This is a genomic window from Acidovorax benzenivorans (genome assembly GCF_028680575.1).
GTDB classification, from domain to species: Bacteria; Pseudomonadota; Gammaproteobacteria; order Burkholderiales; family Burkholderiaceae_C; genus Acidovorax; species Acidovorax benzenivorans.
Window position 1 is genome coordinate 1 of record NZ_JAPCKI010000019.1, and the last position, 55,613, is coordinate 55,613.

General features: G+C 64.3%; 56 protein-coding genes and 1 pseudogene (1 of these 57 running past the window's edge). 24 read left to right on the forward strand and 33 right to left on the reverse strand.

Annotated features, from left to right (window positions below):
* Positions 1 to 250: 250 nt before the first annotated feature.
* On the forward strand, positions 251 to 1,054 hold the full coding sequence (locus tag OIN59_RS21880) for a GGDEF domain-containing protein (protein ID WP_172727718.1): 804 nt from the start codon (positions 251 to 253) through the stop codon (positions 1,052 to 1,054).
* Between the two features lie 75 nt (positions 1,055 to 1,129).
* Here OIN59_RS21880 and OIN59_RS21885 read toward each other — a convergent pair whose 3' ends face one another.
* From OIN59_RS21885 to OIN59_RS21910, 7 genes are all read right to left on the reverse strand, one after another.
* Entirely contained in the window at positions 1,130 to 1,633 is a 504-nt protein-coding gene (locus OIN59_RS21885) for a hypothetical protein (protein WP_100409511.1), read from the reverse strand.
* A gap of 18 nt (positions 1,634 to 1,651) precedes the next feature.
* On the reverse strand, positions 1,652 to 1,975 hold the full coding sequence (locus OIN59_RS25395) for a heavy-metal-associated domain-containing protein (RefSeq protein ID WP_082493245.1): 324 nt from the start codon (positions 1,973 to 1,975) through the stop codon (positions 1,652 to 1,654).
* 233 nt (positions 1,976 to 2,208) lie between these two features.
* Entirely contained in the window at positions 2,209 to 2,661 is a 453-nt protein-coding gene (locus tag OIN59_RS21890) for a PaaI family thioesterase (RefSeq protein ID WP_056419573.1), read from the reverse strand.
* 165 nt (positions 2,662 to 2,826) lie between these two features.
* The gene (locus tag OIN59_RS21895) at positions 2,827 to 3,411 is read right to left on the reverse strand and encodes an HAD domain-containing protein (protein ID WP_274113855.1); all 585 of its coding nucleotides are present in this window, start codon (positions 3,409 to 3,411) and stop codon (positions 2,827 to 2,829) included.
* A 92-nt stretch (positions 3,412 to 3,503) separates the two neighbouring features.
* Positions 3,504 to 3,698: an antitoxin Xre/MbcA/ParS toxin-binding domain-containing protein gene (locus OIN59_RS21900; protein ID WP_082836271.1), complete on the reverse strand. Its 195-nt coding sequence runs from the start codon at positions 3,696 to 3,698 to the stop codon at positions 3,504 to 3,506.
* A 57-nt stretch (positions 3,699 to 3,755) separates the two neighbouring features.
* Positions 3,756 to 3,932 (reverse strand): hypothetical protein, encoded by a 177-nt coding sequence (locus OIN59_RS21905; RefSeq protein ID WP_158236318.1) that lies wholly within the window; start codon positions 3,930 to 3,932, stop codon positions 3,756 to 3,758.
* A 188-nt stretch (positions 3,933 to 4,120) separates the two neighbouring features.
* Positions 4,121 to 4,558, reverse strand: coding sequence for a helix-turn-helix domain-containing protein (locus OIN59_RS21910; RefSeq protein WP_055400384.1), 438 nt, complete (start codon positions 4,556 to 4,558; stop codon positions 4,121 to 4,123).
* 177 nt (positions 4,559 to 4,735) lie between these two features.
* On the opposite strand from OIN59_RS21910, the gene OIN59_RS21915 reads away from it, so the two are divergent.
* The gene (locus OIN59_RS21915; protein ID WP_274113856.1) at positions 4,736 to 5,176 is read left to right on the forward strand and encodes a hypothetical protein; all 441 of its coding nucleotides are present in this window, start codon (positions 4,736 to 4,738) and stop codon (positions 5,174 to 5,176) included.
* On the opposite strand, the gene OIN59_RS21920 is transcribed toward OIN59_RS21915, so the two are convergent.
* Positions 5,173 to 5,475, reverse strand: a complete 303-nt coding sequence (locus OIN59_RS21920; protein ID WP_082836262.1) for a helix-turn-helix domain-containing protein — start codon at positions 5,473 to 5,475, stop codon at positions 5,173 to 5,175. The genes OIN59_RS21915 and OIN59_RS21920 overlap by 4 nt on opposite strands.
* 113 nt (positions 5,476 to 5,588) lie before the next feature.
* On the opposite strand from OIN59_RS21920, the gene OIN59_RS21925 reads away from it, so the two are divergent.
* Both OIN59_RS21925 and OIN59_RS21930 read left to right on the forward strand, forming a co-directional pair.
* Positions 5,589 to 6,041, forward strand: coding sequence for an HAD domain-containing protein (locus tag OIN59_RS21925; RefSeq protein WP_274113857.1), 453 nt, complete (start codon positions 5,589 to 5,591; stop codon positions 6,039 to 6,041).
* A 98-nt stretch (positions 6,042 to 6,139) separates the two neighbouring features.
* Positions 6,140 to 6,283: pseudogene (locus OIN59_RS21930) on the forward strand (SDR family oxidoreductase); the annotation flags it as partial.
* 75 nt (positions 6,284 to 6,358) lie between these two features.
* On the opposite strand, the gene OIN59_RS21935 reads toward OIN59_RS21930, so the two are convergent.
* From OIN59_RS21935 to OIN59_RS21950, 4 genes are read right to left on the reverse strand one after another with little or no spacing between them, the layout of a single operon-like run.
* The gene (locus tag OIN59_RS21935) at positions 6,359 to 7,735 is read right to left on the reverse strand and encodes an MATE family efflux transporter (RefSeq protein WP_274114008.1); all 1,377 of its coding nucleotides are present in this window, start codon (positions 7,733 to 7,735) and stop codon (positions 6,359 to 6,361) included.
* Positions 7,736 to 7,766: 31 nt separating this feature from the next.
* Positions 7,767 to 8,270, reverse strand: a complete 504-nt coding sequence (locus OIN59_RS21940) for a MaoC family dehydratase (RefSeq protein WP_274113858.1) — start codon at positions 8,268 to 8,270, stop codon at positions 7,767 to 7,769.
* Positions 8,271 to 8,301: 31 nt separating this feature from the next.
* Entirely contained in the window at positions 8,302 to 9,561 is a 1,260-nt protein-coding gene (locus OIN59_RS21945; protein WP_274113859.1) for an MFS transporter, read from the reverse strand.
* On the reverse strand, positions 9,551 to 10,030 hold the full coding sequence (locus OIN59_RS21950; RefSeq protein WP_274113860.1) for a MarR family winged helix-turn-helix transcriptional regulator: 480 nt from the start codon (positions 10,028 to 10,030) through the stop codon (positions 9,551 to 9,553). The genes OIN59_RS21945 and OIN59_RS21950 overlap by 11 nt, the downstream gene beginning before the upstream one ends.
* A 73-nt stretch (positions 10,031 to 10,103) precedes the next feature.
* On the opposite strand from OIN59_RS21950, the gene OIN59_RS21955 reads away from it, so the two are divergent.
* Both OIN59_RS21955 and gloA read left to right on the forward strand, forming a co-directional pair.
* Positions 10,104 to 10,655 carry a PaaI family thioesterase gene (locus tag OIN59_RS21955; protein WP_274113861.1) on the forward strand — a complete coding sequence of 184 codons (552 nt, stop codon included), beginning with the start codon at positions 10,104 to 10,106 and terminating at the stop codon, positions 10,653 to 10,655.
* Positions 10,652 to 11,065, forward strand: a complete 414-nt coding sequence (gene gloA, locus OIN59_RS21960) for a lactoylglutathione lyase (protein ID WP_274113862.1) — start codon at positions 10,652 to 10,654, stop codon at positions 11,063 to 11,065. The genes OIN59_RS21955 and gloA overlap by 4 nt, the downstream gene beginning before the upstream one ends.
* Positions 11,066 to 11,179: 114 nt before the next feature.
* Here gloA and OIN59_RS21965 read toward each other — a convergent pair whose 3' ends face one another.
* Positions 11,180 to 11,704 (reverse strand): OmpA family protein, encoded by a 525-nt coding sequence (locus tag OIN59_RS21965; RefSeq protein WP_274113863.1) that lies wholly within the window; start codon positions 11,702 to 11,704, stop codon positions 11,180 to 11,182.
* 107 nt (positions 11,705 to 11,811) lie between these two features.
* On the opposite strand from OIN59_RS21965, the gene OIN59_RS21970 reads away from it, so the two are divergent.
* Positions 11,812 to 12,405 carry a gamma-glutamylcyclotransferase gene (locus OIN59_RS21970; RefSeq protein WP_274113864.1) on the forward strand — a complete coding sequence of 198 codons (594 nt, stop codon included), beginning with the start codon at positions 11,812 to 11,814 and terminating at the stop codon, positions 12,403 to 12,405.
* Between the two features lie 101 nt (positions 12,406 to 12,506).
* Positions 12,507 to 13,031 carry a superoxide dismutase family protein gene (locus OIN59_RS21975; RefSeq protein WP_274113865.1) on the forward strand — a complete coding sequence of 175 codons (525 nt, stop codon included), beginning with the start codon at positions 12,507 to 12,509 and terminating at the stop codon, positions 13,029 to 13,031.
* 18 nt (positions 13,032 to 13,049) lie between these two features.
* Here OIN59_RS21975 and OIN59_RS21980 read toward each other — a convergent pair whose 3' ends face one another.
* Together OIN59_RS21980 and OIN59_RS21985 are read right to left on the reverse strand one after the other, a co-directional pair.
* Positions 13,050 to 13,607, reverse strand: coding sequence for a nucleotidyltransferase family protein (locus OIN59_RS21980; RefSeq protein ID WP_274113866.1), 558 nt, complete (start codon positions 13,605 to 13,607; stop codon positions 13,050 to 13,052).
* Positions 13,608 to 13,696: 89 nt separating this feature from the next.
* Positions 13,697 to 14,596 (reverse strand): LysR family transcriptional regulator, encoded by a 900-nt coding sequence (locus OIN59_RS21985; protein WP_274113868.1) that lies wholly within the window; start codon positions 14,594 to 14,596, stop codon positions 13,697 to 13,699.
* A gap of 122 nt (positions 14,597 to 14,718) precedes the next feature.
* Between OIN59_RS21985 and OIN59_RS21990 the strand changes: the two genes are divergently transcribed.
* The 3 genes from OIN59_RS21990 to OIN59_RS22000 all read left to right on the forward strand — a co-directional run bounded on the left by OIN59_RS21990 (position 14,719) and on the right by OIN59_RS22000 (position 17,058).
* Complete coding sequence (locus OIN59_RS21990) at positions 14,719 to 16,026, forward strand: alpha-hydroxy acid oxidase (protein ID WP_274113870.1); 1,308 nt, start codon at positions 14,719 to 14,721, stop codon at positions 16,024 to 16,026.
* A 295-nt stretch (positions 16,027 to 16,321) separates the two neighbouring features.
* Complete coding sequence (locus OIN59_RS21995; RefSeq protein ID WP_274113872.1) at positions 16,322 to 16,816, forward strand: hypothetical protein; 495 nt, start codon at positions 16,322 to 16,324, stop codon at positions 16,814 to 16,816.
* 5 nt (positions 16,817 to 16,821) lie between these two features.
* Complete coding sequence (locus OIN59_RS22000; protein WP_328517991.1) at positions 16,822 to 17,058, forward strand: hypothetical protein; 237 nt, start codon at positions 16,822 to 16,824, stop codon at positions 17,056 to 17,058.
* Positions 17,059 to 17,413: 355 nt separating this feature from the next.
* Here the strand turns inward: OIN59_RS22000 and OIN59_RS22005 are convergent, their stop codons facing one another.
* The 3 genes from OIN59_RS22005 to OIN59_RS22015 form a co-directional block, all read right to left on the reverse strand.
* Positions 17,414 to 19,717, reverse strand: coding sequence for a xanthine dehydrogenase family protein molybdopterin-binding subunit (locus OIN59_RS22005; RefSeq protein ID WP_274113874.1), 2,304 nt, complete (start codon positions 19,715 to 19,717; stop codon positions 17,414 to 17,416).
* A 15-nt stretch (positions 19,718 to 19,732) separates the two neighbouring features.
* Positions 19,733 to 20,194, reverse strand: coding sequence for a (2Fe-2S)-binding protein (locus OIN59_RS22010; RefSeq protein WP_274113876.1), 462 nt, complete (start codon positions 20,192 to 20,194; stop codon positions 19,733 to 19,735).
* Positions 20,195 to 20,340: 146 nt separating this feature from the next.
* On the reverse strand, positions 20,341 to 20,913 hold the full coding sequence (locus tag OIN59_RS22015) for a TetR/AcrR family transcriptional regulator (RefSeq protein WP_274113878.1): 573 nt from the start codon (positions 20,911 to 20,913) through the stop codon (positions 20,341 to 20,343).
* Positions 20,914 to 21,030: 117 nt separating this feature from the next.
* On the opposite strand from OIN59_RS22015, the gene pdxH reads away from it, so the two are divergent.
* Both pdxH and OIN59_RS22025 read left to right on the forward strand, forming a co-directional pair.
* Positions 21,031 to 21,672, forward strand: a complete 642-nt coding sequence (gene pdxH, locus OIN59_RS22020) for a pyridoxamine 5'-phosphate oxidase (RefSeq protein ID WP_274113880.1) — start codon at positions 21,031 to 21,033, stop codon at positions 21,670 to 21,672.
* Positions 21,673 to 21,842: 170 nt separating this feature from the next.
* Positions 21,843 to 28,847 carry an IPTL-CTERM sorting domain-containing protein gene (locus tag OIN59_RS22025; protein ID WP_274113882.1) on the forward strand — a complete coding sequence of 2,335 codons (7,005 nt, stop codon included), beginning with the start codon at positions 21,843 to 21,845 and terminating at the stop codon, positions 28,845 to 28,847.
* Positions 28,848 to 28,988: 141 nt separating this feature from the next.
* Here OIN59_RS22025 and OIN59_RS22030 read toward each other — a convergent pair whose 3' ends face one another.
* The 5 genes from OIN59_RS22030 to OIN59_RS22050 form a co-directional block, all read right to left on the reverse strand.
* A complete protein-coding gene (locus OIN59_RS22030; RefSeq protein ID WP_274113884.1) occupies positions 28,989 to 29,945 on the reverse strand; it encodes an AEC family transporter in 957 nt (318 codons plus the stop codon).
* 178 nt (positions 29,946 to 30,123) lie between these two features.
* Complete coding sequence (locus tag OIN59_RS22035) at positions 30,124 to 30,795, reverse strand: HAD family hydrolase (RefSeq protein WP_274113886.1); 672 nt, start codon at positions 30,793 to 30,795, stop codon at positions 30,124 to 30,126.
* A 62-nt stretch (positions 30,796 to 30,857) separates the two neighbouring features.
* Positions 30,858 to 31,943, reverse strand: a complete 1,086-nt coding sequence (locus OIN59_RS22040; RefSeq protein WP_274113888.1) for an ABC transporter ATP-binding protein — start codon at positions 31,941 to 31,943, stop codon at positions 30,858 to 30,860.
* A 7-nt stretch (positions 31,944 to 31,950) separates the two neighbouring features.
* Positions 31,951 to 33,288, reverse strand: a complete 1,338-nt coding sequence (locus OIN59_RS22045; protein WP_274114012.1) for a sensor histidine kinase — start codon at positions 33,286 to 33,288, stop codon at positions 31,951 to 31,953.
* Positions 33,289 to 33,344: 56 nt separating this feature from the next.
* Positions 33,345 to 34,070, reverse strand: a complete 726-nt coding sequence (locus tag OIN59_RS22050; protein WP_274113890.1) for a response regulator transcription factor — start codon at positions 34,068 to 34,070, stop codon at positions 33,345 to 33,347.
* Between the two features lie 140 nt (positions 34,071 to 34,210).
* Between OIN59_RS22050 and OIN59_RS22055 the strand changes: the two genes are divergently transcribed.
* On the forward strand, positions 34,211 to 34,606 hold the full coding sequence (locus OIN59_RS22055; protein WP_274113892.1) for a DUF2845 domain-containing protein: 396 nt from the start codon (positions 34,211 to 34,213) through the stop codon (positions 34,604 to 34,606).
* A 48-nt stretch (positions 34,607 to 34,654) separates the two neighbouring features.
* Here the strand turns inward: OIN59_RS22055 and OIN59_RS22060 are convergent, their stop codons facing one another.
* Positions 34,655 to 35,407 (reverse strand): TOBE domain-containing protein, encoded by a 753-nt coding sequence (locus tag OIN59_RS22060; RefSeq protein ID WP_274113894.1) that lies wholly within the window; start codon positions 35,405 to 35,407, stop codon positions 34,655 to 34,657.
* Positions 35,408 to 35,523: 116 nt separating this feature from the next.
* Here OIN59_RS22060 and modA point away from each other — a divergent pair, with 116 nt between their 5' ends.
* From modA to modC, 3 genes are read left to right on the forward strand one after another with little or no spacing between them, the layout of a single operon-like run.
* Positions 35,524 to 36,270, forward strand: a complete 747-nt coding sequence (gene modA, locus OIN59_RS22065) for a molybdate ABC transporter substrate-binding protein (RefSeq protein ID WP_274113895.1) — start codon at positions 35,524 to 35,526, stop codon at positions 36,268 to 36,270.
* Between the two features lie 57 nt (positions 36,271 to 36,327).
* On the forward strand, positions 36,328 to 37,011 hold the full coding sequence (modB, locus tag OIN59_RS22070; RefSeq protein ID WP_274113897.1) for a molybdate ABC transporter permease subunit: 684 nt from the start codon (positions 36,328 to 36,330) through the stop codon (positions 37,009 to 37,011).
* Positions 37,008 to 38,096, forward strand: coding sequence for a molybdenum ABC transporter ATP-binding protein (gene modC / locus OIN59_RS22075; protein ID WP_274113899.1), 1,089 nt, complete (start codon positions 37,008 to 37,010; stop codon positions 38,094 to 38,096). Before modB ends, modC begins: the two co-directional genes overlap by 4 nt.
* Positions 38,097 to 38,159: 63 nt before the next feature.
* Here the strand turns inward: modC and OIN59_RS22080 are convergent, their stop codons facing one another.
* From OIN59_RS22080 to OIN59_RS22115, 8 genes are all read right to left on the reverse strand, one after another.
* Entirely contained in the window at positions 38,160 to 39,782 is a 1,623-nt protein-coding gene (locus OIN59_RS22080) for a sensor domain-containing diguanylate cyclase (protein ID WP_274113901.1), read from the reverse strand.
* A gap of 307 nt (positions 39,783 to 40,089) precedes the next feature.
* Entirely contained in the window at positions 40,090 to 42,201 is a 2,112-nt protein-coding gene (locus OIN59_RS22085) for a TonB-dependent receptor domain-containing protein (RefSeq protein ID WP_274113903.1), read from the reverse strand.
* A 315-nt stretch (positions 42,202 to 42,516) separates the two neighbouring features.
* Positions 42,517 to 42,987, reverse strand: coding sequence for a hypothetical protein (locus OIN59_RS22090; protein WP_274113905.1), 471 nt, complete (start codon positions 42,985 to 42,987; stop codon positions 42,517 to 42,519).
* Positions 42,988 to 43,044: 57 nt separating this feature from the next.
* A complete protein-coding gene (locus tag OIN59_RS22095) occupies positions 43,045 to 43,689 on the reverse strand; it encodes a DUF3299 domain-containing protein (protein WP_274113907.1) in 645 nt (214 codons plus the stop codon).
* A gap of 68 nt (positions 43,690 to 43,757) precedes the next feature.
* Positions 43,758 to 44,009, reverse strand: a complete 252-nt coding sequence (locus OIN59_RS22100) for a hypothetical protein (protein ID WP_274113909.1) — start codon at positions 44,007 to 44,009, stop codon at positions 43,758 to 43,760.
* Between the two features lie 60 nt (positions 44,010 to 44,069).
* On the reverse strand, positions 44,070 to 45,308 hold the full coding sequence (locus OIN59_RS22105; RefSeq protein ID WP_274113911.1) for an FtsX-like permease family protein: 1,239 nt from the start codon (positions 45,306 to 45,308) through the stop codon (positions 44,070 to 44,072).
* Positions 45,305 to 45,988 carry an ATP-binding cassette domain-containing protein gene (locus OIN59_RS22110; protein ID WP_274113913.1) on the reverse strand — a complete coding sequence of 228 codons (684 nt, stop codon included), beginning with the start codon at positions 45,986 to 45,988 and terminating at the stop codon, positions 45,305 to 45,307. The genes OIN59_RS22105 and OIN59_RS22110 overlap by 4 nt, the downstream gene beginning before the upstream one ends.
* The gene (locus OIN59_RS22115; protein WP_274114014.1) at positions 45,985 to 46,410 is read right to left on the reverse strand and encodes a Fur family transcriptional regulator; all 426 of its coding nucleotides are present in this window, start codon (positions 46,408 to 46,410) and stop codon (positions 45,985 to 45,987) included. Before OIN59_RS22115 ends, OIN59_RS22110 begins: the two co-directional genes overlap by 4 nt.
* Before the next feature lie 191 nt (positions 46,411 to 46,601).
* Between OIN59_RS22115 and OIN59_RS22120 the strand changes: the two genes are divergently transcribed.
* A complete protein-coding gene (locus tag OIN59_RS22120) occupies positions 46,602 to 47,285 on the forward strand; it encodes a hypothetical protein (protein ID WP_274113915.1) in 684 nt (227 codons plus the stop codon).
* A 135-nt stretch (positions 47,286 to 47,420) separates the two neighbouring features.
* On the opposite strand, the gene msrA is transcribed toward OIN59_RS22120, so the two are convergent.
* Positions 47,421 to 47,957, reverse strand: a complete 537-nt coding sequence (gene msrA, locus OIN59_RS22125) for a peptide-methionine (S)-S-oxide reductase MsrA (RefSeq protein WP_274113917.1) — start codon at positions 47,955 to 47,957, stop codon at positions 47,421 to 47,423.
* A 102-nt stretch (positions 47,958 to 48,059) separates the two neighbouring features.
* Between msrA and OIN59_RS22130 the strand changes: the two genes are divergently transcribed.
* The 6 genes from OIN59_RS22130 to OIN59_RS22155 form a co-directional block, all read left to right on the forward strand.
* Positions 48,060 to 48,806 (forward strand): TetR/AcrR family transcriptional regulator, encoded by a 747-nt coding sequence (locus OIN59_RS22130; RefSeq protein ID WP_274113919.1) that lies wholly within the window; start codon positions 48,060 to 48,062, stop codon positions 48,804 to 48,806.
* A gap of 2 nt (positions 48,807 to 48,808) precedes the next feature.
* Positions 48,809 to 49,987, forward strand: a complete 1,179-nt coding sequence (locus OIN59_RS22135) for an efflux RND transporter periplasmic adaptor subunit (RefSeq protein WP_274113921.1) — start codon at positions 48,809 to 48,811, stop codon at positions 49,985 to 49,987.
* 15 nt (positions 49,988 to 50,002) lie between these two features.
* Positions 50,003 to 53,185 (forward strand): efflux RND transporter permease subunit, encoded by a 3,183-nt coding sequence (locus OIN59_RS22140; RefSeq protein WP_274113923.1) that lies wholly within the window; start codon positions 50,003 to 50,005, stop codon positions 53,183 to 53,185.
* A gap of 41 nt (positions 53,186 to 53,226) precedes the next feature.
* Complete coding sequence (locus OIN59_RS22145) at positions 53,227 to 53,940, forward strand: protein-L-isoaspartate O-methyltransferase family protein (protein ID WP_274113924.1); 714 nt, start codon at positions 53,227 to 53,229, stop codon at positions 53,938 to 53,940.
* A 32-nt stretch (positions 53,941 to 53,972) separates the two neighbouring features.
* Positions 53,973 to 54,326 (forward strand): rhodanese-like domain-containing protein, encoded by a 354-nt coding sequence (locus OIN59_RS22150; protein ID WP_274113927.1) that lies wholly within the window; start codon positions 53,973 to 53,975, stop codon positions 54,324 to 54,326.
* 101 nt (positions 54,327 to 54,427) lie between these two features.
* Positions 54,428 to 55,613 carry the 5' portion of a TolC family outer membrane protein gene (locus OIN59_RS22155; RefSeq protein WP_274113929.1) on the forward strand. 149 nt of this gene lie beyond the right edge of the window, so only the first 1,186 of its 1,335 coding nucleotides appear in the window; it begins with the start codon at positions 54,428 to 54,430; the stop codon falls past the right edge of the window.

Here is a 55,613-nt window from a genome sequence, read left to right on the forward strand (position 1 = left end):
ATCTTGACCACTTGCAGCTTGAAGGCTGCGTCAAACGCCCTGCGCGCTCTTTTGTCTTTCATGTTCGTCATTTCCTCTGGGGTCTATGGGCCCCTATCGAGGTGTCCTATTTCATTGGACCATGACAGGATATGCTGGCGGTTGATGACGCGCGATGATGATTACGGACCCGGAGGGGCACATCGTGCGGATAAACAGGGAGTTCCTTGTACTGATCGGGGGCACAGAGGCTTTTTGGCTCGGCCACTCCATGGATGAGCTGTTGACACCAGCTTCTCGAATTTTCAGCCAGACCCACCTGTTTCCCACGCTGCATCACGCCAAGAGTGCGCGCGAAGTATTCCTCCACCTGCGCGGTGTTGGCGGCGAGACTGTTCCTGTCATGGTCAATGCGGTCAGCAAGCGCCTGGAGACGGGCGACCACATCGTATGGGCCTTTTTTGTGGCCCGCGAACGCAGCCGTTTCGAAGGCGAGTTGATCAAGGCCCGTGCAGAGGCCCAGGGTCTTGCCCAGCGCTTGGCCGCCAGCAATGAACAGGTTGAATTGCAGAATCGCCAGCTTTCGGAACTGAGTCTCTCTGATCCGCTTACAGGTCTTAAAAACCGCCGTGCGCTGGAATTGACCGTGCAAGAGTGGCAACGGACGGCCTCTCGACAGAGTTCCGTGTCGTTGTTGATGGTGGACGTGGACTACTTCAAACGGATCAACGATGCGCATGGCCATCCCGAGGGCGACCGGGTGCTGGTGAACTTTGCTCGCCAGTTACAGGCAGGCGCCCGTGGTTCGGACCTGGTGGCGCGATACGGCGGGGAAGAATTCGTCCTCTGGTTACCTGATGCGGACGCAGAAGCCGCTGCCCGAATCGCGGAGCGGGTGCACAAATGCGCCAGACGGGTTCGCTCATTGGCGGGGCCAGTAACGGTCAGTGTCGGGCTGGCATGTGCAGTACACCAAACCGGAGCGGATTTCCTCGCCCGGCTGCTAAAACGCTCTGATGAAGCTGTTTACAGGGCAAAGGCGCTCGGGCGCAACTGCACAGTGGTTAGTGACTGAGTCACCAAGCCTCGCGCAGCTCACCAGCGTTTGGAATAGTGATAGCTTCCCCCGCAAAGAACGTTCGCGGTGAGACTACTTGGATGGCATGGCTGCTTGGCGGTCCACCATCATTTGCATCATCTGCTCCATCATGGCCATACGGCGCTCCATTTGAGCGTGCATGCCCATCATGCCTCCCATACCCGAGTTTCCGGAGGCTGCAGGCATGGCAGGTTTGGTCTGCGCCCCTTGCTGCATCATTCCCATCCCCATGCCACCAGAACTAGCCGCGCCCATCGTGGCCATGCCTGACTGCATGAGCTTCATGTGCTCCTCCATCAGCGCTGAGCGTTCGGCGGGAGTCTTGGCCGCCTGCATTTTTTTGTGCATTTCCTGCATCGCCTTCATCTGACGATCAAAGGCGTCCGGTGCAGACGCGGCAGTGGCTGCCGGGGCAGACTGGGTTGTGACGCCGCCGCTCTGTGCATCTCCGGGGTGGTGGCCTGCGTGTTCGTCCTCAGGTTTTGGCGATTGCGCGACGGCACAGCCTGCCACGAATAGGGTTGTCAACAGCCCAGCGACGATGTTCAGACGCATGATGGTCTCCTTGGTAGTTCAACTGCAGCATGACGACGTCTGCCTTGCACCGTCTTGATCCACGTCAACAGGGGCTACGGGCCGAGACGCACAGCAGCAGCCACCGGTTGTTCGGCGAGATGCAGGACTCACCGCCGCGTCTGCTTTATATCCAGCACGCTCAATCGCTGAGCGGACAAGCTCCACGGTGCTTTCTCCGGCTTGCGCCGGGATGCGTACCTGACGTGTAGCTACGTCGATTTCTACTTCGACGCCCCCAGGCAGTTGGGCCTGAGCTATTGCACGACCAATGCGCTGGGCGCAAGTGCCGCACGTCATATCAGGAACATTGATATGGACCATGTGAGCCTCCTTTGGTTGATTCACGTTTTGACTATGAACCTTGCCACGGTGGGAAGGTCAAGGCCTCACGGAATTCAATCGGCATATAAGCTCGGAAAGCAGCAAACGAGCCCATTGCTGGTGGTGTCTCTACGAGTTAGAACGCTCGCGCCTTGGGTGAACGACCGTCGAAAATCTCCATCTCAGCCGAAGGGAAGGACACCTTTGGCGCCTTGCGCATTCCCGCCGCGTGCCTAGCGCGCAGGCGCCACCATAGCGGTGGCAATTGCCAAATGCTGGGCTGGCCCTGTACCTGCCTGAGAGAGAAAGCCCTCGGCGAACGAGAAGTTTTTAGCAGATCGAACCACATGCGCTTGGAATGCAAGCGACTCGTTGACAAGTGCAAGGGACAAAAATTTGACCGACAACTCCAGAGTGACGACGACCTTGGAATCGTAGTGACCCAAACCGGCAAGCACGAAGGCTGCATCAAAACCTGCGGCGATAACACCGCCATTGATTGCGGAGGTTCCTCCACCTCCCTGAAGGCCAGATTCGATTTTGGTGAAATTGATGATCGCCAAGCCTGGCTCTTTGAACGCCCCCCTAAACCCAAACCAAGCAATTTCTTTCCTGGCGTTGAATTGAGCCAATTGCTCTTCGCGCTGAGTGGAGACTAGGCGAAACGGGATGGTCGGACTATGCATGGGAAAGCAATGGTGCGTTTACCGTCCAAATGTACATTGAGGGCTCGTCCAAATGTACATTCAGGATGCGTCCAACCTTGCATCCAAGACACTTGCGGCAGGGGATTTCTCGAATGAAGATTCGATAGTTGGACCGTTGTTAAGTCCACCGTACACCGCGAGCTGCTATGGGGTTCTGGCCGACAAGGCCACATGACAGCTGCGCAATTTTTCCCTGAGTTCGTGCTGTACCTCGGGGTTGGACAAGCCCGTAGTTCCCTCGCATGCGACCAGGTTTTGTCGACAGGAGTCAGGCCAATCTTCCAGATCGTCATCGAGCGCTATCCACTGTTGGGGTCTTCTGCGCTGAGCGTCTTCTTGAACTTGCACGCCCCGGGGTGTGGTGCGGAACATGGACAGGTTCCAGGGATCCACGCCATGGACACGCTTGTGGTACGTCCCGCCAATGAACCGGGCACTCAATGTGGCAGCAAGGCGTTTAAGAGTTGCGCTGTATCCGGGGCGAATGCACCAAGTGCTACTCAGTACCAGGGCGACTGCCGGGTGGGGTTGGAGCACTGACTCCAGGATTGGAACCCATTCGAACAGCGAATGTCCTGCAGCCTCATACGGGCTCATGTAGATACCCTTGCGGGGATGCCAGAGCACTTTTTCATGGTGAACAACACCATCGAGATCGAGGTACAGGACGACGTCCGCGCTACGTGGAGTGGACGCAGGGAGATATGGGGAATTTTGGCCAGAGGACATAAAATATGTTGGGATTGTGCTTGGTGGCGATTTAGCCAAGGACGACGGCAGGGCCAGGGCGGATTCAGAAGTCGCCAACCACGTGCGTATTCCTACGAGAACGCACCAGACTGGACACGCATGAGCAAGCTCCGCACCACCTCAAGGCCGCCGGGCTCTTTGAGTACATCGAGAGGCCTTCGATCACCCAACGCTGGGACCACCCCCACGAGCCAGTGATTAAGCCAGGTCTGTGCGTCGAAACCAGTTGGGTCACCAGACTCATCAACCATGCGCCGCACAAGCATAGTGAGAATAGCGATGTGGTCTTCTAGGGCGATGGGGGCAGAATTCGTGTCCACAAGTTACCGATCAGTCCCGTTAACAATGGCACAGCGGCGTCGCCTGAGTGTCGGATCTTTGGTTGCATCGCCCGAGCGCGCATATTCCCTTGCGGTGATGACAGGAAGAGCGTGCTTGACCTTGATTGTGATGACGCGCTTCGCCTTGCGGGCAGCCTGACCTGTGCGGTGCAATTCCATGGCGCGGTGATCTCTCAAGAGCTGTCGCGAGCTTCGGAGAGAGATTTCATCAAAGTACCTCTCAGAAAAACGTCGCCCCCGGGGGCATGCTTTCGCAGAGGTCGCACCGGGGGCTTGCTTTGCGCTAATGATAGCAACGAAGTTCAAACTCATCGCGGGGTTGTATCGGTAGGAGAACCAGCGCTGACTCACCAAAGGCCACGCTTGCTCACTTTTACCAGCGCACTCGTAAGGGCCATCAGCGTCTCTGCATCTGTCAGCACCTCCGCCCCCTTCAACGTGGACGGCAACGCAATTCCAGCGATCTCTTGAGTACGGTTGAGCACCTGCTCCACCAAACTGGTTCGGGGAACAAACATGTAGTGCACTTCACAGTCCAGGCCATGAGCCAAACGTGCAAGCGTATTCAGCGTGATAGTGCCGTTGGCCTCGGCCTGCTCCAGTTTGCGGACTCCCTGCGCCGTCATGCCCAAGCGCTCACCTAGCGCTTTGGAACTCATGCCCAAGGCCAATCTCACCGTCTTTGCCCAGCCACACCTGGGCGTGGCATTCCGCTGCAGCTTCGCGAAATCGCAAAACTGCCGATCAAGTTCGGCCAAGCGGGTGAGATCCAGGCGGTTTTTCAAGGGGGCAAACGCATGAGGCAACAGACTGGTTGCCTCTTTAAGCAGATCTGGGCAACCGGTTTATTTCCATTGGGAGACGGGCACACTTGGAAAACAAAAATGGCATTCCATTCAGCTATCTTCGCACGCCACGGTCCCAAATGGGACCAATTGGTCTCATATTAACTTGAATGAAGAATGATGCTGCGTTTGGAAAAAGCGACCCTAGGAAAATTTGGAGCACAGGACATGATGCGCCTGATCACGTCACAGGGTTGGGAAGCCATCCTGCCGGATGCGCTGGATGACAACCACCTTTTGTTGGTGTCAGACCAGCTCCGAGAACTTCTGTCTGGCTCGGGTTGGAGCGGGGATCATGATCCCGCTGGTGCTGCCTTGCCGCTCACCCTGTTGCTTCTGACCAAGGCGGGAGCCAAACGTTCAGGCGACAGCTTGGAAGTGGGTCTGGAAACTCTGCAAGAAGCCCTCTGCTTGCTCAGCACTGCCGTGGATCGGGAGATCGTCAATCGGATGCTGCACCGCCAAGATGCCACACCCATTGGCACCGGTCTGATACAAGGGCTTCAAATGCTGGTTCAGTATGCCAAGGAACAGGCCGAATCGGAATGCCAAGCCTAGTCTGAAATGATGCCCTTGAAGTCCGCTTTGACGGTCCTGAGGAGTTCATTGACCAAGTTCGTGTCCAGGTCTGGGCAGTACGCGGTAGCAATCAAGGTCAAGGGGTGGATCTGCATCTGCTCGGCCAATACCTCGATGGTGCGGATACTGGGCACTTGATGTCCCTGCTCGATGCGACTGATGTGTCGGCGGCTCGTTGCCAGCAACATGTCTTCCTGAACCAAGCCGCGTGCCGCGCGCAACTGCTGCAGCGCCCGACCAAAGTCGGCTTGGGGTGGAACACGCTTTCGGGAAGACATCCACCCGATTTCCGTTCAATGAGACTAAAAAGACCACGACCAAATAGTCTCATTGGCTCGCTAACTCGGTGGAAATTTCATCCCTGTTGGAAATCTGTTTCTGAAATTGCACTGTGCCCATACTTTTTTTGGATTTTGATGGGGTCCTGCACCCAGAGCATTGCCATGAGTCGAGGCACTTCTGTTGCCTATCGATCTTGGAAGATGCGTTACGACAGGTACCCGAGTGCCAAGTCGTAATCACCAGCACCTGGCGCCTGGAACAGGCCTATGAGGATCTATTGGAAAGGTTCTCTCCAGACATTGCCGCCATGATCGAAGGCGTTACCCCCAGATATTGCGATCTAACGAACGTCCCGAATACGCTGGTGGGGTACGAGCGGGAGGCCGAGTGCCATGCCTGGCTTTGGGCCAACGATGTGCCACATCGCAGATGGGTGGCGGTGGATGATCGATCGTGGCTCTATCGGCCGTTCTGCAAGTCGTTGTTTTTGGTCGATGGGCGAACGGGACTCACGCAGGCCACCGGTTCACAACTGACAGCTCGTCTTCAAACCACACTTTGAAGAGACTGCCAGGAGGGCAGACCACCTGACCTCAGAAAACACAAATCTAGGGTTAACCCGAGCGTCCTAACCGGGTAATCTGCACCGAAAGTGAGATCACCCCCATGAAGCGGCTGGGCGAACCGTCGGAGATTGCCGACGTGGTGGCTTGGCTGGCCAGCGATGCTGCCAGTTATGTGACCGGCGAGATCGTGACCGTGGATGGCGGGCGCATGACACTGAACTACACCGTTCCGGTCTGAGACCCAGTAATACTATTGAATTGATAGCTGCTAGCGCTTTATTTATAAGCGCTAGCAGTCATTTTGACCATATTTTTACGCCTGCGGCATGCGCCGCAGCAACCCCGCCATGCTGCGCGGCCAGCCGACCGACCCAAACCAGGCGCCGCCTGCAATCGCCCAGGCGTTGACCATGCCGTACAGCACCAGCGCCACGGCTTGTGCGGCAAACACCGCCGCCAAACCACCGCCCCAGCGCAGCGCAAGCCAACCACCGGTCACAGCCACCGCCAGGCGCGTGATGTTGCCGATGACTGGCCAGAGCAAGCGCCCTGCCCCTTGCGAAGCAAAGTACAACACCAGGCCCAGGCCGAAAAAGCCGTACACCGGGCCGACGGTTCGCAGATACAGCGCGCCTGCCTCCAGCATGGCGGGGTCGCTGTTGAACAGCGACAGCCACGCGCCCGGAAACGCCGCCGCCCACAGCCCGATCGCCTCGGCCATTACAAACGCCATGGCCGCTCCGATCCAGGTGGCGCGCAAGGCTCGTTCACGTTGGCCCGCGCCAATGCAGGTGCCCACCATGGCCACCAGGGGCGCCCCCAGGCCGAAGACCAGCGGCACCAGCAGATATTCCAGCCGGGACGCCGTCCCGTAGCCCGCGATGGCCGCCGTGCCAAAGCCGCCCACAAGCGCGGTGGTGACGCCAATCGCCAGGTTGGTAGCCACGGTAGACACCGTACCCACCAGCCCGACCCGCAGGATGTCCTTGAACAACACCCAGCGAAACCGGATGTGCGCCAACGATGGGCGCAGCAGGCTGCGCGGCGACCACAGGTACGCCGCCAGCACCACACTGCCGACCAGGTAGTACGCCATCAGCGCAATGGCCCCCCCGGCAATACCCAGCCCCGGCATGGGGCCCCAGCCGAAGATGAACAGCGGCGATAACGGCACCAGCACGAAGGCGCCTAGCACCGTGACATAGGCCGGCACCGCCATGTTGCCCGTGCCCCGGATCACGGCCGACAGCGTGTTGAACAGCCACACCAGAAACGCGCCCGCAAAGACCCAGTTGGAATACACCAACGCCGCGTCCAGCGCGCCTCCGGTGCCGCCCATACGGGTGTAGAGCCAGCGCCCTCCTCCCACCACGCCCACGGTAAAGACCAGCGAAAACACCGCCGCAATGGCCAGTGCGTGCAGCACCAGCGCGTCTGCATCGTCCCGCCGCCGGGCCCCCAGGGCGCGGGCGATGGCCGATGCGATGCCGCCGCCCATGGCCCCGGCCGAGGTCATCTGCATCAACATGACGACCGGGAACACCAGCGCCATGCCCGCCAGCGCGTTGGTGCCCAGTTGGCCGACAAAGTAGGTCTCTATGAGCCCGACGCCCGCCTGCGCCAGCATCACGAGCACATTGGGCGCAGCCAGCCGCAGCAGTGTGGGCGCGATGGGCGCCTCCAGCAGCATGCGGGTGCGTGGGTTCAGTGCATCGGTCACGTCAGGCCCCTGCCCCGTCGGCCGCAGGCCTGCGTGGCACCACGATACGCACGGTAGAGAGTTGCAGCACATCACCATGCTGGTTGCGGGTTTCGCTACGCACGGTGACCATGCCACGGTCGGGCTTGGACTTGGAGGGCTGGATCTGGACCACCTCGCTCACCACATGCAGCACGTCGGTAGCGCGCGTGGGCCGGGGCCAGCTCAACTCGCCCCCTGCTCCGATGATGCCGCCCGCAATCGGCAAGCCGCTGGTCACCTGCAGGCGCATGGTCACGGCCGCCGTGTGCCAGCCGCTGGCGGCCAGGCCGCCAAACAGGGTGGCGCGGGCAGCAGCATCATCCAGGTGGAAGGGTTGGGGGTCGAACTGGGCTGCAAAGGCGGTGATCTGCGCTTCGTCCATGGCGTGCTCGCCGCTTTTGAACTGGTCGCCCACGGCCAGGTCATCCAGATATATGGGTGGTTTGCCTGTCGTCGAGGCGCTGCTGGCGTGGGTGTCCGTCATGGCATTGGCTTTCATTCAAGGGAGTGGATGTTCAGGCGGCAGAGGCTGCGGGCCGCATCAACCGCGCCTCGCGGATGGGCAGGTTGACCAGCGCTGCGCCCACGGCCAGCACGATGTCGATGTACCAGACCCAGTCGTAGCTGCCCGTGGCCTGAAACACGCTGCCGCCCAGGTAGGCGCCGAGGAAGCCACCAATCTGGTGCGACAGCATCACGATGCCAAACAGCATCGCCATGTTGGCCGTGCCGAACATCTTGGCCACCAGCCCGACCGTGGGTGGCACGGTGGAGAGAAATGTGACACCCATCACGGCGGCGAAGACCAGCACCACGGCAGGTGTCTTGGGCGCAAACAAGAAGATCAGCACCGCCAGGCCGCGTGTGGCGTACAGCAGCGACAACAGCGACTTCATGCGCCAGCGCCCCACCGCCCAGCCCATGGCCAGGCTGCCCACTATGTTGAACAGCCCGATCACCGCCAGCGACCAGCCCCCTACTTCGGGCGCCAACCCGCAGGCCGCGATCACCCCGGGCAGGTGCGTGGCCAGAAACGCCACGTGAAAACCACACACCAAAAAGCCCGCTGCCAGATACCGGTAGCTGGGCGTGGCCAGAGCCTGCGCAATGGCCTCACGTGCGGTCAGTGCCTTCTGGCCGGATGCGGCGGCAGCCTGTGCCGCCAGCGCGTTGGAGTTGCCCTTGAGCACCCACACCGCGGGCAGCGCCAACAGCACCAGCACGCCCAGCCACTGCATCGCGCTGGCCCAGCCTACGGCTGCAGTGAGGCTGATGGCAATGGGCGCCATCACAAACTGCCCGAACGAGCCGCCCGCGTTTACCACGCCGCTGGCGAAGCCGCGTTTTTGCAGGGGCACCAGCCGCGCGGTCGCCGCCATTAGCACCGACGGGCCTGCCATGCCTGCGCCACCTGCGGCCAACACACCAATCGCAAAAATCAACCCGGCTGTGGTGGTCATGTACGGCGTGATGAAGGTGCCCAATGCCACCAGCGCCACACCCAGCAAGATCACGCGGCCCGTGCCGATGCGGTCAGCCACCGCCCCGGCAAACGGCTGCGTCAACCCCCACCAGAGCTGGCCAAACGCAAAGGCCAGACTGATGCTGCCAATGCCCAGCCCCGTGGAGGTGTTGAGTGCCGACAGGAACAGGCCCATGGTCTGGCGCGTGCCCATGGTCAATGCAAAGGCGCCTGCGGCGGCCAGCAGCACCAGCCACAGGGCCAGCGGTGCAGCAGCCTTGACTGCGGCCCGAGGAGTTTTGTTATTCGTCATGCACAGCCTCCTGCACTGGCAGCGCCGCCAGCAAATCAAGCGAGTCATCCACCAGCGCATGCAAGGCCAAAACGCGTTCCGCGCCCAGCGTTTCATTCAATGCCAGTTGCGCAGCCTTCCAGTGCCGCTTTGCCTCGGCGCGTTTGTCGCGGCCTGCATCGGTGATGTGCACCAGGCGGCTGCGTGCGTCCGTGCCTGGCTTCAGCGTCACCCAGCCTGCATCGACCAGCGGGCGCAGGTTGCGTGTCAGTGTGGAGGCATCCATCTTCATCTCTGAGGCCAGATCGCCGGGGCGGATCGGGCCCAGCGTGAGCACATGCGACAGCAGCGAATACTGCGTGGTCTTGAGCCCGCACTTCGCCATTTCGGCGTCGTAGTGGTTGGCCACGCGGCGCATCAACTGGCGCAGCTTGAAGTTGGTGCAGCCCTGCGGCAGCGCAGGGGCCAGGGCGGATGGTTCGGCTTGCATGGATTTAATTGTATCTGCAATAATTGCATATGCAACACATGCGTTTCAGCCCCACCAACAACCCGGACACCCCATGACCCAACACAACCACCTTGAACACTGGCTTGCGCAGGAGCGCGACATCCTCGCCCGGCTCGACGCAGGCCCCGGACCGGGAGTGGCCCGCCGCGAGCAGATTGCCCACCTGAACGGTTTGCAGCAAATGCAGGCCATGCTGCGCGGCGAACTGCCCTACGCCCCCATTGCCAAGACACTGGATTTTTTGATCGTAGAGGTGGGCGAAGGCACCGCCATCTTCCAGGGCACGCCCCGCGCCGAGCACATGAACCCCATGGGCACCGTGCACGGCGGCTGGTTTGCCACTTTGCTCGATTCGGCCCTGGGGTGCTCCATCCACACGCGCATGGAGCCGGGGCGCGGCTACACCACCGCCGAGCTGGGTATCAACCTGGTCAAGGCCATCACGCCCAAAGTACAGCGTGTACGCGCCGAAGGCCGCGTGATCCACAGCGGGCGCCAGTTGGCCACGGCCGAGGCGCGCCTGGTGGGGCCGGACGGCACGCTGTACGCCCACGCCACCACCACCTGCCTGGTTTTTGATCTGCCTGCACAATCGAAAGGATGAAATTCCTCCACACGATGCTGCGCGTTGGCAACCTTCAACGCTCGATTGATTTCTACACCCAGGTGCTGGGCATGCAACTGCTGCGCCAATCCGAGAACCCCGAGTACAAATACTCGCTGGCCTTTTTGGGTTTCGACGGTGGCAACCCCGGCCAGGCCGAGATCGAGCTGACCTACAACTGGGGCACCGAAAGCTACGACATGGGCACCGCCTACGGCCACATTGCGCTGGGTGTGCCGGATGCGTACGCCGCATGCGAAAAAATCAAGGCCTCGGGCGGCAACGTGACGCGTGAGGCAGGCCCCGTCAAAGGCGGCACCACGGTGATCGCCTTTGTGACGGACCCGGACGGCTACAAGATCGAGTTGATCCAGCGCGCTGAAGGCACAGGCGGCCAGGGGCTGCGGTAGTCGATTACTATCAAATAGATAACTACTAGCGCTTATTCCATAAGCGCTACCGGCCATTTTGGCTATAAAAAAACCCGGCGGCGCCGGGTTTTTTGTTGGAAACGCGGGCCGCGCTTACAGGGCGCCCAGCGTCACTTCCACACGGCGCGCTTCGGCGTTGCTGCCGGTCGCGGTGGTTTCTTCGGGCTTCTTCAGCTCGACCTTGTCTTCGGCCACGCCCAGGGCTTTGAGCGCGTCGCGCACGGCAAAGGCGCGTTGCTTGGCCAGTTCGGCGTTCAGGGCGGTGTCGCCCGTGGCGTCGTGAAAGCCAGAAACGACCGCCTTTTTGCCTTCGGCCACACCCTTGACCACGTCGGCCAAGGCTTCGTTGGCACCAGCGGCCAGTTCGGCCTTGGCGGAGGCAAAGTAGAACTTCACCACGCCGTTTTCCACGCGCACGCTGGCAATATCTGCTTCTACAGCGACGGCGGGTGCAGCGGGCGCGCTGCTGGCGGCAACGGCGGCGGGCTGAGCCGGTGCCTTGGCGCCCAGGCGCTTGACCACCACGGTGCCCACCACCACAGAGATCACCAGCGCAATCAGTGCAAACAGAAAACCGAGGGCAAAACGTTGTTGGCTATCGTCGTCAGAGCTGGACATGGAGGATCCCCGTAGTGATGAATAAAGTGGTTGGGTGGCCAATGCGGGCGTTGCAAAAACAAGGCCCTGGCCGCTTTCAGCAAAGCCTTTGATTGTAGAGTGAAGCCATGACGAATCTGCCCGCCCCTCTGCGAGACCCGGCGCCGATGCTGGAGCGTGCCCTTCAGGAATGGGGCGGCCATGAGGATCTGTGGGTCTTTGGCTATGGGTCGCTCATCTGGCGGCCAGATTTTGACTATGCCGAGCGCCGCCCGGCCAAAGTCCACGGCTGGCACCGGGCGCTCAAGATGTGGAGCCGCATCAACCGGGGCACGCCCGAGTGCCCAGGTCTGGTCTTTGGCATGTTGTCGGGCGGCAGCTGCCGGGGCATGGTGTTCCGCGTGGACAAGTCGCATGCCCGGCAGGTGATGATCAACCTGTGGCAGCGCGAGATGGTCACTGCCGTGTACGACCCGCGCTGGCTGGAGTGCCACACGCCCCACGGCCCGGTGCGGGCGCTGGCCTTCACCCTGTCGCGCAAAAGCCCCAACCACACGGGCCAGTTGCCCGACCACGAGTACCGCCGCATTTTTGAACAGGCCTGCGGACGCTACGGCACCACGCGGGACTACGCCCAGGCCACCTATGACGAGCTGCGCAAGCACGGCATCCATGACCGGAGGCTGGCCCGGTTGATTGCACTGGCCCAAAAAGAGGCATAGTGCACACTTTTGCTGGACGGGCATGCGCTCCGCAGCGAGACTGCTGCAGGCCGACGGCTCCGCGTCGCGTTCCATCCCCCTCGATTCAAGGAGTGTGTGTCATGAATGTTCGTTTTGCTTTCGTTCTGTCGTCCCTGGCCGCTGTTGCGTTGGTGGGCTGTGCCTCGCACCTGTCCGGCAACCGCGCCACGGCCAAACTGGAGCCCACCCGGGGCAACACCGCCAATGGCACGGTGACGTTTGTGCAGACCGGTGATGGCGTGCAGGTGTCGGGTGAAATCCGTGGACTCAAGCCCGACGCAGAACACGGCTTTCATGTGCACGAAAAGGGCGACTGCTCCAGCGGCGACGGGATGGGTACCGGCGGACATTTCAACCCCACAGCCAAACCGCACGGTTCCCATGGCGCGGGTGACCATCACACGGGCGACCTGCCTAGCCTCAAGGCCGACAAGTACGGCGTGGCTGCATTCAGCTTTGTGTCGCGTTCCATCAGCGTGGGCGGCCCCACGACAGACATCGTCGGCAAGGGCCTGATCGTTCACCGCGACCCCGACGACTACAAGACCCAGCCCACCGGCAACGCAGGCCCGCGCCTGGCCTGCGCGGTGATTGCGGCCAAGTAAAACGGCCTTCGCCGTCCGCTACCCCCGCGCCGCCAACAACTGCGCGGCGCGCTCCAGGTCTTGCACGGTGTCTATGTCGGTCACCGTGCCTTCGTCGTCCACCTCTACCTGCCGTACCCTGCCCTGCTGTGCCTGCTTGCGCACCACACTGGCGGCGCCCTGCTCGCCGGTCAGCGCCATCAGGCTGGACAAGCATGCAGCCGCAAACCCCACGGGGTGACCGCGCTCACCCTGGTGCACCGGCATGGCCACAGCGCAGTCGGCCAGGGCCGCGGCAATGGTGCGCAAGGTGTCCGGGCGAATCAGCGGCAAGTCCCCCGGCAGGACCAGCCAGCCCGGCGCATGGGCCGTGGCACGCACCGCAGCGGCAATCGAGTCACCCATGCCCGGATGTCCCACATCTTCCAGGTGCCAGGGCAGGCCGCTGGCACGCACGGCAGCCAACGTATGTTCCAGCACCGTTGCGCCGCCCAAGGGCGCACGCAGTTTGTGCACGGCACCGCCTGACGCGGCAAAACGCTCGCCACGGCCAGAGGCCAGTACCAGCACGACGGGGGCCGAAGGGTGGGTGGGCATAGTGTTTCGCCTGAAATGCCCGTGCAGGGCCATGGGCCGCGACATGCAGCGGGCGCGATTCTAGTGCCGGGTCCTATCAATCGCCGCGTTCAGAACGCGCTGCTCGTCACCGTGAAATCCGCGTGCTGCGCCGCCAGGCCGTGGAGCATGCTCACCAGCGGCCGCAGGTCGTCCCGCCGACTGTGCAGTGCGTAGCCAAGCGACCCCAGTGGCGCAGGACTGGGCAGCATGTGCAACGCGCCCCTGGAGCACAGGGCCTGCGCCCAGCCCTCGGGCAGCAGGCCAATGCCACTGCCATGTGCCAGCAGGCCCACGATGGCGCCCCAGTGGTTGCAAACCAGTCTCCGCGCAGGGCGTGCATCGGCCTGCCGCAGCCAGTCATCGATGAGCTGGGTCACCCCCGAGCCCGGCGGCAGCGTCACCAGCGGGTGCGACTGGACTGCGTCAGCGTCCATCTGGCGCAGGCCACGCGCCACCTCAGGGCCCGCGCACCAAGCAAAGCGGGCGTGCGCCAATGGCACGGATGTCAGCGCACTGCGGCTGGCGGGGCCAGCGATCACCGCCACATCCAGCTCGCCCTTGTCCAGTCGCTCGGCCAGGGCCGCGCCCACATCAACATGCACCGAGACCTCCAACGCCGGGTGGGCAACAGCCAGGGCCGCCACCAGGCGCGGCAACCAGGTGAGCGCGGTGAGCTCCCCCACGCCCAGGCGGCAAGGGCCCCGCAGGCCGGTGATGCCGCCTATCTCCTGCTGCAAACGGTCGGCCTGTTGCAACAACGCACCGGCCAATGGCAGCAGGCGTGTGCCAGCCTCTGTCAGCGCCGCGCGGTGCCCGGCCCGGTCAAACAGCGCCTGCCCCAGCGACGCCTCCAGCTCGGCAATCCGTTTGGACAGGGACGACACCGAAAGGTGCACACGCTCGGCGGCCATGGCAAAGCTGCGGCAGGTGGCGGCCCAATAAAAAGCTTCGAGCTGTTTGAGGGTCATGTTTTTTTGATTTCAAATTTCCATTTGGCGAACAAATGGCCATCAATAAATTCGCTTTATCGATTTTCTCGCTTTCTGGACACTACCTTCCAGCCCTTGTTTGTTTTTGACTGGAATCGCCCATGTCCACCCCCTCCCCTACTTTGGCCCCACCCGTGCCCAATGCCTGGCAGGCGTTTGATGGCGCTCGCCGCCAGGGCCGCACGCGCCACCTGCTGTCGCTGGATGACTTTGAGGCCGCAGCACGCCGCGCGTTGCCACGCCCCATCTTTGGCTATGTGGCTGGGGCGGCCGAGGACAACCGGGCTCTGGACGACAACCGCCAGGCGTTCCGCGAACTGGCCCTCGTCCCGCGCGTGCTGCGCAATGTGGCCGAGCGCGATCAGGGCGTCACGCTGTTTGGCAAACGCTACGCCAGCCCCTTCGGCATCGCGCCCATGGGTATCGCCGCCTTGTCGGCCTACCGGGGCGACATTGTTCTGGCGCGCGCGGCGGCAGCGGCCGGCATACCCGCCGTGCAAAGCGGCAGCTCGCTCATCCGACTGGAAGATGTGATGGCCGCCGCCCCTGGCACCTGGTTTCAGGCCTACCTGCCGGGCACGCCCGAGCGCATCGACGCTCTGCTGCAGCGCGTGATGGCGGCGGGTGTGCAGACCCTGGTGGTCACGGTGGACATCCCTGTGGCTGGCAACCGTGAAAACAACATCCGCGCGGGCTTCTCCACCCCGTTGCGCCCCAGCCTGCGCCTGGCTTGGGACGGCTTGGTGCGCCCTCGCTGGCTGGCGGGCACCCTGCTGCGCACGCTGGCGCGACATGGCATGCCGCATTTCGAGAACTCGTTTGCCGAACGCGGCGCGCCCATTCTGTCGTCCCGCGTGCAACGCGACTTTGCAGCACGCGACCACTTCGACTGGAGCCACATCGCCCGCATTCGGCGCCAGTGGCGCGGGCCGCTGGTCGTCAAGGGCATCCTGAGCCCGCTCGATGCCGCCCTCGCCCGCCAGCACGGGGTGGACGGCATCATCGTCAGCAACCACGGTGGCCGCCAGCTCGATGGCGCCGTGGCGCCGCTGCGCGTGCTGCCCGCCATTGCCGAGCAGGCCGGCGGCGCCATGACGGTGATGCTGGATGGTGGCATCCGCCGAGGCACAGACGTGATCAAGGCCCTGGCGCTGGGCGCGCAGGCAGTGTTTGTGGGGCGGCCCTTCAATTACGCCGCTGCAGTGGACGGCGAGGCGGGCGTTACAGCTGCCATTGATCTATTGCGCGCCGAGGTGGACCGCAACCTGGCGATGCTGGGCGCCACCACCTGCGCAGCGCTGGGGCCAGAGCATCTTATGGACCGGTGGACACAGTGGAGGACTGCGGCGCACGCTTCTCGGCGGGTGCCTGATCAAGCTGGGGAGCAAAGTGCAATCAGCGCAGTTTGAAATGAAGTGATGGCCGCGCCGCCAACGCTCCTCTGTCGATCACTTCAAAATTCATAGCTGTCAGCGCTTATCTGCAAAGCGCTGGTAGCACTTTTCATTCAATAGGGTTGGTCTGCAGCGCCACGGACGGTCTCAGGCTGATTTCGAACTTTCACTCGACCACCATTGGCCGGCAGTTTTTAACCCGAACCGTTTTGTTTGCCGTGGAATATGGAACTGCTATGGGCGGCCCTTCAGTTAAAGTCCTCGCCCTGCGGGCGATTTTCGCCCGCATCGTGCACCCCGGTGACTGGGTTTGAAAACAAAATCTGCGACTTTGGGTGGCACGCCGGCTGATGTGGCCGTGCAAACTGCAACTCGCGGAGATAGAAAAAATATGCTGTTAACCGATATAGCCGTCGAGCACACTTTGGTGTCTAAAAAGGATGGCGTTCGTCAGACTTTCTTGCTGCATCCTTTTACTGATACACAGCGCGATTCACTGGGCAAATTCGAGCTCGTTCGCGACGTCAGCCAGCCCGGACTCAAAGACGTGAAACGCTCCACCTTCGTATCGTTTCACCAATTGGTGGAGCTGTATGCAAAAGGCCTGCTCGCAGAATTCGGGTTTTCTGTTCGCATGTGTCCGGGTAAAGGCACCTACCCTGCCAAGCTTCCAGCCAAAAAGATACTGCCCACCAGCATCAAGCCAGGCTCTTCGTTCGATCTGGCGGTGCAAAAGGTGGATATTTCCAAACCGGCCACCCGCGAATTGAAAACGGCCTTGCTTCGCACCAACGTCCAAATTTAAGCGTGATGGCGCTGATCGATAAAGGAGCCGATGTGAATCCAACCATTGCGCATGCTGAACTGATTGCCACATTCAAGCGGGCCGAGGCAGATGCCGCTCACAAGCGTGGGCTGATCCAAGCTGCGGCAAATAAAGGCCCCAAGGCCATCAAAGCCGCCACCGAAACAGCGGCAAAGGCAGCAAAACGCAGGGACTCTTTTGCGAAAAAGCTGGGCGATTTGGGGGTGGAACTAAAGTATTGAGCGCCGCCAAGCCCATGGCGTAACACCCACCATTGACGACCGCGCGCAACAGGCACTGATCATCAAAATGATCTCAGTAATCTGAAAAAAGAATCGGTCATGGGTCCTGCCCCGATTTGCATGTTTTCCAAGCACGGCAGTTGAAGCGTCTTCATTTCCCGGATTACAAGGGTGTTGAGAGAGATTAGAAACCGCCCTGCAATGCAGTCACCTCTCCGCCGCTTGAAATAGGCCAAAAGCCGGTTGCTACATACAGCTCCAGCATTACCCCCGCGCCAAACTCACGCAACCGAATAAGCAATAAAAAAAGCGCCGGGCTTTCCCAAACCCGGCGCTCTCATTCCTACAGGCTTTATTAAGCCAACTTAAACGGCAGCTCGCGTGGCGTCTTGCCTGTGATCTGCGCGATGGCATTGGCAAACGCCGGTGCCAGCGGTGGCAGGCCGGGTTCGCCCATGCCCTTCGGCGGATCGGCGCTGGGCACGATGTGCACCGTCACCTGCGGCATGTCGGTGATGCGGGGCACGGCGTAGTCGCCAAAGTTGCTCTGCTCCACCACACCATCCTTGAGCGTGATGGCTGCACCGGGCAGGCAGGTGCCCAGGCCCATCAGCGCGGCGCCTTGCACCTGGGCTTCGACGCTCTTGGGGTTGACCACCAGGTTGCAATGCACGCCTGCGGTGATGCTGTGCAGCTTGGGCGTGCCGTCTTTGACGGAGGCCTCGACCACATAGGCCACCACCGACTCGAACGATTCGTGCACCGCCACGCCCCAGGCACGGCCTGCGGCCAGCTTCTTCTTGCCATAGCCCGACTGGGCGACAGCCAGCTGCAGCGCCGCCTTGTGGCGCGGGTGCTTGTCGCCCATCAGGGCCAGACGGTAGGCCACGGGGTCTTGCTTTGTCGTGCGGGCCACTTCGTCGATCAGGGTCTCCATGGCGTAGGCCGTGTGGGTGGAACCTACGCTACGCCACCACAGCACCGGCACATTCACATCAGGGTGGTGCACCGACAGCTTCATGGGCACGTCGTACGGCTCTTTCATGCCCTCGATGGCCGTGGCGTCAATGCCGTTCTTGATCATGAAGGCCTCGAACGGCGAGCCCTTGGTGATGGACTGGCCGACGATGGTGTGGTCCCACGCCAGGATCTTGCCCTTGGCGTCAAAGCCGATCTCGGCGCGGTGCACATGCAGGGGGCGATAGTAGCCGCCCTTGATGTCGTCTTCGCGGCTCCACAGGGTGCGCACCGGCGCGGTGATGCCCGCAGTGCGCGCGGCCTTGGCCACGCCGCAGGCTTCCACCACGTAATCGCTGGTGGGGATGGCGCGGCGGCCAAAGCCACCACCGGCCATCTGCGTGTTCACCTTCACGTTCTGCGGCTGCAGGCCCAGCGTTTTGGCGGCGGCCATCGCGTCCAGGCCGGGCATCTGTGTGCCCATCCAGAGTTCGGCCTTGTCACCGTCGAGCTTGACGGTGCAGTTGAGCGGCTCCATGGGTGCGTGCGCCAGGTACGGGAACACGAATTCTGCGCTGATCTTGTGGGGTGCGCCCGCCAGCGGCGCCATGTCGGCCTGCATGGCCACGTTGCCGGGCTTGGTGGCCAGCTCGCGGTACTGCGCCAGCAGCGCGGTGGTGTCGGGCTTGGTCACCGCGCTGGTGTCCCACTCCACCTTCAGCGCGTCGCGCCCCTGCTTGGCGGGCCAGTAGCCGTCGGCCACGATGGCCACGCCCTCGCCGCCCCGGTCGGTGGGCACGCGCAACACGGCCTTTACGCCCTTGATGGCTTTGGCGGCGCTGTCGTCCAGTGACTTCACCTTCGCGCCAAACACGGGCGGGCGGGCCACCACAGCCGTGAGCATGCCGGGCAGGCGCACGTCAATGCCATAGTCCTGCTGGCCGCTCGACTTGGCCTTGGCATCCAGCCTCCCGGTGGGTTTGCCGATCAGGCGGAACTGCTTGGGGTCCTTCAACGTGACCTTTTCGGGCACGGGCTGCTTCATGGCGGCTTCGGCCAGCGCACCGTAGCCCAGCTTCTTGCCGCCGGGGCCGACCACAAAGCCGTTGCTGGTGCGCAGGGCCGACGCGTCCACGCCCCACTGTGTGGCCGCCGCAGAAACCAGCATGGCCCGGGTGCGCGCGCCCAGCTCGCGGTACTGGGTGTACGAATTTTTGATGGAGTTGGAGCCACCCGTGAGGTGCATGCCCATCATCGGATCGGCATAGGCCTGATTGGCGTCGCCGTGCACGCTGCGCACCTTGCTCCAGTCGGCATCCAGCTCCTCGGCCAGGATCATGGGCAGGCCGGTTTGCACGCCCTGGCCAAAGTCCAGCCGGTTGATGGTGACGGTGACGGTGCCATCGGCATCAATGCGCACGAAGGCTGAGGGTTGCTCGTGCGGCTTGAGGCCTGCGGGCGCCGCTGAGGCCCCGGCGCCCTGCGCAGCGGAGACCAGCGGAAACGCGCCCAGCGCAAAGCCGGAGGCGGCTGACACCTTGAGGAACGTGCGGCGCGCAAGGCCTTCCAAACCTTCGATGCCTTCCAGCGCACCGTTTACTCCTGAATTAGTAGCTGCTTGCGCTTTATCCATAAGCGCAAGAAGGTGTTTTGGCATAAAAAGATGGGCCTGGCCCTGCAGCGTATTGGTATCGAAGTGCATGGTGTTCTCCTTCAATCAAGCCAGGGTTTTTGCAGCGTCATGGATGGCGGCGCGGATGCGCACGTAGGTGCCGCAGCGGCACACGTTGCCTGCCATGGCGGCGTCGATGTCGGCATCTGTGGGTTTCTTCTTGCCCTTGAGCAGCGCGGTGGCGCTCATGATCTGGCCGCTCTGGCAGTAGCCACACTGGGCCACGTCGTGCTTGACCCAGGCGGCGTGCACGGCCTTGCCCACTTTGTCGTTGGCCGTGACAGCCTCGATGGTGGTGATCTTCTGGCCCGCCGCCGCCGAGATGGGCGTGATGCAGGACCGCACCGGGGATCCGTTCAGGTGCACGGTGCAAGCGCCGCACAAAGCCTGGCCGCAGCCAAACTTGGTGCCGGTCATGCCCAGCGTGTCGCGCAAGGCCCAGAGGATGGGGGTGGATTCATCGGCATCCACTGCCGTGTCTTTACCGTTGATATTGAGGGTAGGCATCGTGGGACTCCTTGGGGTGACAGTCGGCGCTCAAAAGCACAGCGCAAGTGGAGGGGCGGCACGGGCGTGCACTGCGCCGCCTTGTTGTTTTAAAAGAATAACCATTCGATTAAACCGCAAAAACCAAGTTCTTGCTGAGGCGCCATCTACGCCTTGATGGCGTCCCAGCAGAGGCCAAACGCCATCTGGTGCACAGCCTCGTCGTCGGGCAACACCTGGGTGCGGATCAGGTTGCCGGTCTCCCGCACCGAGCCCACCAGACTGGCGGTGAGCAGCGGGATGGGCACGGCTTTGAGGATCTCCTGCTGCTGGCCTTCTTCCATCAGCGCAAAAAAGCCCGCCATCAACCGGGTCGAAAACTCGCGGTTGCCTTGGGTAAACCAGGGCGAGTTGTAGTACTGCTCCTGGAACACCACCTCGGCATACTGGTCCAGCCGGTGGCGCAACAGGTTACCCCAGGCGCGCCGTACGCGGGCGCGGTAGGGCATGCCAGGCGCCACGCCGTCCATGATGCGCGCGGCGGTCACGGTCTTGGCGTCTTGATACAGCTGGCTGATGAGCTCGTCTTTGGACGGGTAGTACACGTACAGCGTGCTCGTGGCCACACCCGCCGCCCGGGCAATGTCGGCCAGGGTCAGGCCGCTCAGGCCGCGCTGGGCCACCAGTTCAAAGGTGGCCTGGGCAATGGCGCGCTGTTTCTCGTCGTCTTTGGGTTTCATCAGAACGCTTGAATATAAACGAATCAATATTCGACCACTGCCAAAGCCCGTGGGCCCAAGCCCAGCACCCTGCGCCAACACAGAGCGCCATCGTACGAGAGATGCACAATCGTGGCCATGACCACGAACTCCATTGCCGACCTCCGCAAGAGCTACGAGCGCGCCGAACTCAACGAAGACGCCTCGCACGCCGCCCCCCTGCTGCAGTTTGACCAGTGGCTGAAAGAAGCCATCAGCGCCGAAGTGCCAGAACCCAACGCCATGACCCTGGCCACCGTGGGCAGCGACCTTCGCCCCAGCACCCGCATTGTGCTCATCAAAGGCTATGACGAGCGCGGCATTGTCTGGTTTACCAACTACGACAGCCGCAAGGGCCGCCAGATTGCGGGCAACCCGTATGCCGCCCTGCAGTTCCACTGGGTGGAGCTGGAGCGGGTGGTGCGCATTGAAGGCACAGTAGAAAGGGTCAGCGACGAAGAAAGCGACGAATATTTCCACAGCCGTCCGCTTGACTCGCGCATCGGCGCCTGGGCCAGCCCACAAAGCCAGGTCATTTCAGGCCGGGGCGTGCTGGTGGCCAACGCTGCCAAGTACGGCGCGCAGTTTTTGCTCAAGCCTCCCCGCCCGCCGCACTGGGGCGGGTATCGCCTGAAGCCCGACCAATGGGAGTTCTGGCAGGGGCGCAAGAGCCGCTTGCATGACCGGTTGCGCTATCGGCTGGACGGGGAAACCTGGGTACGGGAACGTCTAGCGCCCTGATACCCCCCTCAGAGGCCCCATCGGCGCTGGGCCTCAGGGTTTGTTACCGTCCTGATACGGGTTAACCACATCATTTCTATCAGATTTGCAGGTTACAGTTGGTAACTTGTATATCAACTAGCAATGGGCCCCGGGGTGTTTGCATGAGCCCATGCAGGCGGGGTGATCCGATGACGCGCTTTTCCTTCAAGGCCTTGCAGCTCACCTTTTTAAGTGCTGCTTTTTTTCTGGCCGGTAATGCACTGTCAGATCCATTTCCGCCCACGCTGGCCAACGGGGCGGCGCACTTTCCACCGTTAGCTTGGCCTGCAGAGCCTGCCAACCCGCAGTTGTGCGGCAACAACTGTGGCGAATGGCTGCCTTACACGCGTTTTCAGAGCGGTATCACTGACCCGCGCACGCAGGACCCCTCCAACGGTGGCACCGCACCGCAGAACTACGTCAATATTGCTTCGTCGTGCGTCGACAAAACGGCGCCCAGTGTGTATTACGCCCTGCGCCAGGGCGCTGCGCCCGATGGCAGCCAGGACACGATCATGTTCCGCTGGCGCGTCGAACAGATCGCCAACACCTACGCCACGGGGCCCAGCGCGGGGGCCTACGCGTCGTCCGATCCCTGGAGCTCTGCGCTGTGGAGCGTGATGTTCGACGTGGACGGCGACGGTTACCTCGACCTGGCCGCGCACCTGGACGGCTCGTCGGGCTCGCCTTCAGCCTCCATCGACCGCATCGCGGGTATCTGGAGCAAGTTGCCCACCCAGTCGCTGGACTACCTGGCCGACCCCACCAACGTGAAATTGCTGGCCCACAACCCCGCCGGCTTTGTGGACCCCGTCTCGGGCAGGCTTCTCAATTTCAGTGTACGCAACGGCCAAAACGAGCCGCAGCCCACCTGGCTCAACGGCAGCGCCGAGAGCGTGTGGGACTACGGCACCACCCGCGCCAAAAAGGTCAGTACCAGTCCCTGCAACGAATATTTTGTGGACTACCAGATCCCCGTGGCGCTGCTGGACGCCAGCGCACAGGGCGGCCCCAAGATCACACGAAACACGCCGATCTCGATGGTGTTTTGTACGGCCAACAGTCTGAACAACCCGTTCCAGAAGGACTGCGCAATCAACAGCGGCTTTGTGGGGCAATCGGGGCAGGCCGCGCCGTTTGGCGACTACATCTCGTTCACGCAAGCGGCGCCCTACTCGCAGCCCATCATCTCGTCCGTGGTAGCGGCGCCGCCCAACACCTGTCCGGGCAGCTACACACTGACAGCCAACGTGCAGGACACGCTGGCGATCGTCAACGGGCAGGTCGTGCCATCGGTGAAGGCGGCGCGCTTTTATTACTACTACGACGCCGACGGTAACGGTCTTGCCGACGACGGTGGCGACTGGACTTTTGCAGCGAATGCCACGCTCAAGGCCGGCAGCATGAACACCTGGGTGGCCGCCTGGAGCGGCGCAGGCTTGCCCAAGGGCAGCTACCTGATAGGTGTGCAGGCGCTGGACGACAACACCTTGGTGGACAACGGCATCACCCCCAACGGCATCAACAACCGCACCTTCTCTTACGTGGCGGGCGATGCGCAAAACCGCATCTATGTGGGCGGTACCTCGTATGCCCCCCTGCCCGGCCATTCGCCGGCCATGGCTACCTCGTCCACAGAAAACTGGTGGGGCAACCCCTCGGTGACTGGCAGCCAGGTGGCGCTGGTGGGCCTGGCGCTCAACAACTGCGGTGTGGCTCCCACCCTCAACAAAACTGCCAGTGTAGCCAACGTGGCCGTGGGCGGTACGGTGGACTACACCTTTGTGGTGTCCAACACGCTCACCCAGTCGCTCTCGATCAGCCGGGTTGAAGACGCACTGCCCAGTGGCTTTTCGTATGTCAGCACGACGGCAGGTTCGCTGGCGCCAACCGCTAGCCCCGCCAACGGCGCGACGGGCGCCGTGGTATGGGACTTCTCGCCCCCTGTTTCTTTGCCTCCGGGGGGCAGCGGTAGCTTTGGCTTTCGCGCGCAGGCGGCCTCTACCTCGGGGCAATACAACAACACGGCCACCGCCACCACCAGCTTTGGAGCCCTGGTCAGCGCACCTGTGCCTGTTGCCGTGGATGCCGTGCGGCTGTCGTTCTCCAAGACGCCCAGCACCTACCAGGCAACCCCCGATGGCACGACGCCTCTGGTCTACACCCTGCGCTACGCCAACGACTCCACGGTGCCATTCACGGGCGCAAGCATTACAGACACCTTGCCTACGGGCGTCACCTTTGTGTCTTGCAGCGGCGGGGCATCCGCCTGCAGCTTTGCGGCTGGCGTGGTGACCTGGCCGTTGGGCACGGTAGACGGCGGCGGCAGTGGCAGCGTGCAACTGACGGTGACCGTCAACAATGGTTATTCCGGCTCCAGTCTGTCCAACACAGCCACACTGTCGGGCACCGACGCCGGGGGCGCACCTGTGTCCCAGACGGCCACGGCGAGCGTTTCCGTGCCCGTGGGGGTGACCCCAGCGGCAGCGTTCTCGTTGACCAAAACAGCTTCGTCAGCGCAGGTGGCACCCGGCGCCAATGTGACCTGGACGCTGTCGTACACCAACACGGGCAATGCCGCAGCCAGCGGTGTGACCCTGTCCGACCCAATCCCCGAGGGCTTTACCTTCGTCTCATGCACCGGTGGGTGCTCTAACAGTTCCGGCACGCTCACGTGGTCCGTAGGTTCGGTGGCCGCGGGCGCCAGTGGCTCCGTCACCGTGACGGCTGCGGCTGCCAGCCCGTTCACGGCGTTCAACCCCGTTACCAACACCGCCACGATCAACTGGTCCGGCAACAGCGGCTCGCCGGTGACTGCCTCAGTGCAGACGGGTGTGACGGGGCAGTCGTGCAGCAAGTATTACTTCCGCAACAGTCTGTTGGACGTGGGCGGCGGCCACGGGTCGCGCCTGATCGCCAATCAGGCGGCGGCTGCGCCCACCGGCGCAGGTGCCACCCAGCAGGTGGCCGTACCCGCCAACGCCGGCAGCTATGTCACCGCACTGGAGTTCTACACCGACCCGGTGACCGCTTCGTCGGTGGACTTCAACGGCGCGATCACTTCGTACATCTATGTGGACCGGGCCAATGGCCCCGGCCTGCTTGTGCGAACGGAGGTGTTCGACTTCAACACCACCACCGGGCTTCTCACCGCTATCGGGGCGCCGGCCGACATCCAGATGAACGGCAGCACCAAAGGGCTGGTGAAAGACAGCACCACCAATGCAGCGCCTACTTTCAACGCCAACGGCACGCTGCAAAAGGGCCACCGTTTGCTGTTCCGCTACAGCGTCAAGTCCGCCAACACGCAGACGTTCAACGTCTACTTTCAATACGACGGCAATGTGGTGACCAACCCCATCAGTGGCGGCACTGCCACTGATGCACCCTCGCGTGGCGAGTTTTGCGTCACGCCGCCCGCCAACCTGTCGTTCAGCAAGAGCGTGAACCTCAGCACTGTCACGGCGGGCGTACAAACCTCCGTGCAGTACACCTTGCGTTTTGATAACACCGGTCAAGCCAAGGCCACGGGCGTGGAGGTGGTGGACACGCTGCCCACGGGGGTTACTTTTGTCAGCGCCACGCTCAACGGCTCGGCCATCACGCCCAGCGTGGCGGGGCAGCAGTTGACCTTCACGGGGGTGCGCTCGTCCACCGATGCGGTGCCGGGCGAGGCGTCAGGCGGCACATCGGGCACGCTGGTGATCAACGCCACGGTAGAAGCGAGTGCCACCGGTGCGTTGACCAACACGGCATCCATCAGCAGCGCGCAGACCGCTCCCAACGCGGCCAGCGCCACCACCGTAGCGCAGACGTCTGGCGGGGGCGGCGGTTCACCACAACTGGTGGTGCAACTGACTGCAGACCGCACCTCGGCGCTGCCCGGCGAAACCGTGGTGTACACCGCTACCGTCGCGAACATCGGAACTGCGGCTGCAAGCAACGTGGTGCTGGAAGCCGGTGTACCCACGCGCAGCTACTACATCTACGGAACCTGTGGCGGTAGTTGCAGCGCGTCCGCGAGCCTGGTGCAGTGGAGTATCCCGACATTGGCGGTGGGGGCTTCGGTGTCGTACACCTTCACCATGCAGGCGGGCAGCACTGGGTTGGCCGCAGGCATCAGCGTGGTGCCCAACCAGGCAAGCGCCTCGGCCACGTCCGTATCGCCAGTCAGCAGCAATACCGTGAATGTCAGTATCAGCGGCAACCCGCTGCTGGGTCTGCTCAAGAGCGTGGCAGGCCCTACGCCTGCGGCACCTGGCAACACGCTGACCTACACCTTGCAGGTGACCAACTCAGGCAGCGTGGCCGCCACCGGCGTGCGTGTGCTGGACCCTGTACCGGCTGGCACCACCTATGCGGGTGCTCTTACGGCATCCAGCGGAACTGGCAGTTTTGACGCCATCAACAACCGTGTGGTCTTCGATGTGGGCAGCCTCGCATCCGGAGGCTCTGCCACGCTGTCGTTTGCGGTCAAGGTCAACGCGATGAGCGCAGGCAGTACGACCATCATGAACACAGCGACCGCCTCGGCCCAGAACGCCCCCGGCGTCACCGCCATGGCATCCAAGACCGCTGGTGCCCAAGCTTCGCTATCACTGACCAAGCAGGCCCCGGCGCAGGTCAGCTACCCTGCGGCCACGCTCACCCAGTCGGCAATGAACACCACACAACTGCGGGTCAACGACAGCAGCCAACTGAGCCTGGGGCAGTACGTGAGCCTGGGAGGCTCCGTGGCGCGTGTGGCGGATCTATCGCCCACCACGCTGACCCTGGCTTCACCGGTCACGGCGCCCGCAGGCAGCTTGATCAAAGCGGCCATCACCTACACCCTGAGCTACGCCAACACGGGCAATGCTGCGGCGGATTCTGTGGTGCTGACCGACACGCTACCAGCGGGCCTGGACTGGGTGGCCTCCATGCCGTCGGCCTCCGTGTCCGGCAGCACGGTGACCTGGAGCCTGGGCACTTTGCAGCCGGGCGAAACGGGCTCGGTGCAACTGGTGGCCCTGCCCCAGTCGTCGGGCAGCTATCTCAACCAGGCCAGCATCAACTGCACAACCTGCGGCGCTGCAGTGCCGGCCAGTGCGAGCACCTCTGTGGGGGGCCTGGTAGTGACCAAACGCACCACTACGCCCGCACTGGCCGCTGGCAGCGTCGCTGAGTACGTGATCGAAGTACGCAACACCTCGACCACAGCCATCACTCCGGTCACCGTCACCGACGTGCTGGCCGCTGGCTTTACCTATGAAAACACGGTGGCGATTCTCAATAACGGCACTCCTGTGGCGGCCAATAGCGCGCCCGCGCCGGGTGACACCGTGCTGGCCTGGGGCAACTTCGCTGTTCAGCCGGGCCAGGCTCTCACGGTGCAGTTCCAGGCGCGCGTATCGACGCAAGCCGGGACGGGTACCTACCAGAACGACGCGGGCGCGACACCGCTGAACCGCACAGTGCCTTACGACTTCCTGCGCTCGACCGCAGAAGACGTCACGGTGCTGGGTGCCGACGCAGGATTGATCGTCGGCGTGGTCTACGAGGACACGGACAACAACGGCCTGCTCGACCCCAGCATCGACCTGCCGATGGGCAATGTGCCGGTGCGGTTCTACGACAGCTCCCACAACATTACCTACGAGGAGATCACCGACGCTGCGGGGCGCTACGCCCGCGTGGTGCCACTCGGTACATGGACGGTGCAGGCCATGACACCCGATCAATCGTCCGGGCAGACCCAAAGCGGTAGTTTGAAGAGTCTGAAAACGGCCAGCATCGTCGTTTCGACCAAGCTGACACTGCGCAGCAACTTCAACAACCCCGCGACGGTGACAGTGGGGTCGTCGCAGGCCGTGCAGGTGGACATGGGCTATGTCAGCGCATTGGGAGTGTCCGATCTGACGATCGCCAAGTCCCACACGGGCAACTTCAGCCAAGGCCAGACGGGTGCGCAATACCGTCTGGTGGTGACAAACACTGGAGCAAGCCCCACGGTGGGAACCGTTACGGTGACCGATACCCTGCCTGCAGGCCTCACCGCCACTGGCGCAGCAGGCACGGGCTGGACCTGCTCTCTGGGAGGGACCGTGGTGTGCTCCCGTTCAGACGCACTGAATGCGGCGGACAGCTACCCAACGATCACGCTCACGGTCTCCGTGGCAGCTAACGCCGCCGCGTCCGTGACCAACACTGCCACCGTGGATGGTGGCGGCGAGACCAACACCGCCAACAACTCGGCGTCAGACGTCACGTCCATCACTCCATTTGTTGCAGCGGCCGACCTGACCCTTACCAAGAGCCATGCCAGCAACTTCACCCGTGGACAGACCAGCGGTGTCTACAGCCTGGTGGTGAGCAACATCGGCGCCAGCGCCACCACGGGCACCGTCAATGTGACCGACGTGCTGCCTGCTGGATTGACGGCGACCGGCATGGCCGGTAGCGGCTGGAGCTGCACGCTCGCCCCGCTGGTCTGCAGCCGGTCGGACAGCCTTGCGGCAGGAGCCTCATATCCCACCATCACCCTGACGGTTGCCGTGGCTGCCAACGCGACTTCGCCTGTGACCAACCAGGCCACGGTGGATGGCGGCGGGGAGACCAACACCACCAACAACACGGCCCTAGACCCCACTATCGTCAACGCCCCGGCCGCAACGGTGGACTTGGGCATTGCCAAGTCGCATGCGGGCAACTTCCGGCCAGGACAGACGGGCGCCTTGTACCAACTGGTGGTCATCAACTACGGCGGATCAGCCTCGACTGGCGTGGTGACCGTGACCGACGCGCTGCCTGCAGGCCTGACTGCAACCGCCATCAGTGGCACAGGCTGGAGCTGCAATCTGGGCAGCCTGAGTTGCACGCGCAGTGACGCGTTGGCCGCAGGCGCTGCCTGGCCCGCCATCACCGTGAAGGTGACGGTATCTGCGCAGGCCCCGGCCAGCGTGATCAATGTGGCCACGGTATCGGGCGGCGGTGACGCCACCCCGGGCAACAACTCTGCGTCGGACATCACCACCATCGCTCCGGCCACGCCAGCATCCATACCTACGCTCAGCGAATGGGGAATGCTGCTGCTCACCTTGCTGATGGCGGGCGCGGTGGCTTGGCCAGCACGGCGACTGCGTGCAGGCATTGGGCCTTTGCAGGGGCGTACCTGACGATACCGTCTTGAAAAATGCAGTGCGGCGCACCGATGCCCCCATGGACGGATAGGTGCAGCGCTGAACGCGACTTTGGCTACCCCCTCCCTGCCCCAGCCCGTTTCGGCTCGGCCTGTATAGACGCACGGGACGCGGGTATCAGCCCACCACCCAGCGCGTCACGGCCAATATCACCACCGGCATCGTGACCAGCCCCAGCGCGGTGGACACCGCCACGCTGGCCGTCACCTCCTCCTCTGCCACGCGGTAGCGCTGGGAGAACAGGAACACATTGGCCCCCACGGGCAACGAAGCCGCCACGATCATCACCGCCAGCGGCAGGCCTGACAGGCCCAGCGCCCAGCCCAGGGCGGCCAGCACGACGGGGTGCACCACGCATTTGACGAGCGCTATGCGCAGCGCGGCCTTGAACTGGTGGCCCACCTTGGTGAACGCCAGCGTCACCCCCACCAGCAGCAGCGCAATGGGCCCCAGCGCCTGGCCCAGCAGCTGTAGGGGCTTGCCCACCACCTCGGGCACCACCAGCCCGGTCTGGGCAAACAGCAGGCCAGCAATGATGGGCAGCGGCACCGGGTGCACGATCCCGTTGCGGATGGCCTGCAGCACGGTGCGCCACATGGGCTGCTGCACCCCGCCCGCTCGCCCGGCGTGTTCGCGCGCCGCGGCCAGCTCGAACACCACGGTGGCGGCGGTCAGCAGGATGAGCGAGTGCACCGAGATCAGGGTGAACAGCGTGACCAGCCCCGCATCGCCAAACACCAGCCCCACCAGCGGCACGCCGATCATCAGCGTGTTGCTGAAGGTGTTGGCCAGCGCACGCGCCGCGCCCAATGTGCTGAAGCCCTGCACCGCCAGCGTGGCCGCGTAGACCACGCCAAACGCCACAAAATAGATGCCCACGGGGCCAAAGTTGAGGTCTTCGATGTGCACCGTGCTCATGGTGCGAAACAGCAGCGCGGGCGTGAGCACCATGAACACCAGATTGGCCAGGTCCTTGACGGATTCGGCACGTATCCAGCCACGCCGCCCCACATAAAAGCCAATGGCGATGAACAGGATGACGGGGATCAGCGAGGTGAAGACGGGAGAGTTCAAGGGGCAAAGCGGCAGGCGCGCGGACAGACAAGCGGGCGGTGTGGCCGTGTATTGTGGCCTTAGTTGTTACCTTGTTCGCGCAGCAATGCTCTGCTATTGATAGCTATCAGGGCATGTTTCACGTGCGCCTGCCGCCAATTTCGTTCCATATCCATCGCACACAACAGTGCTCGCGTGTTCAACGCCCGCACGGGGGCGGTAACTGGCCCAGCAGCTCCAGCAAGCCTGCCAGCCCGTCCACCCGGTAGTCAGCCAGCTCCCAGGGCTCAACCCCTGGCCGCACGGTCTGGACGGTGGTAGCCCCCAGAGCACGCCCGGCCGCCAGTTCGGACAGGGGGTTGTCGCCCACCACCAGCATCTGGCGGGGCGCGCAGCCCTCGCGGGCCAATATCTGCTCAAAAATGGCCTGCTTGCCATGCCCGGCGCCGGTGGGTGGAGCATCAATCGCGTCGATGAGCACCTGTTCGAACCAGGGGCGGATTCCCAGCGCGTCGATCTTGCTGTCCTGCAGGCGCCGAAAGCCGCTGGTGACCAGATAGCGCCGCAACGGAATGCTCGGCAGCAGCCCTATGTCGGAATAGCCTTGCAACGGCGCCTTCACCTGCATCTGGCTGAACTGCTGCCACCCCGCCGCGCGCATTGCGGGGGTGAAGTGGTGGCGCTGGGCCACCAGATCGAACGCGGTGAACCAGCAGGCCTGAAGCGCCTGGTCAAGGGCCTCTGGGCTCAACGCCCCCTGGTTGGCTTGCCGCACCGCCTCGAAAGCGGGCTCGAACAAAGGCCCGACCGCCCGCGCATCCAGCAGGCAGTTGTCCAAGTCAAAAACAGCAACGGTGTAGTCCAAAGGCATCGCTCGTGAAAAAAAGGGAGGCATCGAATGGCGTGAGGTTCTCCGGGCAGGCGCAACCGCCCTTATCCGGCCACGACGGACACCCCATGGTCCGCCAGAGTCAGGCTGACCGGAGCGCCCACATCCAGCGGCAATTCCACCAGCGGTGACACCACAAAAATGGCGCCCAGGGCGCTGGCAAAGGTGTATTCCATGACGCTGCCCAGGTACGTGCAGCGGGTGACCCGCGCGGCCAGGCCCGCCGATGTGGCTGGCCCGATCACCCAGGCCTCGGGGCGCACGGCGATCTTGACCGGGCCTGCAGGCAGTGCTGCGGGTGACGGCACACGCAAGGGCCCCAGCTGCGCGTAGCCACAGGCCTCGGACCAGGCTGGCGCTGGCGGGTGGTTCAAGGCCGCGAACAGCATCGCCTCACCCATGAACCCCGCCACAAACTCGGACGTGGGTTGCTCGTACAGCTCGCTGGGCGCGCCGCGCTGGGCGATGGCACCCCGGTCCATCACCACGATCTGGTCGCTGACGGCCAGCGCCTCGCTCTGGTCGTGGGTGACGTAGGCCACCGTGAGTTTCAGGCGCTGCTGCAGGGCCCGAATCTCCTCGCGCATGGCACGCCGCAAGCGGGCGTCCAGGTTGGACAGGGGCTCGTCGAACAACAGCACCGCAGGCTCCAGCGCCAGCGCGCGCGCCAGGGCCACACGCTGCTGCTGCCCGCCAGACAGCTCGTGCGGCCTGCGCTGGTCCAGGCCGTGCAGGCCCACGGTGTCGAGCATGGCGCGTGCCTTGTCGCGCACCTGCTGCTTGCCCAGGCCCGACAAATGCAAGCCATAGACCACGTTGTCGATGACGTTCATGTGCGGAAACAGCGCGTAGTTCTGGAACACCAGGCTCACATTGCGCTGCGCCGGGCCGAGGGGGGTCACGTCCTGCCCGTCAATGAAGATGCGTCCCGATGTGGGAGATTCGAGCCCTGCAATCAGGCGCAGCGTGGTCGTCTTGCCGCAGCCCGACGGCCCGAGGATGGTCGTGAGCGTGCCGCGCGGCACACTGAAGCTGATGTGATCCACCACCAACGGGGCGCTGGCCAACGGGCCGTACCGCTTGCACACCCCCCGGAACTCGATGCCATGCGCGGCAGATGACTCCTTCACGGACATCTCATTCTTCCCAGGCCACCACGGCATCCACACCGATGACCTGCCCCGCGTCCATGCGGTTGAACAAGGTGACCTGGGCACCCATCGCCTCGGCAATCTGCCGACAGATCGACAACCCCAAACCCACCCCGCCCTGCCCGGCCGAAAACGGCTGGAACAATCGCTGCCGCACGGCGTCGTCAATGCCGGGGCCCTCGTCCCACACCAGCAACTCTCGCCGCCCGGTGCTGTCGCGCAGCAGCACCCCCAGCCGCCCGTGGGTGGGCGTGTGGTGGATGGCATTGGCCAGCAGGTTGCGCATGAGTTCGCCCAGCAGCGCAGCATCGCCGGGCGCCCACAGCATGTCGGGGCCCTCCAGGGCAAAGTCCAGCCGCTTGGCCGCAATCAGCGGTGCCAGCTCCATCACGGACTCGCGGGCAATCGCGTTCAGGTCCACGCTGGGCAGCTCGCCCATGCGCTTGAGCTGCTCCACCTTGCTCAGGCTCAACAACTGGTTGGCCAGGCCCGAGGCGCGGTCCACGGTGTGCAGCATCTGGTGCAGGGCGTCCCTCACCTGCATGTCGCCCGCAATGGCCGACTGCAACTGGGTGCGCAACACGGCCATGGGGGTCCGTAGCTGGTGGGTGGCATCGGCCAGAAACCGCCGCTGTTCCTCGATCCAGCGGCTCTGGCTTTGCTGCAGCTCGCCAAAATGCTGCACGGCGGGCGCCAGCTCCAACGGCCCCTCGTAGGCCTGGCCCGCACCGCCCACCACATCACCACTTGGTGACCGCATCAGCGACACATCCGCATGTCGCAGCCAGCCCGACGCCACCCGCGCCAGCACCACGCCCACAGCGGTCATGGCCAATGCCAGCAGGACCACCCAAAGCAGGCCCGAGTCACCACCCAGCAGGCTGCGCGCACCGGGCAGGCGCTCGCCCAGCGGGCGGGCCACCTGGCGCACCACGGGGGCTGCCGCCCCTTGCCCCGCCTCTACGGCAGCGGGCTGGTGCAGGGTCACCGCCACCCGCACCAGTTGGTCGCCGATCTGCGCCAGGTAGAGGTGCACGGAGCCAGGGTCACGCACCGCCTCGGTGGGGGGCACACGCGGCAGGTCTGCACTGCCCGCCAGGCGTTCGCCCTCCAGGTTGCTTTCGCGGTACCAGGGCCCGGAGACGGACTGGGCAGGCATCGATGCATCTTTGCCCACCAACATATCTGCAGGCCAGTGCGCCAGCGCCTGGCTCAGGGCCTCGTCTTGCGCGGCGGCGTCATGCAGCGCCTGCTGTGCCCATTGCCCCAGGCAGATCGCCCCCACCAGCCCCCACAGCGGCACCAGCCAGCCCACCAGCAGCACCCGCTGCAATGAGCCGCCACGCGGCCTCCATGGCCGCTTGTGCCACCACCGCAGCGTCACCGGGCCACCCCGCCTTTGTCGGATTTGTCGGCTTTTTCCGTCTTGTGGGCGGCCATGCTGTCGGCATCGCACAGCAGGTAGCCCACGCCGCGCAGCGTCACGATCTCGGCGTTGGTGCCCACCAGCTTTTTTCGCAGCCGGTGCACCACCACTTCCACCGCGTCGGCTTGCACCTGCTCGTCCGTATTGGCAAACACCTGGGTACGCAGCTCTTCCTTGCTCACCACCCGCTCCACGCGCGACATCAGCAGCCGCAGCAGTTCGGCCTCCCGCTGCGACAGCTCAAGAGGCAAGGCGTCGTTGTAGAACACGCCGCTGCCCGGCTCGCGGTACAGCGCGCCGCAGCGCAACTGCCCGTCGCGCCCCACGCGGCGCGTAAGGGCCCGCAGCCGCGCCACCAGCTCGTCCAGGTCAAACGGCTTGGCCAGGTAGTCATCGGCCCCGGCCTCCAGCCCTGCCACCCGGTCCGTGACGGCGGCGCGGGCCGTCAATGCCAGCACCGGCGTGGTGCTGCCACCATCGCGCAGGCGGCGCAGCACCTCCAGCCCGTCCAGGCCCGGCAACGACAGGTCGAGCGTGATCACATCAAACGCGGTGCGCCGTGCGGCCGCCAGCGCCTCCTTGCCATCGGCGCAGCACAACACCTCGAACCCACGCGCCACCAGACTGCGGCTCAGCGCCCCGGCCAGATCAAAATCGTCTTCGACCAACAGCAGTTTCATCCCCCGATCATGCCGCCTGTGGCGGCCTCGGGCCACTGTGCTTTTACGGACGGGCGATGAAAGCGAAGCGAAAGGCGGTGCCTGCCACTCTGCGGCAGGGCCGCTGTACAGTGACATGCAGCACTTCTGAAGCACCCATCATGAAAGACCTCCTGAACCAGCCCGCGCTGCCAGATCGTTGTCAAAGGACATTGCGGCTGGTGGCCGCCACCCTGGCACTGAGTTTGGCGCCACCTGTGCACGCCTCTCAGTCGATGAGCTGCAATGGTTCGCTGGTGGGCAAGGGGGATTCTCCGGTGACCCTGCTCCAGAGGTGTGGTGATCCCATTTACCGCCAGGGCGTGTGTGTTTCCATGCTGCAGCTGGGCTGGGTGGTGACGCCCTACCGTCCGGGCAGTCCCGCAGCGGTGCTGGCCAACCAGTGTGTGCCCATGGAAGAGTGGACGTACGACCGGGGGCCGGGCACTTTTCTGGGGGTGGTTCGCATCTACAACGGCACGATCGAGTCCGTGCGCGACGGCGATCGCAGCAGGTAGCTGGGCCCGCTGGCCCTCCTGTCAAATGCGCTGGACGGCGCTCAACCCTCAGGAAGTCGCAGCGATGACGATGCTGGATTCGTCAAAAACCGCCGTGGCCTGCTGGCCCGCTCGAACCGTGGCTCCTTCAGCGGCAAAGCCGACCAGCTGGATGCCGCTGGGCAGCTGCAGCACCACCTCGGGGGTGGCGCCGCGAGCGACGCTCCGCACCACCCCGGCCATGGCATTGCCTGCGGGATTGGCCGGGGCCGGGGCCACTTGAACCGCCGTCGCCTTGCACAGCGCCAGCACACCAATCCCAGCTTTCAAACCCAGCAACTGTGCGCTGACCCGCGTGATGGATGCATGCAGCGCCTGCCCATCCGCCAGCAGCAGCTGCACACGCACCTGCCCTCCCACGGCCCGCACCTTGCCCACGGTGCAAGGAAACTGGTTACGCATGCTGGTGCGCAGCGCCAGTGCCGCGCGGCCGGTCGCTGCGTCGTCGTCGCTCTTCAGTTGGCCCAGCACCTGCTGGCGTGCATCCGCCAGCGCATGGGCCGCCTGCAGCACCCGCTGGCCGGCTGGGGTGATCGCAGCCCCGCCACCGCCACTGCCGCCCACCACTTTCTCGACCAGCGGCACCCCGGCCAGGTTGGTCAACGTCTCCAGCGCCTGCCAGGCGGCCTTGTAGCTCACACCAGCGCCCCGCGCTGCCTCGGAGATGGAGCCCACCTCGCCAATGCGACGCAGGATGTCGATGCGCTTGTCCGTGGCCTCGTGGCCCAGCACGTCGGCCAGTGGCAGGGAAGAATTGCTCATGCGGCCATGTTAACTGCGTGGTACGGGAGGATGCGGCACTGCTGTTCATCAGCGGAATAGCGAAACGGCGGCCATGTTACAGTCCCGCTATTCCAATAAAGAATAGCGAGGTTGTCGTGAAGCGTTTCCTGTTGTCCCTGGCTGCCTCGTTGGCGGTAGCGGTTTCGGCCCATGCGAGTGAGGTGTCGGTGGCCGTAGCCGCCAACTTCACGGCCCCCATGCAAAAGATTGCCAGCCTGTTCGAGCAGGACACCGGCCACAAGACCACACTGGCTTTTGGCTCCACCGGGCGGTTCTATGCGCAGATCAAGAACGGTGCGCCGTTCGACCTGCTGCTGTCCGCCGACGATGAAACCCCGGCCAAGCTCGCCAAAGAAGGCCTGGCGGTCGATGCCAGCCGCTTCACCTACGCCATTGGCAAGCTGGCGCTGTGGAGCAAACAGCCCAGCCTGGTAGACGCACAGGGCCAGGTGCTCCAATCCGGCAAGTTCGACAAAATCGCGGTGGCTGATCCCAAGCTCGCACCCTACGGAGCCGCTGCAGTGGAGGTGATGACCCAACTGGGCGTGCTGAACACCTTGCGGCCCAAGTTGGTGCAGGGCGAGAACATTGCCCAGACCCACCAGTTTGTCGCCACCCAGAATGCCCAGCTCGGCTTTGTCGCCCTGTCGCAGGTGATGGCCGATGGCCGGCTGGTGGAGGGCTCGGTATGGGCCGTCCCTGCAACGCTCTACTCCCCCCTGCGCCAGGACGCCGTGCTGCTGAACAAGGGCCAAGGCAACGCGGCAGCGGCAGCGTTGCTGCAATACCTCAAGGGAGACAAGGCGCGGGAGGTCATCCGCGGCTTTGGCTACGAGCACTGAGATACTCACACCCCATCCCCATCCCCATCCCCATCCCCGCCACCGCCCCATTCATCCATGCCCCTGGGCCCTGAAGCACTGCAAGCCGTCTGGCTGACCCTGCAACTCGCCACCCTCACCACCATCGTGCTGCTGCTGGTCGCCACGCCGCTGGCCTGGTGGCTGTCGCAAACCGAGTCGTGGTGGAAAGGGCCCGTGGGCGCCTTTGTGACCTTGCCGCTGGTGCTGCCGCCTTCGGTGCTCGGTTTTTACCTGCTGGTGGCCATGGGGCCTGCCGGGCCGCTGGGGCAGTTCACGCAGGGCATGGGCTGGGGCCTGTTGTCGTTCACCTTCACCGGCCTGGTGATGGGGTCGGTGGTGTTTTCCATGCCGTTTGCGGTGCAGCCCCTGCAGCACGCCTTTGAATCCATGGGTCGCCGCCCCATGGAGGTGGCAGCGACCCTGCGGGCCAGCCCCGTGGATGCGTTTTTTACGGTGGCGCTACCGCAGGCCCGCACAGGCCTGCTCACGGCCGCCATCCTGAGCTTTGCCCACACAGTGGGCGAGTTTGGCGTGGTGCTGATGATCGGCGGCAACATCCCCGGCAAGACGCGGGTGGTCTCCACCCAGATTTACGGCCATGTGGAGGCGATGGAATACGCCCAGGCCCACTGGCTGGCGGGCGGCATGGTGCTGTTCTCGTTTGTGGTGCTGTTGTGCCTGGGGCTGCTCAAGAACCGCGGCACGCGGGTGATGCCATGAGTGCGCCCGGCAACCTGCGCATCCGGCTCGCTCTGCCGCGTGCCGACTTTGAACTGGCCGTGGACCTGCACCTGCCCGGCAGCGGCATCACGGTGCTGTTCGGCGCCTCGGGCTCGGGCAAGACCAGCGTGTTGCGCTGTGTGGCGGGGCTGGAGCGCGCGCACCCCGGCTTGGTGGCCGTGGCTGGCGAGGTGTGGCAGGACGATGCCGCCCAGGTGTTTTTGCCCACACACCGGCGGGCGCTGGGCTATGTGTTCCAGGAGGCCAGCTTGTTCGAGCACCTGGATGTGCTGGGCAACCTGCGGTATGGCCTGAAGCGGGCACGGTCCGCACAGGCCGAGGCCACGCTGCAGGCGGCCATTGAGTTGCTGGGCATAAGCCACCTGCTGCAGCGCCGACCGGGCCAACTCTCAGGCGGCGAGCGCCAGCGGGTGGCCATTGCCCGTGCCCTGGCAACCTCCCCGCGCCTGCTGCTGCTGGACGAGCCCATGGCCGCACTCGACTTGGCGCGGCGCCAGGAGATCATGCCTTGGCTGGAGCGCCTGCGCGACGAGCTGCGCATCCCCATGCTGTATGTCACGCACTCCGCCGACGAACTGGCACGGCTGGCCGACCACCTGGTGGTGCTGGAGGGCGGCCAGGTCAAGGCCGCCGGGCCGGTGGACCAGGTGCTGTCGTCGGTGCACCTGCCCATGGTGCTGGGCGACGACACGGGCGCGCTGCTGCGCGGCCAGGTGCTGGAGCGGGACGCGGCCTGGCACCTGGCGCGCGTGGGTTTTGCCGGTGGCGCCATGTGGCTGCGCGACAGCGGCCTGCCGGTGGGCCAGGCGGTGCGGCTGCGGGTTCTGGCCCGCGACGTGAGCCTGACGGTGCAGGAGCCCATACAGACCAGCATCCAGAACCACCTGCCCTGCGTGATCGACTCGGTCGCGCCCGACGCACACCCCTCGCAGGCGCTGGTGCGGCTGCGCTGTGGGGAGTCTTTTCTGCTCGCGCGGGTCACCCACCGGTCCCTGCATGCGCTGGGGGTGGTGCCCGGCAGCGCGGTGTGGGCCCAGGTCAAATCGGTGGCGATTGTTCCTTGAGCCAGCCACTTGCGGCCCCGCGGCCCGGATCAGCACGCCCTCGCCGGGCGTGGCCACGACGCCTCATTGGGCCACGCACACGCCCAATGACTGACTTTTGGCCCGGTACATGGCGGTGTCTGCAGCACGCAGGTAGTCGTCGACCGTTGGCAGCCTGGATGCGCTGCTGACCAACCCAATACTCGCGCCACTGATCACGGTGTGTTCGCCGATCACATAGGGCGCTGCAAGGGCGGCGGCAATCTGCTCTGCCCGTTGGCTGGCTTCAGCGGGGTCAATGGACTCCAACAGCACGTTGAATTCGTCGCCACTCATGCGGGCGACCAGATCCACCGCCCGCACGCAGGATTCGAGCCGCCGCGCCACCTGTTGCAATAGCTGGTCGCCCACATGATGTCCGTAGCAGTCATTGACGGCCTTGAACCCGTTGAGATCCAGCAGCAGCACGGCGAACATCGTGGCTCCATCGCGCGTCGGCGCACCATCACCATTCACCGCCTCGTTCTGGTGCAGCGCGATGAGTTGCGCAAGGCGATCGCGGAACAACGGCCGACCGGGCAAGTTGGTCAGTGCATCGTAGGAACTGCCACGCTCGGCCAGATCACTCAACGATCCCGCCATGCGCACGGGAACACCGTCTTCAAACTCGGCAAGCCCGCGCCAATTGACCCACACCAGCCGCCCAGCCCCGTGGAACGCACGGAAGTCCACCGAAAAGTTCGCGCTGTTTCCGGACAGGTGCCTGCGGTAGGCCTCCTGCACGCGAGCGCGATCCTCGCGATCGATGAGTTGCTCAAGAAAGTGCCAGCCTCCGTCGTACACATGATCGCGGCTACCCAGCCCGACGATCTGGAGAAAACGCCCGGACACATGCAGGGCGTCCGTTCGCAAGTCCCAATACCAGATGCCGTCATTGGATCCGCGGGTCGCCAGCGAATAGCGGTTTTCGGAGCGCAACAACTCGAGTTCGGTGTCCTTCTGCTGGGTCACATCGATCATCAGGCCGATCATGCGGTTCGGCCGCCCCGGTTCGACCACTGCACGGCACAGATCACGCACCCACACCACCTTGCCCGACTTGGCGATCAGCCGGTAGCTCATCTCGTAGGCATGGCTGTGCGTGGCGTTGTAGGCGGCATCGTCGATCACCAGAGCCTGCGCCAGATCATCGGGATGCACATGTGCCCGCCAGAAGCCCGGGTCAGCCCGCCACTCCTCGACGGAGTAGCCGAACAAGCGTTCGACCTGCGGGCTCAGAAACGTGTTGCCCACGCCGATTTCAGCCTCCCAAACCACGCCGTCAATCGTTTCCAGCAAGCGCAGAAAGCGCTGGCGAATTTCCACCAGCACCTGTTCGGTGACCTCGGTGATCTCGATCAGGACACCCTGGCGACTGATCACCCGCTCCGCCGCATCCGTCTCCGGGTGGAACTGCAGACGCACCCAGCGATAGTTCGCGTCGGCAAAGCGCAAGCGAAACACCGGCATGCCCGAGCGCATGGTGCCGATGTCGTCGGGATGCACGAACTCCAGCAAAGACCTGCCAAGCGCCGCCGCCACCGAATGGCCGGTGAGCTTGTGCCACGCCGAGTTCAGATAAGTGATCTCCCACAGCGCATCGGTTTGCACCACAGTCTCGGGAAGCAGTTGCAACAGATTTGCGGACGGCGTGGGAGTGGTGGGCATGCAGGGCAATTGCAAATGGTGCAGATTCATGCAGGGCAGCGCTGAACAAGTCCTTCGCTCGTCGCGCAACCCGGCGTTGGGTGGCTTGCTGCGGTACCAATCCCATTCCAACTCGGATGCACGCCATCACCGGGACTGAGGCAGCGTCGCCTTGACGGATTGGAAAATCAACCGCGTAAAACCGAGTATGGCATGCATCCACCCCCCCTCGGATTCGGTGGTTTAGGTGGTTTGGGGCCATGAGGTGTGCGAGCCAGCAACGCGCTCCCCCGCTGCTGGCTCACTCACATCACGACGGCATCACCCGTCAGAACGCCACCTTCACACCCACCGTCAGGTTGCGACCCATCAGCGGCGCAGCGTTCTTGATGAACGAGGTGTGCGCGTACGCCAGGCGGTCTGTCAGGTTGTTGGCCTTCAGGTACACCTGCCACGGCGTGCCGCTGCTGAACTGGCCGTTGTAGCTGACGCCCAGGTTCAGCATGCCGTAGCCGGGCGTGGCGGTTTCAAAGTCGGCCACTCGGCCCTGGCGCGCCACCTGCACCCATTCCACCTGCCCTTCCCAAGCCTGCCAGTTGGCGTCCAGCCGCACGCCAGCGCGGGTGGCCGGGATGCGCGGCAGAAGGCCACCACCGTCGAGCTTGGCGCGCACGGTGTCGCCAAACAGCGTGACGCCCAGATTGCGCGTCAAGCGCTGGCGCACCTGGCCTTCGATGCCGGTGAAGGTGGCGTCGGCCTGGCTGTACTGCAGCAGCTGCAGGCCTTCGACTTCATCGAGCGTGCGGCCGTAGATGTAGTTGTTGATGCGGTTGCGGAAGACACTGACGCCAAAGGTGGTGTCGCCGCTGGTCTTCTTCAGGCTCACATCGATGTTCTGCGAGATTTCGGAGCGCAGGTCGGCATTGCCGCGTTCGTAAGTGCTGGTGGCCATGTGCAGGCCCTGGGCGTACAGCTCTTCGGCCGACGGCGCGCGGCTGGCGCGGGTGAACGAGGTGCCCACCTGGTAGCCCGGCGTGAACTTCCACACCGCGCCCAGCGATGCCGACGTGCCGTTGTGGCTGCGCTCGATGCCGCTGGTCTGGGCCTCGGCCGTCTGGCGGTCGTGGCGCAGGGCTGCTTCAAAGCGCCAGTCGTTCCAGCGGTACTCCTCCAGCACGAACAGGCCCGTCTTGCGGGTCACGGTGGGCTGCACATAGGCCTCCTCACCCTCGGCGCTGAACTTGCGCTGCGATGTCTGCAGGCCAATCACGCCCTTGAAGCCACCGATGGGCTCGTGCTGCAGCTCGACGCGCGTGTCGTAGGCCTTGTTCTTGAAGGTGGTGCTGATGGCGCCGTCTTCGACCTCGTCGTGTTGGTAGTCGGTGACACCCGCGCGCAGCCGCAGTGCCGAGAAGCCCGCAAACGGGTTGCGCAGCTCGCCCCGCACGTCAAAGCGTTCGCTGCGCAAGTCCACCACCGGCACATCGCCTGCTGCGGCGTCGTGGTCATGGCCGTCGGCTTCGTCGTCCGCGTGGGCACCGCAGTGCAGATGGTCGCCATGGGTGTGGCAGCCTTCAAAGCTGTGGTTGTGGCCGGGCAGACCGTATTTGGCGGTCTGGCGGGTGTAGGCCGCGCCCAGGTAGCCCTGGTCACCCACCCACGACAGGCCCACGCTGCCGGTGTCGGTGCGGTTGAAGCTGCCCAGCACCTTGCTGCCGCCCGACCAGCCCTTGCCCACGCGGTAGTCACCTGCATCCCGCGCCACGCCCTCCACATGCACGGCCAGGTTACCCGCCCCGCCCGTCAGCGAAAAGGCCCCGGCGCCCTCGCCCGCCCCGGAGTTGGCACGCAGCTCGGCACTGCCTTCGTAACCCTTTTGCGGGATGGCGGTGGGCACCTTGCCGTCCAGCACGTTGACCACCCCGCCCACGGCGCCATTGCCATAGACCAGGGCCGAGGGGCCGCGCAGCACCTCGATCTGCGTGGCCAGCAGCGGCTCGGACACCACGGCGTGGTCGGGGCTGATGGTGGAGGCGTCGTGCAGCTCGGCGCCGTCGCTCAGCACCTTGACGCGCGGGCCGTCCATGCCGCGGATGATGGGCCGGCTGGCACCGGCGCCAAAGTGGCTGCTGGTGATGCCGGGCTCGCTGTTCAGCGTTTCGCCCAGCGTGGCCTCGCGGCGACGCACCAGTTCATCGCCTTCGAGCACGGTGGCGGGGGTGGTCATGTCGCTGGCGCCCAGCTGCAAGCCGCTGGCAGACACGGTGACAGGAGGCAGACTGGGTGCGGCGTCGGTGGCCGCAGCGGCCGTCGGCGCGGTCTGAGCCTGGGTGGCAACGCCGGTGCCAGACAGCGCCAGCAGAGTCGCCAGGGCCACGGGGTGGAGCGCCGGGCGGGTGCGGCGGGTGGCAAAGCGGTGGGCAGAATAAGTGTGGGTCATGGTGGCTTGCAACAGGGGCATGCGCTGCGCTGGCGGTGCCAGACGCGCCTGCGCATGCGGCCTCGCGCCTTAGAGCGCGAGGTTTTGAATAAAAAGTGCCTCAGGCGCAAGTACGATATGCGCCGAAAGCTATGAAAACAGGAGCAAAAAAGGCGCGCAGCCTATGCACCTGCCAAGAAACGCCCCACTCGGCGTGCATGCCACGGCCCATGCCAGCGGGCACGGCCCCTAAGACACGACGCTACCGTGTCACCCTGCAAGGCAAAACGGCGGCGGAGCCAGCGAAAAAGATGGGGGCAGGAGGTGCGCTGCGCGTCAGACCACGGGCGGGCCGCGCGCGTGGAACAGCGCAATGTGTGGTGTATTCGCCCGCCCTGCGGCATGCGCGGGTGGCGACAGCGGCGCCTGGGCCGCTGGCAGCGCCAGCGGGGCGCCCTGCAAGGCATCGCCCAGCGCGAGCTGGTCGAGCAACAGACAGTCCACCGGCGCGTGGTGGGCCAGCACATAAGACAGCCACAGACCGTGGTCAGGTGTGGCAGCGGGCCACACGGCTTCTGCCGATACCACAGATACCGCTGCCTGCTGCGTGGGCAGCGAAGATGGCGCGGCCAGCAACCCGGCATGCGCCTGGTCCAGCGCGCCCCCGTGCACCACCTGGTGCAGCCGCCCCAGCGTGGGCACCACCACCAGGGCCATCAGCAACCACACCAACGCCACGCGCTGCGCCACCGCGCCGCGCAGGGCGGCAGACGGCAGGATCAGGGGGCGGGGGACAGTGCGGGTCACGTCAAGCAAAAGGCCAAAGAGGTTACGGCAAGGGCTACGGCGGCAAAAAGCGGTGGATTATTTCACCGGCACCGCGTCCACCACGCGGTAATACAGGCCATATGGGTCATTGGGGAGCACGGTGAACTTGCCTTCCACCACCACGGGCTCCAGCGAATAGCGCACGGGTGTCTTGGCTTTCACCTCGACCATGCTCTCGGGCCCGCCCGGCGTGCAGAACGAGCAGGTCAGCGGCACCGAGGTAAGGATGAAGTGCGTCTGCGTCGGCTTGGCATCCAGCGGAACCATGAAGCCCTGGATGCGCTGCGTGGTTTTGTCCATGCCCTTTTGGGCGTCGTTGAACACGGGCAGGATGCCGTCCTTGGTCGTCTTTTTGCTCAGGTCGGTCAGCGCAGACCATGGCACCACGTCGTTGCGCTGGGGCAGCGGGGCAATCGGGCTGTTGGGGCTGTGGTAGCCCGCACCGCTACCCGATGCACTGCCCGATGGCACGACGGTGCCAGCGCCCGCAGGCAGGGGCGACGACAGCACCGGCGCTGCGGCCGCGCCTTCCTTGGCGCGCTCAAAAGCACCCGGTGCGGGCTTGGTGGCGCCGCCCTGCTGCGCCTGCACACCGCCCGCCAGGGCTACTAGCGAGGCAGCCAGGCAAGCCAGGCGGATCACCCGGCCGGGGATGGGCATGGGGTTCAACGAGCAGGACATGGTGGGTACTCCGGGCTAACAGCCATCTAAAAAGAAACAGGAGTTCAGAAGGTGTCGGTCACACCGTCTTAGTGCGCGTGTTTCATGCCGCAGTATTTTCCAATGGCCAAGCTCTTGCACGCCGCCTGCAGGTCTTTCTGGCACTGGTCGTGTCCCTTGCCGGACTCCAGGCACTTGGCGGCAGCCTCGTGGGCGGCAGCCATGGCACGGTGGCGGGCGACGTCTTCCTGGGTGTCCTTGTCGTTGTGGGCTTGCGCGTGTGCCAGCACACCGGCGAGCAGCATGGGGGCCAGGGAGAGAGCAGCGAAAAGTTTTTTCATGGCAAGACTTTCAAGTGGAGTAGGTAGAGGGTTGACGAAGGTCAGAACTCGGTGGCTGCATCAGGGCTGGCTCAACAAGTCAGCCACGTCGGTGCGGTAGGCCTGCATCGCAGGCAGCAGCGCCGCCAGCGCCGCCACGCCTGCGGCCAGCAGCGGTACGCCCGCCTCTGCGGGTAGCCAGATCCAGCCCGTGACGGGCAACAAGCCCTGCGCCTGCAATGCCCAGCCCAGGCCCTGCGCCAGGCCGTGGCCCAGCAGCAAGCCCAATATGGACGCGAGCGCAGCCAGCCACAGCGCCTCCCACAGCACCAGCCCGGCCACGCGCCCCGGCGGCGCGCCCAGCATGCGCAGCATGGCCAGGTCGGCCCGGCGCTCGCGCACGGCGTTCCACAGCGCGATGAACACGCTGAGCGCGGCCACGGCCAGCAGCACTCCGCCAAAGGCACGCAGCACATCGGCGCCCACGCCCAGCAGGCGCAGCAGGCGGGTGACCTCAATGGCAGGCGCAGCCGCCTGCATCGACGTGCCCCCGTTGATCAGGCGCGGCAGCGTGACGGCGGCCATGGGCGTGCGGTAGCGCACCAGGGCCACGGTCACCTCGCGCTCTTCTTTCAATATCTCCAGGTCCTCGGCATCGTTGGCCGTGGCGGTCTCGTGCACCATCCAGACGGATTCGGTGCTGGTCAGGATCAATCGGTCCAGCACGCAGCCACAGGGCGCGAGCACGCCGCTCACGCGGTAGGGGTGACCGCCGTGCGCGTGCCCTCCCCCGCCCAGACCGTGGTTGCCGATGAAGGCGGCGCCCACCAGCGGCGCGCCTGCATGGTCGGCTTTGACGATGCCACGCGCCACGCTGGCGCCCAGCACGGCATCCATGGGCTGCTGCCACAGGGTGCCTTCGGTCAGCGTGGCCTCGTAGTGCGCCGCGTAGTCGGGCGTGGTGCCTACGATGCGGTAGCCCTGGTAGCTGTCGCCCAGGCTCAGCGGAATCACCTGCGCCACCAGCGGGTTCTTCTGCAGGGTCAACACCTCTTGCAGCGGGATGTTGCCCGTGGGCACGTCGATGTGGAACACGCCTGCCAGGATCAACTGCAGCGGGCTGCCCTTGGCGCCCACCACCAGGTCGATGCCAGCGAGGTCGCGCTCAAACGCCTTGTCGAGCTGCGTGGCCACCAGCAGCACCAACGTGATGGCGGCCAAGCCCAGGGTGAGCACCAACAGGTTGAGCACGGCCGCCAAGGGCCGGGACCACAGGTAGCGCCACGACAGGCGGGCGAGTTTGAATACTCCTGAATTCATAGCTGCTCGCGCTTATCCATCAAGCGCTGGGCGCCCATTTCATTCAAATCCAGCGTTTGCGCACCGGCCAGGGCTAATACCACGCGCTGGTCGTGCGTGGCAATCACCAGGCTGGCATCGCAGGCGGCGGCACTTTGCTGCAGCAGGGCCAGTGCATCGGCAGCGGCCTCGTCGTCCAGGCTGGCCGTGGGTTCGTCAGCCAGCAGCACCTGCGGCGCCAGCAACACGGCCCGCGCCAGCGCCACGCGCTGCGCCTGCCCGCCCGAGAGCTGGTGTGGCTTGCGCGCGGCCAGATTGGCCACGCCCACTTGTGCCAGCGCGCGGACTATTGAATCGTCGTCGCGCGGCAACCCGGCGGCAAAGTAGACCAGCGCCAGGTTGTCGGCAACGCTGAGCGCGCTGCTGAGGTACAACTTTTGCGGCAAAAAACCGATGGTGCGGGCGCGCCAGGCATCGATCTCGGCCCCGCGCTGCGTGCCCAGCTGCGTGCCCGCCACAAACAGGTCGCCCCCGCTGGCACCGCGCAAGCCTGCCATTAGCGCCAGCCACGTGGACTTGCCCGAGCCCGAGCGCCCGCGCAGCAGCAGCGTGCCGCCCTGGCGCAGATCCACATCGGGGAAGCGCAGCGGCGCGGCGCCACCGCTGACATAGATGTACGAAAGGCCTCGGGTGCGGATCATGCGGCCGCGCCCTCTGCGGGGTGCGCGCAGTCTGCACAGCGCCCGTGGACCGCAATGTCTACCGCCAGGCCTTCATGCCCCGCCGTGGCCAGCGCCTGCAGCACCTGCTTGAGGGCGGTCTGCACCTTGGCAGAGCCCTGCGACAGGCGAAACTGGCGGTGGCAGTCGTCGCATTCAAAACGGGGGGCTACGCCCTCTTCGCCTTGCGGCGCCAGCGTGTACCGTGTCACGCGGGCTGCGTCCACTTGCTTGTGCAGCAGGCCGGCAGCGGCAAAACGATCGAGCAGGCGGTACACGGTGACTTTGTTGACGGGAGCACCTGCGGTTGCAAGGGCTGTCTCTACTTCTGGTTCGGTGAGTGCTGCGTCAGGACGGGCCTCATACAACTGCGCCAGCGCCCGCGTTGCGCGTGTGGCGCGCATGCCGGAGGGGAGCGTCCAGGGCTGGCCGGGTGGGGATGAAGAAGCTGGGGTGGGCATGGGAGCCTGCGATGAGCGGGGGAAGGCTTGTAACGCAATTGGGTTGCATTATGCCTTCGCATTGGCGGTTCCTATTCAAAAACCGGCGCCCAAGTGTGCCTGGAGGTCCCGCAGACGATCCCTCCCGAGGTTGGGTGGGCAAGCGTCGATTTTTAGAACAGCATCAGATAGCCACTCATCCATTGAAATTTATCGGTCTCGCGCGCATGCATTTCCATCTTTCTCCATGGCGCAAAGCCATCTTCAGAATTTTTCGCTTCGCACGCCTGGGAGCAACTCTTTTCGTCCCATTGCTGGCAGGTTGCGCCACCACAGCCTTCGTACTGACACCAGCACCGCAGGAGCCTGTGTGCGATCCAACGGCTACCGTGCTGGTGTTATGGACGACGCGATGGCGGCCCGATCAGAAAGATGTTGTGGAGCGTGAAAAAGCGGCAGAGGCGGGAATGAACCACTTCTTTCAGGACTCAGGCTGTTTCTCACGGCAAGAAATTCGCCATGTGAGCAGTCTCAACCCCGCTGCAGTTGCGTTTGGGCTGGAATCCGCCGGTGGCCGCTTTATGCGGGTCGTAACTATCGAAATTCGGGAGCTGGGGCCGGTGGTCAAGCTGCTCACGTCAGCGGCACTTGTCGAGGGCAGCACTGAGGTAGTCTTGCATGTCGGCGTTCACTCGCTGCAACCCGTGGGACAAGCGCGGGAGTTCTCAGTCAGCTGGCGCAACGGCGGTCCAGGGGTAGTCAAGGGCGTGGCCAGTCTTCCCAGCGATCTGAGTGCAGCGTTACGCGCCGGGTTACAACCGACGAACTTCCGGCGGTAGTTATCCAGAGCCTATCCCTGTCGAGCACACGGACGCACAACGCAAACGTGATCAAACGAAGCCATCGCTCTTGAAACGCATGGCGCCGAACGCCTGAGGCACCTTTCTACGGCGCACTTGGTCCCGAATAGCGCGTTACGCCTTCAGATACCGCGCAAACGTCCTCCTGAACTTCTCCACCTTCGGCCCCACCACAAACGCGCAGTACCCCGCGTTAGGGTGATTCGCAAAGTAATCCTGGTGGTACGCCTCGGCCGTGCTGTAGTTCGAGAGCGGCGTCACCTCGGTGGTGATGGGCGCGCCAAACAGCTTGTCTTGCGACATCTGGCGGACCATGGTGTTGGCAACCTCGCCATGCTCGGGGCTGTCGTAATAGATGCCGCTGCGGTACTGCGTGCCCACGTCATTGCCCTGGCGATTGAGGGTGGTCGGGTCGTGGGTGTGGAAGAAAATTTCCAGGATTTCTTCCAGGCTGATCTCGTCGGCATCAAACGTCAGGCGCACCACCTCGGCATGGCCGGTATCGCCCTGGCAGATCTGCTCGTAGCTGGGGTTGAGGGTGTGGCCGTTGGTGTAGCCGCTTTCCACGTCGGTGATGCCGCGCACGCGGTCGAACACAGCTTCGGTGCACCAGAAGCAGCCGCCGCCCAGGGTGATGGTTTGCAAAGTCATGGGGTCCTCGGGTTCAAACGGAGACAGTGCATCGGATTATGAATTGACGCCCCATCCCGTGCTTGCTACATTACTAACCGGTCAGTCATTAACTCAAACGCCTTGTCGCCCACACCTTCCTCCCCTTCGACAGCCGCAGGCACCAAACGCGAGCGCCGAAAAGAGGCCCGCCCGGGAGAGCTGCTGGAGGCTGCTCTCGACCTGTTTGTCGAGAAGGGGTTTGCTGCCACCCGAGTGGACGAGGTGGCGGCGCGCGCCGGGGTGTCCAAAGGCACGCTGTTTCTGTACTTCCCTAGTAAGGAAGAACTCTTCAAGGCCGTGGTGCGCGAGAACATCGCCGGGCGCTTTGCCGAGTGGAACAGCGAACTGGAAAGCTTTGTGGGCACGACCAGCGAGATCCTGCGCTATTGCTACCAGGTCTGGTGGGAGCGCATTGGGTGCACCAAGGCCTCCGGCATTACCAAGCTCATGCTCAGCGAGGCGCAGAATTTCCCGGAAATCGCGCAGTTTTATCAGCAAGAGGTCATCCTGCCCGGCCAGGCACTGATCCGTCGCATTCTGGAGCGTGGCGTTGCACGGGGCGAATTCCGCCCCGTGAACCTCGACTATGCCGTGTACCTGGTGCTGGCCCCCATGATCTTTTTGATGCTATGGAAGCACTCGCTCGGTGCCTGTGTGCCTGACTCGCTGGACATGACGCCCGAGCAGTACATCGAGACCCAGGCCGACAACATCCTCCACGGCCTGTGCGTGCGCCCGGAGGCGCCGGCAACATCCACCGCAGCGGGCACATTGCCATCTGACCCGCCACCCCTTCCCCCCTCCTCCACGCACTCGCGCACACCCTGACCATGAAACGCTGGATTCCCTGGATGGCCGCAGCCATCGTTGTTGTGCTGCTCGGTGGCGGCGTGTGGCGGGCCATGGCGGCGCGGCAGGCGCAGCAAAAGGCTTTGGCCGAGGCATCCACCCAACGCGCCGAGGCACCGCTGCAACTGGCAGCCGACGAAGTGGTCACCGTGCAGTCGTCCCAGCTCTCGCTGGGGGTCCCGGTATCAGGCTCGTTGCGGGCCGTGGACTCGGCCATGGTCAAGGCACGCGTGGCTGGCGAGCTGCAGGGCCTGACTCTGCGCGAGGGCGACAGCGTCAAGGCGGGCCAGGAAGTGGCTCGTATCGACCCGACCGAAGCCCGCGCACGCCTGCGCCAGGCCCAGCAGCAGGCCGACGCAGCCAAATCGCAGGTGGACATCAACCAGCGGCAGTACAACAACAACCGTGCCCTGGTGGACCAGGGCTTTATCTCTGCCACTGCGCTGGTCACTTCGCAGGCCAGCCTGGAAGCGGCCCAGTCCAGCTACCAGGCCGCCGTGTCGGCCGCCGACGTGGCCCGCAAGGCGCTGGAAGACACGGTGCTCAAAAGCCCCATCAGCGGCCTGGTGGCGCAGCGGCTGGCCCAGCCGGGAGAGCGGGTGCCCATCGACGCCCGCATCATCGAAGTGGTGGACCTCTCCCGCCTGGAACTCGAAGCCCTGCTCACCCCGGCTGACTCCGTCGGCGTGCGTGTAGGTCAGAAGGCCCAGCTCACCGTCGAAGGCGCCCAAGCGCCGGTCCAAGCCACCGTCGTGCGCATCAACCCCAGCGCCCAGGCGGGCAGCCGCACCGTGCCAGTCTATTTGCGGGTGGACCAGCTCCCCCACAATGCCAGCCTGCGCCAGGGCCTGTTTGTGCAAGGCCTGCTTGCCACGGGCAGTGCCCAGGTGCTGACCGTGCCATTGGATGCCGTGCGCACCGACAAACCGGCCCCCTACCTGCAAACCATCAAGGATGGCCGCGTGGCCTATGTGCCGGTGCAGACCGGAGCGCGCGCCGTGATCAACGGGCAGACCCTGGTGGCGGTGGACGGCGTGCCTGTGGGCACGACGGTCATCGCAGGCCGCATGGGTTCGCTGCGCGAGGGCACGGCCGTGGCCGCTGCAGTGGCAACCGCTGCGCTGCAGGCTGCCCCCGCCGCATCGCGCACGGCGCCCTGACCGGGCTGACGCGCCATGTGGTTCACCAAAGTCAGCCTCAAAAACCCCGTGTTCGCCACGATGGTGATGCTCGCCATCGTCGTGCTGGGCTTGTTCTCGTACCAGCGCCTCAAGGTCGATCAGTTCCCCAACATCGACTTCCCGGTGGTGGTGGTCACCGTGGACTACCCCGGGGCCTCGCCCGAAATCGTCGAGAGCGAGGTCACCAAGAAGATCGAGGAAGGCGTCAACTCGATTGCGGGCATCAACGCCCTCACCTCGCGCAGCTACGAGGGCACGGCGGTTGTCATCATCGAGTTCCAGCTGCACATCGATGGCCGCAAGGCCGCCGAGGACGTGCGCGAAAAAGTGGCCACCGTGCGCCCCCTGCTGCGCACCGAGGTCAAGGAGCCGCGTGTGCTGCGCTTTGACCCGGCCAGCCGGGCCGTGTGGTCGCTGGCCGTGTTGCCCGACGAAAAATCGGGTCGCAGCGCGGTGGAGCTGACCACCTGGGCCGAGCAGATTCTGAAGAAACGCCTGGAAAACGTGCGCGGCGTTGGCGCGGTGAACCTGGTGGGCGCTACCAAGCGCGAAATCAACATCTACCTCAACCCGCAGGCGCTTGAAGCCTTTGGCGTGACCCCCGACCAGGTGGCCAATGCCGTGCGCAACGAGAACCAGGACCTGCCCGTGGGCGCCATCCGCTCGCTGGCGCAAGAGCGCGTGGTGCAGATCGACGCGCGCATGGAGCGGCCTGAGGATTTCGGCAAGATCATCGTCGCCCGCAAGAACGGTGCTCCGGTGCGCCTGGACCAGGTCGCCCGAGTGAACGATGGCGCACAGGAAGTGGAGAGCCTGGCGCTCTACAACGGCCAGCGCACGCTGCTGCTGTCGGTGCAAAAGTCGCAGGGCGAGAACACCATCGAGGTGGTCGATGGCCTGAACGCCGCCGTGGTGGAACTGAAGAACCAGCTGCCACCCGGGGTGCGGCTCGAAACCATTGGCGATAGCGCCCGCCCGATCCGCGTGGCGGTGAACAACGTGCGCCAGACGCTGATCGAGGGGGCCATCCTCACGGTGCTCATCGTCTTTCTGTTCCTGAACTCCTGGCGCTCCACCGTGATCACCGGGCTGACCCTGCCCATCGCGCTGATCGGCACCTTCCTGTTCATGAATATGTTCGGCTTCACCATCAACATGATCACGCTGATGGCATTGAGCCTGTGCGTGGGCTTGCTGATCGACGACGCCATCGTGGTGCGCGAGAACATCGTGCGCCACGTGCAGATGGGCAAAGGCGCCTACGCTGCCGCCATGGACGGCACGCAGGAGATTGGCCTGGCGGTGCTGGCCACCACGCTGTCCATCGTGGCCGTGTTCATGCCCATTGGCTTCATGGGCGGCATCATCGGCAAGTTCTTCCACGAGTTCGGCATCACCATCGTCGCGGCGGTGATGATTTCGATGTTTGTGAGCTTCACGCTCGACCCGATGCTATCGAGCATCTGGCACGACCCGAGCATCCATGCGCACGGCCAAAAGACGGCGCCTGTCACCTTCTACGACAAGACCATTGGCCGCGTCACCGGCTGGTTTGACCGCGCCACCGATGCGCTGGCGGAGGGCTATCAGCACATCCTGCGGTGGTCGCTGGTGCACAAGCTGGCCACCATGGTCATCGCCCTGGCGGTGTTCGTGCTGAGCGTGGTCATGGTGCCGCTCCTGGGCACGGAGTTTGTGCCCAAGGCGGACTTTTCGGAAACCTCGCTGAACTTCTACACCCCCGTCGGTTCATCGCTCGAAGCCACCGAGGCCAAGGCCAAACAGGTGGAAGGCATCCTGCGCGAGATGCCCGAAGTGCGCTACACACTGGCCACCATCAACACCGGCAACGCCCAGGGCAAGATGTACGCCAGCATCTATGTACGCCTGGTGGACCGCAAGGACCGCAGCCGCAGCGTGGACCAGATGTCCGACGTGCTGCGCGAGCGTCTCAAGACCGTGCCCGGCATCACCATCACCCACGTGGGCCTGCTGGACGCCGTGGGGGGCAACAAGCAGGTGGAGTTCTCGCTGCAGGGCCCCGACCTGCGCGAACTGGAACGCCTCACCAAAATCGTCACCGAGAAGATCCACGACATTCCCGGTCTTGTGGACCTGGACACCAGCGCCAAGCCCGACAAGCCCGTGATTGCGCTGGATGTGAAGCGCGAAGTGGCGTCCGACCTGGGCCTTTCCGTGGCGCCCATGGCTGCGTCGCTGCGCACGCTGGTGGCAGGCACCACGGTGGGCAACTGGCGTGCCCCCGATGACCAGACCTACGATGTGAACGTGCGCCTGGCCCCCGAAGCCCGCACCCAGCCCGCCGACCTGGAGCGCCTGCCCTTTGCCCTGGCGGCCACCGACGGCACGACCCGCATCGTGCGCCTGAACCAGGTTGCCAGCGTCACCGAATCCACCGGCGCCAACCAGATCAACCGGCGCGACCTGACCCGCGAAGTGGCGGTAAACGCCAATGTGTCCCAGCGCTCGGCCGGTGAAGTCTCGAACGACATTAAGAAGGCGCTGGAGACCGTGACCTTCCCACCAGGCTACCGCTACCAGTTTGGCGGCTCCACCAAGAACATGGCCGAGTCGTTTGGCTACGCCATCTCGGCGCTGGCCATGGCCATCATCTTCATCTACATGATCCTGGCCAGCCAGTTCAAGAGCTTCTTGCAGCCGCTGGCGCTCATGACCTCGCTGCCGCTCACGCTGATTGGCGTGGTGCTGGCGCTGCTGATGTTCCGCTCCACGCTGTCGATGTTCTCCATCATCGGCGTGGTGATGCTCATGGGCCTCGTCACCAAGAACGCCATCTTGCTGGTGGACTTTGCGATTCGCGCCCGCGAGGAGCATGTGGGTGATCAGGGCCAGACCGTGCCTGGCCTTCCCCGCGCCGATGCACTGCTGCTGGCCGCCCGAGTGCGGCTGCGGCCCATCCTCATGACCACGCTGGCCATGATTTTTGGCATGGTGCCATTGGCGTTCGCGTTGTCCGAAGGCTCCGAGCAGCGCGCGCCCATGGGCCAGGCCGTGATCGGCGGGGTCATTACCTCTTCCTTGTTGACCCTGGTGGTGGTGCCGGTGGTGTATTGCTATATGGACGACTTGGCCCAATGGGCCCTTCGCAAGATGGGGCGTGCCCCGGCAGCGCCTAAAATCGAAGGTTTGTCCTGATCGTCCCGATCGGCCTTGCATCTGCCCCACGGAGAAATCCCATGAACCTGCCCCTGAACACGTCTGCCAACATCAGCGACCCCGTCGCCCAGGCCCGTTACAACATGATCGAGCAGCAGATCCGTCCCTGGAACGTGCTCGACGCCGACGTGCTGGACCTGCTGGCCGTGGTGCGCCGCGAAGACTTTGTACCCCCTGCCTACCGCAGCCTGGCCTTCATGGACATTGAAGTGCCCCTGCTGGGCGATGACGCCGAAGAGGCCGTGCGCAAGGGCCACAGCATGCTGCAGCCGCGTGTGGAAGCGCGCATCCTGCAAGACCTGCAAATCAAGCCCACCGACCGTGTACTCGAAATCGGTGCAGGCTCGGGCTACATGGCCGCCCTGCTGGCCGCCCGCGCCGAGCGTGTGGTGTCCCTCGAAATCCACCCCGAACTGGCCGAAATGGCCCGCGAGAACCTGCGCGACGCTGGCGTGCACAACGCTGACGTGCGCCAGGCCGATGGTGCCCGCGATGCCATCCCTGATGGTCCGTTTGACGTGATCGTGCTCAGCGGCTCCGTGGCCGAAGTGCCCAGCCACCTGCTATCACTGCTGCGCGACGGTGGCTGCCTGGGCGCCATCGTGGGTGGCGAGCCCGTGATGCGTTTCACCCTGACCCGCCGCACCGGCGACCGCTTTGAGACCACATCGCCGTGGGACACCATCGCGCCGCGCCTAATGAACTTCCCCGAGCCCTCTGGCTTCACGTTCTGACCCCTGCCCTTCGGTTGTCTTCGGAGTTTTGCATGATCGATCACGTCCGCCCCGCCCAGCTGTCTGCCTGGTTTGCCGCCGCACCCGAAGGCAGCCAGCCCCTGGTGCTGGACGTGCGTGAACCCTGGGAGCTGCAGACCGCCAGCGTGCGCGCCGACGGGTTTGAGCTGGTGGCCATCCCCATGGGCGAGCTGCCCGCGCGGCTGGCCGAGCTGGACGCCGCCCGCCAAGCGCAACGCCCCATCGCCTGCCTGTGCCACCACGGCGCCCGCAGCCTGCGCGTGGCCTCGTTCTTGCAGCAGCAAGGGTTCGAGCATCTGGCCAACATCACCGGTGGCATTGATGCCTGGTCGCACGAAAGCGACCCAGCGGTACCGCGCTACTGACGCCATGTGCTGACGCACCGCACTCGTCGCGCCATTGCACTGTTGCTGCCCCGCCGCTGCCCGCCCTGATTCGATTTGCAGACTCTACCGAAGGACCCCCCATGACATCGTTTAGGCCCCTGTCCCTGTCCATCCTGTCCCTGGCGCTGGGCGCAGCACTGTGTGCCCCTGCCCAGGCCCAGAGCCTGCTGCAGCTGGTCGAATCGGCCCGCAGCTATGACACGGCCTGGCAGTCGGCGCGTGCGCAACTCGACGCAGCAGGCCGCCGTGCCGACCAGGCGCGCGCCGGCCTGCTGCCGTCAGCCGCGCTCACCAGTGGCCTTACCCGCTCCAACGTGGAGCTGAGCAAACCCAAGATCGAGAACACGGGTACGGCACAAACTGTGGGGGTCAACGCCTCCCAACCGCTGTACCGGCCTGCCAATCGCATCACCCTGGAACAAGGCCAACGCGGTGTGGACGTGGCCCAGGCGCAGCTTGATGCGGCCACCCAAGACCTGCTGGTGCGGGTGAGCCAGGCCTATTTCGATGTGCTGGCAGCGCAAGACACCCTCACCTTTGTGCAGGCCCAGAAGGCCGCCGTGTCTGAACAACTGGCTGCTGCCAAGCGCAACTTCGAGGTCGGCACCACCACGGTGACCGATTCGCGCGAGGCGCAGGCCCGCTACGACCTGGTGATTGCCCAGGAGATTGCCGCCGAGAACGACCTGCGCGTCAAGCGCCTGGCGCTGGACCAGCAGGTCGGCATCACCGGCACCAAGCCGCAGCCACTGGCCCTGCCCGTGCAACTGCCCAGCGTGTTGCCCGACAACCTCACGACCTGGGTGGACACCGCCCGCGACCAGCAACCGGGCGTGCGCCAGGCGGCCATTGCACTGGATATCGCACGGCTGGAGACCAAAAAAGCCGAGACCGGCCACCTGCCCACGGTGGATTTGCAGGCGGGCTACAACGTCACGCGCAACCTGCACGGCACCATTAGCTCGCCCGGCGTCACCGCCCGCAGCAACGCGGCCAGCGTGGGCGTGGCCTTGAACCTGCCCCTGTTTGCAGGTTTTGCCGTGCAAAACCGTGTGAAGGAAACCCTGGCCCTCGAAACCAAGGCCGAGGCCGACCTGGAGACCGCCCGCCGCAACGTGGCCCAGGCCACGCGCGCCGCGTTCTACGGTGTGCAGTCCGGCCAGGGCCAGGTGCAGGCCCTCGAAGCGGCCGAGGCCTCCAGCCAAAGCGCGCTGGACGCCAACAAGCTGGGTTACCAGGTGGGTGTGCGCATCAACATCGACGTGC

Coding starts and splice junctions, on each gene's coding strand:
- OIN59_RS21880 (WP_172727718.1), top strand. CDS start 251: ATGGATGAGCTGTTGACACCAGCTTCTCGAATTTTCAGCCAGACCCAC.
- OIN59_RS21885 (WP_100409511.1), bottom strand. CDS start 1,633: ATGCGTCTGAACATCGTCGCTGGGCTGTTGACAACCCTATTCGTGGCA.
- OIN59_RS25395 (WP_082493245.1), bottom strand. CDS start 1,975: ATGGTCCATATCAATGTTCCTGATATGACGTGCGGCACTTGCGCCCAG.
- OIN59_RS21890 (WP_056419573.1), bottom strand. CDS start 2,661: ATGCATAGTCCGACCATCCCGTTTCGCCTAGTCTCCACTCAGCGCGAA.
- OIN59_RS21895 (WP_274113855.1), bottom strand. CDS start 3,411: ATGTCCTCTGGCCAAAATTCCCCATATCTCCCTGCGTCCACTCCACGT.
- OIN59_RS21900 (WP_082836271.1), bottom strand. CDS start 3,698: ATGCTTGTGCGGCGCATGGTTGATGAGTCTGGTGACCCAACTGGTTTC.
- OIN59_RS21905 (WP_158236318.1), bottom strand. CDS start 3,932: ATGGAATTGCACCGCACAGGTCAGGCTGCCCGCAAGGCGAAGCGCGTC.
- OIN59_RS21915 (WP_274113856.1), top strand. CDS start 4,736: ATGATGCTGCGTTTGGAAAAAGCGACCCTAGGAAAATTTGGAGCACAG.
- OIN59_RS21920 (WP_082836262.1), bottom strand. CDS start 5,475: ATGTCTTCCCGAAAGCGTGTTCCACCCCAAGCCGACTTTGGTCGGGCG.
- OIN59_RS21935 (WP_274114008.1), bottom strand. CDS start 7,735: ATGCTGCTGGAGGCGCCCATCGCGCCCACACTGCTGCGGCTGGCTGCG.
- OIN59_RS21940 (WP_274113858.1), bottom strand. CDS start 8,270: ATGACGGACACCCACGCCAGCAGCGCCTCGACGACAGGCAAACCACCC.
- OIN59_RS21945 (WP_274113859.1), bottom strand. CDS start 9,561: ATGACGAATAACAAAACTCCTCGGGCCGCAGTCAAGGCTGCTGCACCG.
- OIN59_RS21950 (WP_274113860.1), bottom strand. CDS start 10,030: ATGCAAGCCGAACCATCCGCCCTGGCCCCTGCGCTGCCGCAGGGCTGC.
- OIN59_RS21955 (WP_274113861.1), top strand. CDS start 10,104: ATGACCCAACACAACCACCTTGAACACTGGCTTGCGCAGGAGCGCGAC.
- gloA (WP_274113862.1), top strand. CDS start 10,652: ATGAAATTCCTCCACACGATGCTGCGCGTTGGCAACCTTCAACGCTCG.
- OIN59_RS21965 (WP_274113863.1), bottom strand. CDS start 11,704: ATGTCCAGCTCTGACGACGATAGCCAACAACGTTTTGCCCTCGGTTTT.
- OIN59_RS21970 (WP_274113864.1), top strand. CDS start 11,812: ATGACGAATCTGCCCGCCCCTCTGCGAGACCCGGCGCCGATGCTGGAG.
- OIN59_RS21975 (WP_274113865.1), top strand. CDS start 12,507: ATGAATGTTCGTTTTGCTTTCGTTCTGTCGTCCCTGGCCGCTGTTGCG.
- OIN59_RS21980 (WP_274113866.1), bottom strand. CDS start 13,607: ATGCCCACCCACCCTTCGGCCCCCGTCGTGCTGGTACTGGCCTCTGGC.
- OIN59_RS21985 (WP_274113868.1), bottom strand. CDS start 14,596: ATGACCCTCAAACAGCTCGAAGCTTTTTATTGGGCCGCCACCTGCCGC.
- OIN59_RS21990 (WP_274113870.1), top strand. CDS start 14,719: ATGTCCACCCCCTCCCCTACTTTGGCCCCACCCGTGCCCAATGCCTGG.
- OIN59_RS22000 (WP_328517991.1), top strand. CDS start 16,822: ATGGCGCTGATCGATAAAGGAGCCGATGTGAATCCAACCATTGCGCAT.
- OIN59_RS22005 (WP_274113874.1), bottom strand. CDS start 19,717: ATGCACTTCGATACCAATACGCTGCAGGGCCAGGCCCATCTTTTTATG.
- OIN59_RS22010 (WP_274113876.1), bottom strand. CDS start 20,194: ATGCCTACCCTCAATATCAACGGTAAAGACACGGCAGTGGATGCCGAT.
- OIN59_RS22015 (WP_274113878.1), bottom strand. CDS start 20,913: ATGAAACCCAAAGACGACGAGAAACAGCGCGCCATTGCCCAGGCCACC.
- pdxH (WP_274113880.1), top strand. CDS start 21,031: ATGACCACGAACTCCATTGCCGACCTCCGCAAGAGCTACGAGCGCGCC.
- OIN59_RS22025 (WP_274113882.1), top strand. CDS start 21,843: ATGACGCGCTTTTCCTTCAAGGCCTTGCAGCTCACCTTTTTAAGTGCT.
- OIN59_RS22035 (WP_274113886.1), bottom strand. CDS start 30,795: ATGCCTTTGGACTACACCGTTGCTGTTTTTGACTTGGACAACTGCCTG.
- OIN59_RS22050 (WP_274113890.1), bottom strand. CDS start 34,070: ATGAAACTGCTGTTGGTCGAAGACGATTTTGATCTGGCCGGGGCGCTG.
- OIN59_RS22055 (WP_274113892.1), top strand. CDS start 34,211: ATGAAAGACCTCCTGAACCAGCCCGCGCTGCCAGATCGTTGTCAAAGG.
- OIN59_RS22060 (WP_274113894.1), bottom strand. CDS start 35,407: ATGAGCAATTCTTCCCTGCCACTGGCCGACGTGCTGGGCCACGAGGCC.
- modB (WP_274113897.1), top strand. CDS start 36,328: ATGCCCCTGGGCCCTGAAGCACTGCAAGCCGTCTGGCTGACCCTGCAA.
- modC (WP_274113899.1), top strand. CDS start 37,008: ATGAGTGCGCCCGGCAACCTGCGCATCCGGCTCGCTCTGCCGCGTGCC.
- OIN59_RS22080 (WP_274113901.1), bottom strand. CDS start 39,782: ATGCCCACCACTCCCACGCCGTCCGCAAATCTGTTGCAACTGCTTCCC.
- OIN59_RS22085 (WP_274113903.1), bottom strand. CDS start 42,201: ATGACCCACACTTATTCTGCCCACCGCTTTGCCACCCGCCGCACCCGC.
- OIN59_RS22095 (WP_274113907.1), bottom strand. CDS start 43,689: ATGTCCTGCTCGTTGAACCCCATGCCCATCCCCGGCCGGGTGATCCGC.
- OIN59_RS22100 (WP_274113909.1), bottom strand. CDS start 44,009: ATGAAAAAACTTTTCGCTGCTCTCTCCCTGGCCCCCATGCTGCTCGCC.
- OIN59_RS22105 (WP_274113911.1), bottom strand. CDS start 45,308: ATGAATTCAGGAGTATTCAAACTCGCCCGCCTGTCGTGGCGCTACCTG.
- OIN59_RS22110 (WP_274113913.1), bottom strand. CDS start 45,988: ATGATCCGCACCCGAGGCCTTTCGTACATCTATGTCAGCGGTGGCGCC.
- OIN59_RS22115 (WP_274114014.1), bottom strand. CDS start 46,410: ATGCGCGCCACACGCGCAACGCGGGCGCTGGCGCAGTTGTATGAGGCC.
- msrA (WP_274113917.1), bottom strand. CDS start 47,957: ATGACTTTGCAAACCATCACCCTGGGCGGCGGCTGCTTCTGGTGCACC.
- OIN59_RS22135 (WP_274113921.1), top strand. CDS start 48,809: ATGAAACGCTGGATTCCCTGGATGGCCGCAGCCATCGTTGTTGTGCTG.
- OIN59_RS22140 (WP_274113923.1), top strand. CDS start 50,003: ATGTGGTTCACCAAAGTCAGCCTCAAAAACCCCGTGTTCGCCACGATG.
- OIN59_RS22145 (WP_274113924.1), top strand. CDS start 53,227: ATGAACCTGCCCCTGAACACGTCTGCCAACATCAGCGACCCCGTCGCC.
- OIN59_RS22150 (WP_274113927.1), top strand. CDS start 53,973: ATGATCGATCACGTCCGCCCCGCCCAGCTGTCTGCCTGGTTTGCCGCC.